We start from the raw sequence: 46,537 nt of genomic DNA, 5'->3' as shown, positions 1-46,537 counted from the left end.
CCGGTGCACCACGCCCCCGGCCGCCATGCACCATTTCCGCGGAATGGGTGCACCATTCCAGCGGTGGCTATGCACCATCATCTGCGGTCAAGTTGCACTTTTTGAGCGGCGTACGCACCAGTGATGAGGGGATTGCGGGTTTGACTACCATCTAAAACAACACGACTCTCAAACCATGGTTTCCCCGCTCGAATTGGTCTAAAAGTTTGACTACCATCTAAAACAACACGACTCTCAAACGCGCCGATGTGCTGAATGAATTTCACGACGGTTTGACTACCATCTAAAACAACACGACTCTCAAACAACGGTCCATGACCGGATCACCACCGCAGCGTTTGACTACCATCTAAAACAACACGACTCTCAAACCCCCAGATAGATATGAACGATGGTAGGAGAGTTTGACTACCATCTAAAACAACACGACTCTCAAACAGTACGCTGCGCATTACGGAGTGAGACCTGGTTTGACTACCATCTAAAACAACACGACTCTCAAACGATGGGCAACCAGCAAAGAGCAGTGCAATAGTTTGACTACCATCTAAAACAACACGACTCTCAAACGAATGAGCTACATCAATAGCAGATGGGTAAGTTTGACTACCATCTAAAACAACACGACTCTCAAACTTTTAAGTAAGGGTTATGCCTCCCGATAACGTTTGACTACCATCTAAAACAACACGACTCTCAAACTAAAACAAATAGCTGTAATCGGAGCGGTTCGTTTGACTACCATCTAAAACAACACGACTCTCAAACTAGATCATGGTGGTGGCCTGGTCACTGTGAGTTTGACTACCATCTAAAACAACACGACTCTCAAACTGCCTCTTTATGCACGGAGGTGAGACATTGGTTTGACTACCATCTAAAACAACACGACTCTCAAACAATGTCAAGAGCTATCAAATACTATCATTCGTTTGACTACCATCTAAAACAACACGACTCTCAAACGGGTGGTGGAGCGCAAGACAGGCAAGCGCAGTTTGACTACCATCTAAAACAACACGACTCTCAAACAACAGTCACCATCCGGGATACGACATGATTGTTTGACTACCATCTAAAACAACACGACTCTCAAACCTCAAATCGAGAAAACGCCACGACACGCGCTGTGTTGTTTTAGATGGTATCGACCTACTGCTCTCAGTTTACCCCTTTTTTCCGCCGGATTCAAGGCGCAATTCGCAAAGATCTCGGTCCAGAAGGCAGATCTCTTCGTTTGGCAGAGGAACCACCGCACAGGGTTCCAGCAGCAGGAGTCTCCACTTCTGATATCCTGCCATGCGGTAAAGTTCCTCCAATTCCTCCCGGGAAAAATAGCAGTGGGCTCCCACCAGAACAAAACACTGATTTTTCAGGAGTCCATGATAAAGAGTCAGGTAATGAAATAGCTGCTCCAGAGGTTCCTCGCCCTCCAGAACAGGCTGGCACTTCAATGCCTTGAGCAGGGGAGAAACATACTCTCCGCCCGAAAAGGATATAGGGTACTCTATTGCGGTGATTACAGTTTGCAGATAGTCAACAATCATTTGCTGCAAATGGTCGGTCTGTTCCTGCAGCTCATCCCGTACCACCGATTGCAACAGGGCCTGGAACCGGTTTTGCAGCTTTCTGTTATCCACGGAAAGCGCTGTATAGTCCCGTATGACCTGGAGATGCTCCCCACAGTCCAGCGGCTCATAGTCAAGGGAAAGGATAAACTCCCCGTCCTCTCCCTCAGCCTGCCGGCCGAGGGAGAGAACGAAGCGGCGAAAAAGAACAGGGTGTTCCGCAACCAGCACGGGGATCACATTTTCCCGGATATGAATGGGGGCGGAAAGCATGGTGTGGGTCAACCTCATAAAATCACCAGCCGTTCTTCATCATCAATGATCTGAGAGTGATGCTCTCCCAGTACAAACTCCATCCGGGAAAACTGCTTTTCGGTGACCACCAGCATTTGAATCAGACCTGCCGCAGGCCGTCTGGCCCGAACAGCGGCCATAATACTGTTGGCCGCTGTGGGATTGAGGGCAAGCTTACAGTAAACGGACTCCTGCATCATCAAAAATCCGTCCTTAACCAGACCCTTGCGAAAGCGAGTATATTCCCGCCGCTCTGCCGCAGTTCCCACCGGCAGGTCAAAAAAGACGATCACACGCATAAATCTACCATTCATAGTCAATCCATTTGATTTCCGACATATCGCCGCTTTGCAGGGCACGAAACAGCCCGCCGCAATAGAGACGCATGGCGTAGAGCAGATATTGCCACTTCCCGTCGTACAGCACTTCCCGGTTGAGCAGATTGACCAGGACCAGCTTTTCCGCTCGCTCCAGTCGTTCCGGATGCAAATCCAACACAGTGCTGTCCACCAATGGCCGCAGTGGCTCCATCAGATCGCAGCCCAGGTTAAAGGGATTATAGGTGTTTTCATGGGCGAGCCCCAGCTGGTTCAGATAACCGGCAGCGGAGATTTCTCGGTTGATCGCCGAGAGGATCAGGCTATAACCGTAGTTCAAAGCTGCATTTATGGGAGTATCCTCCGTCCTTGTAAACTCCATGCCAAAGAGGGCGTTGAAGTAAACCTTGGCTGCATGGCCTTCCCGGTTGGTGGCATCGTTCCATGCAATCTCCTCCAAATAGGCGGTCAGACGATCTGCCTGGGTCAGGCCCCGGTGGCGCAGGTGAGATCGCTGCCGCCGGAGCTTTTCCCGCACAATTTCCGTCCATACCTGCTGCCGCACTCCTTCTGTCCATTTAAGCTGCTGGCGGATCTTGGCGCTGCTGTCATGGCAACCGTGGGTTGGTACCAGTTCCCCGCAGGGATTACGCTCGTGGTCGCAGAAAATTACTTTGACCTTTCGCCGCAGCAGTTCACAGAGCAAGTAGGAGGTAATAGAGATGGCAGTACTCTCTACAATCAGAACCCCGATCTCGCTGAGATGGACCCGTTTCACTTCCTCCAAAGTACGTACCACCAGATAGTCCAGCTTGTAGTCTACTTTAGCGTTGCTGGACACTACTACCACCCGCCAGCTCATGATGGCTCCTCTGTAAGCAGATCGACCTCCCGTTCAAAGAAACCGGTGATGGACTGGTGGATAAGCTTGAAGCTATGTCCGGCATAATTATCAAGATTTTTCGAGGTTAATAGAATACCAATGCCGGCCTTTCCGTTAAGCAGCTTTAAGTCTGCGCTGGCGGCATTGTTGGAAAAGAGATTGAGCAGCTGCAGCAGGATCTTACACTGATCCGGCACGGAAAGCGTTCCAAACCGCTCCGTATTTTCCCTCACAGTCCTGGCTGTCGTCTCCAGTTTGATCCGGTACAGCGGATTTTCCAGCTTTTCCAACAGCATAGCATAGAGCTGCTGGTTTTCTTCTGCGGTCAGCCTGTCAAACACAGTGACCGGCAATTCCTGCCCTGCCTTTTTACATCGTTCCAGATACTTGGAGATGCCTTTGATATACTGCTGCCATTGAGGAGAGATCACAAGCTGGTTGGCATTTTTATAGATAATCTGAGATCCTGTCCGCCCTGAAATATGCATCCGGAAACCGTCGTAGGAGATCAGGGCGTTGATCTTGATTTTGGGTACCAAAATTTTAGGGTCTTTCAGATCCAGTGCCTCCCGGCAGTAGTCCTCCGGGTTCCGCTCGTACCAACTCTTGTGCATGAGAAATACAGTCTCCAGCGACCGTACCCGCTTCTTTTTGCTGGTGTGTTCCACCAGGATAAAGTAGGCACCCGTGAGCTTGTTGTATCCCCCATAGTTCTTAATGCTCAGCCGAGGATCGGAACTCTTACTTTGCGCCTGCCCTTTCCCTTTGGGAACCAGCATCTGATCAAAAAGGCCGCCCTTGACCTCTGCCGACCGACGGGTAAAGAGAATATTGTTTTTCGCCATTGTGCGGCGCACTGTGGAAATGCTGCCCTCTGGGCCTACTGCCCAGGCCTGCTCCGTGCCCCGCTGTACATCAAAGTCAAACATCCGGTTGAGGCTGTACTTTGCATCCTTCTGCCGAAGGAAGTTAGCTGGGCTACGGGTAAATTTGATATGATACACATTTCCCACCACGATGTTGAGATAGGCGTCCTTGGCGTGGTGATAGTCGTTGACCTCACGACATTTGACAAAGAGGGGATCCTGCACCGTGTTCTGGTTTTTACACTGGCCGGCCTGCATCTGCTCGCCGTTGTCGGTAAGCCGCTGGTCCTGCCGGAAGGACGCAACATTGCCTGCCTTGACATAGACTACCTCGGTCTCTTCCCCAAAGCGCCGCTGTAAAAGCTCCGCTACGATCTTGCTGGACTGGCGGGTCTCCACCAGTTGCCGGGCAATAAAGCCCGCCTGCTCTTCTATACTAAATGGAGTGGCCCGTATCAGCCGCTCGTATTTTTCTTTCGATATCAGCCCCTTTTTCTGCAGCATAGTCCAGAAGGGGCGCATCTTTTCCCTGATCTCCAGGGCCAGAGGATAGTTGTTATCTTTTTCTGCGTTTAACTGCCGCTTGACCAGTACGCGGTTGCGGATACTGTCGTCTTTGATCTTGCTCTGGGGATAGATATGGTCAATATCATAGTCACTGTCCAGCCGGTTCAGGTCGATACTCTCACCACCATACATACATTTACCCAATTGAGTATAGTAGAGGTAGAGCTTGTCCCGCCGCAGGTTTCCTTCCGGTACATCTGACAGCTGTGCAAAAAGGGGCGATGACTCCTCGCCGCACTTCTGATACAGCTCCGTCAATTCTGCTTTTCTGGATACCGTTCGCTTTCCCTTTTCCCCGTCTTCCCGGGCCATTTCCAGAAAGATTCGCTTGGGTGGACATTTCATAATTCCTGCGATCTCCCCTACGATCCCCATCACCTGGTAGATAGCCCGTTTGATGGAGGGTGATGCGTAGGACTCATCCAGATAGCTTCGCAAAGTAAGGCTATTGTTTGCTAGCTTCTCCGCACGACGGGCCGCCACCGCCTGAGCAAAAGTATACCGGCCGCTGAGCAGTTCCATCAGATTATCATTGGTGTTCCAGAGCATATCCAAAATGGAGAATGCCTCACCAGTTTCGGGGTCAGTATGGAATACACCAGTGAGGAATTCCCTGGACAGCCTGCCCCAGCCACTGCATTTGAAAGCAAGGGCCTTCTTCTGCTCCTCTGGTGCCAGAAGCTCTCCATAGGTTTTCTTCAACCACCCCTGCAGAAGCTTTCTGTCCTCACCAAAGAGGGTGATATGGCGGATGATCTCTTCTGCCATATCCAGGCCACCAGGGCGATCCAGCAGCCAGACATAGTGCCTCCAGGGTGCCAGTGTTCCTTTCATTTCCTGATCAAAGCCTGAAAGCTCGTCCTCTTTTTCTAGGCCCAGATAGGTGCGCAGCTTGGCCTGAGTAACTTTCTTTCCGGTCAGAAACAAGTCTCGATAAATGCCCTGCTTTGTCTGGACGGAAATACCGGCACCATTGACTTTCAGGTTGTTCAGTTCGTTGAGAACCATAAATTTCGTGTAAAGCAGGGAATCTTTAGGAAGAACGTCCTCTCCGATATAACTGCACTTCGCAGTCATTTTCGTAATGAAGCCCCGGCGAGACTCCTCCAGGTCCACCACCTGGTCAAAATTCCATGGGTAAATTTTCTCATTCTTGCGTACGATCCAGCTATGCTCCGAGCGGCTGTCCAGCGGACCTATGTAGTAAGGGATTCGGAAACAGAACATCCGGTGGATCTGTTCCGCTCTTGTCAGCCCGCTCTCATCCTTCTCCTTCAAAAACGGCAAATATACAGAGGCATTTTCCAGGATCTTGATCAACTCCGCCTCATGCAGTTGGTGCGGGATCACGCCATTGTCCTTGCTGGTCTGCTTAGGCAGAAATGTTCCCTGTTCCAGCTCGTCCAAGATAATCTGAATATCTCTAGATTTCTCTTTTACTCCTTTTAGCTTTGATATCATATACTTACGAAAGGCATCGTAGCTACACCGGTGGTTTTTTGCGCCCTTACCTGAATAGGCTGGATAGTTGTCTAGCTTTTCACCGGCCAGATGGAATATCTCTCGGTAGAGCTGCGGATCTCTCACAGCCTTCACCGCAGCCTTCAGGCACTTTAAATCATCTTCGTGTTTTTGATAGATCTTAACTTTGGCACAGGAAAGGTATTGTTCTCCGCCTCGCATGACCTCCAGCAGCGCCCAGTCATAGATTTCTTTTACAGCCAGAATCAATTCAATGCGATCTCCCAAAACAGAGAGCAGTTTTTCTTCAACTGCCTCAAAATCTTCTTCCAAACTGATTTTGGCAATCTCATCCGTGGCAGTACCCTCGCCGTACAGAGCGTCCAGTGATACCTTTCCTCCTGCAAGCAACTCAGTGACAGCATAACAAGGGCCATCATCTTTAGTAACAGAAAAGAGTTCTGCAAGTCGCTTTTTTCGCCGCGTCTTATTAAGTGTACGAGAGATGAGAACCTCTTTCAATTGCTGGGTATCGCCGGGAGTCAGTGTCCTCTCCATCTCTGTCTCCATTGCTTGCGAAAGGCGTTCCAGTCCGGTTTCCAGGGATATAGTCTCCAACGAAAGCTCACCGTACAAAAAATGGCCGCGATTTTTCATAATATGGTGCAAAGCAAGGTAAACCAGCCGCACATCAAATGGCTCAGGTTGCTCCATTAGTGCCTTTCGTAGGTGATAGATCGTCGGAAACTGCTTGTGGTAATCCCGGTCGCAGTACTCTTTATCTGCAAACAAGGTATATCGTCCCAGCGGCACATCCGCCTGCTTATCCTCCTCCAGAAACTTGCTTTCCCTAAGACGTTGGAAAAAGGCGGGATCCACTTGACCAACGGGCTGAGCAAATACCTCTTGTAACCACTGGAGGCGCTGCCTGCGCCGTTCGATCCGCCTCCTGGCTACACGGTAACCGCGTCGCTCCTGGGCAGTCTGTGCTCCGTCAAAAAGGCGCACACCCCACATAGATTTTCCATTGCGTTTGATCAGCTGGTATTCCGGCGTTGTTACTGCCCATCCGACAGAATCAGTTCCAATATCGAGACCAACAAAGTACCCCTCTTTCTTCATGATCCTTCCCCTCCAAAATAGATTGACATCTGTGTCGATCCCAACTATAATAAAAATGTCTAGACTACCATCTAAGACAACACGACAGGTTCAAATACGGCTTTGCCAAAAACGCCGGTTTTTCCGGCTTCACAGTGTGTGAGTAAAGAAGTCCGCTTTGCGGACTTCTTTACTTTATGTTTAAAAATCGAACAAATTGACTGCTATTTATTGATTATACCCTTTTTAATGTAAAAATTCAATGTTTATACAAATATATTGAAATTATAAAGACCGATAAATGGAACACTCAACTCTGTTGGCTACATAAAAAACCGGAAGCGTAAATACCTTATTGAGGCCAGGAAATAAATGCAATGATAATACAAAAATGTGAAAAGCCCTCTTGTGCAAGACTGTCCTGCAAATCTCTCTGCGGGACTTCTTTGATATTCCGTCCGACCAGGATACAGAGCTGGACCGGCTGCTGCGCCAGATTACCAAACTCACAGAGGAACAAAAACTGGCGCTGATTGGTTTCTTAGAAACAATGGTTAAATAAAATGGGGTTCCCGTCAGTACGGGAACCCCAGATAATCCAGCAGGGCATTTCTGCTGATCCTCCACTCCCGGCCCACCTTGACGGCCGGGAGTTCTCCATTCTGGATCATCCTGCGGATCTGCTGGCGGCTGGTTTTGAGCAATGCTGCCGCCTCCTTTACAGTTAGGATCTCGCTCATGCCCAGGGATCCTGTTGGAAGCTGCTATTGCTTTTAGACTGGTAGCCCCGCTGCTCTTTGTAGATGGCATTATGCAGTTTCCGCACGTCAGCCTTGAGGAATCCCCAGTTGCCGAACGGGTCCTCCACCGGGCCGATGGCATACTTGTCGGCGTATTGTCTCAGCTCCGGCTTGTCCATCTCGAAGAGACGGCACAACTCCGGGATGGTGTAGAACTCCTTCATGTCACGATAGGGAATATACTTCATGTGAGATACCTCCTGTTAAAGTGATTTGAAAACGGCCTAGTCTGTGTCAGGTGTCTGAACGTAAATCACCGTTTCTTATATGAATGTTGGTGATCTCATTATATTTCTACTTATTTTCCACATTCTTCTGCACAAAATTGACTATTCCAACGCTCCTCTATAACAGTACGCAGACAGGAAATCCCCTGCTGTTCTCTGTTGGTCAGCGTCACAGGATTGACCTGGAGCTTATCAAACTGTTTCATCAGAGGATGAAACTTTCGGATATTAACTACATTATAGGTTTCTTTCCACTTCTGAGCTGTGGTGTCCAGTCTGGCGCTGTGGTTTGCTGATAGAATCTTAGATACTGTCAGGACCTTGACACTATTTGGTGGTAAGGCGGCAGGCCGTTACAATTGGCAATCTTTAAATGTCTTGTTATAAATGTGATTCAATAAGACACGAGATCCACTGCTGGCTTTGCAATGGATCTCGTGTCTCATTATCAGGACGAAGGGATTATGTTGTAAACAATACAGAACCTTGATACATGATAAAATAGTCGTTATAATGGATAAAAAATAATCGATACATGGAGAGAATGGTATGATTAACATTCGTAAATTGGAAGCTGAGCTGTGGGAATCCGCCGACTTGCTGCGGGCTGGCTCCAAGTTGACCTCAAACCAATATTGTATGCCTGTCCTCGGCCTGATCTTCCTGCGCTATGCTTACAGCCGCTTCAAACTGGTAGAGGCGGAGATTCTGAAGGATCGTCCCATGCGCGGTGGGCGAGTGTTGCCGGTGGAGGCCAGCGACTTTGCCTCCTGCAGTGCCCTGTTTCTCCCCCGTGAGGCCCAGTATGCTTATCTGGTGGAGCTGCCGGAGAATATCCCCGCCGCCGGGCTGACCAACTGGCGGGGTGAGGTCATGAACAGCCTGGGCGAAGTGGTGAACAACGCTGGTGGAGCAGCAGAGTGAGCAGCTTTCCGGTGTGATGCCCAAGGACTACACCATGTTCTCCGATGAACTGCTGGCCGAGCTGCTGCGGATCTTCAACAACAGCGCATTGGACGAAGTGGGCGGCAACATTGTGGGCCGGATCTACGAGTACTTCCTCAATAAATTTGCCAAGAATATCGCCCAGGATGACGGCGTGTTCTTCACCCCCAAGTCCCTGGTTAAAATGATCGTCAATGTACTGGAACCCACCCAGGGCGTCCTGCTGGACCCGGCCTGCGGCAGCGGTGGTATGTTTGTCCAGACCGGCGACTTTGTGGAGCACGCCGGAATGCAGGCCAACTCTGCCATGACCTTTTACGGTCAGGAAAAGGTGGAGTACAATGCCCAGCTGTGCCTGATGAATCTGGCGGTCCACGGCTTGACCGGCGTGGTGAAGTCGGGCGATGAGGCCAACACCTTCTATCACGATGCCCACAATCTGGCGGGTGAGTACGACTAGCGGAACACAGAGAAGGGATACTGCGGCAGCTCTAAAAGTGCCGCCTTGTCCTCTTCCCAAAGTTCCCGGATGGGAACCTTGTGCTTGTAGTGGAGCCGGTCAGCGTCCTTTTCGCACCACTCCAAGAGCTGTTCATTAAATTCCTCAAACGAGGTAATGACTGGGACCGGGACAAACGCATTGCGGCGGCTGTAACCAACCTTGTTCTCTACATTGCCTTTTTCGTTGCCGGAAGCCGGATTGCAAAAATCAGCCTGGAAACGGTAGTGGAGCATAAAGCGGGTAAAGCCCTCCGTAAGGACACGCTCACCATCTTTTAGTACCTGAGCAACCGCCGTGGTCATGTTGTCAAACCGCAGCCTGGGAGGGACGCCGCCAATGTGCTCAAAAATCCGCTTCATGCCTTCCAGCAGGCACTCTTGGTTTTGAGACGGGAACGCTTGCGTTACTCCGTTGTTAGAGCCGGGGAATGAGATCGTCAGCGCATAGAACGGAAAGCGTTCTCCGGTAGCGGCCCATTCGCCTTCCGCAAGGCCAAAGTCCACCTGTCCCCAGCCTTTGGGGTGCTCCAGAGGGAGATACCCGGCACTCAGAGTTTTCATGACATATTTTTTCTTGCGGACATACTTCTTCACGGTGGAATAGCAGCCAGTAAACCCATGCTCATCACACAGGCGGTGGTAAATCCGCATTACTGTATGGCGCTGTTTCCTGGGGGCCTTTCGGTCCTCCTCCAGCCATTTATCAATGATGGGGATGAAGTCTTGCAGCACCGGATAGCTCTGTGGCTCAATATCCGGCAGATTGTCCTCGCTCCAGTTTTCCTGGTAGGCGTACTTGCGGACAGTCTCAAAGCTGTGGCCGGTTATGCGGCATATTTCCCGCAAACTTGCCTCTTCATTTTCGTAGAGGTCTTTGATATACTTGATTTGAGCCATTCGTAACACCTTTCTGCTACCCCCTTATGGTTATCCCACCTAAAGGGTAGCGTTTATTTCAGGTGCTGACAATGGCTCTTTTTATTTGCCATTGGGGTGCTCACTTTTTGAGTACCATTTGCTACATTTTCATTTTACCGAAAACAAGTGTATGGTGTAGTACACGGAAGTATCAAAAATCGTACAAGACTTTGAGATAGTGAGGTACAGGTATGGAGAAAGTAACGTGCTTACAGAGAACTAATTAGCAATATCAACTGGTGGAATGCAGCCAGCGAGTGGAGGCCCGCATAGAGACTTTTCCGGCTAATTACAAGTAGACAACTACCACAAACTGTCCAGAGCACATTTAGATGGTAAGCAGATGGGCACACGCTAGGCAAAAAGTTAATGAGCCACTGTATACGTTGCCCGAAAAGGAACCATAGGATTTTCTAGCGACAACTGACGAGCGTTATTGCATTAGGTTGTTTTAGATGGAGTAGTCTATCATGGAACTGATGCCAGGAGAACGCTATACCAAGCGACTGGAACTGTAAAGACCGGTTCTGGACGCTTTGTTGGTATGGGCAAATGAGTCCAGCGCCAAAACCGCGCCCAAGTCTGCCCTGGGCAAGGCCCTGCACTATCTGGGGGAGCAGTGGCCCTACCTGGTACGCTATCTGGAGGACGGCAGGCTGGAGCTCTCCAATAACCGTGCCGAGCGCAGCATAAAGCCTTTTGTAATGGGCCGGAAGAACTGGCTCTTTTCCAACACCCCTGCCGGCGCCCAGTCCAGCGCCGTGATCTACAGCCTGATTGAGACCGCAAAGGAGAATAACCTGGATCCCTACCGCTACCTGGTTTGGCTCCTGCACAACGCACCGGGGTTGAGCCAGACCGATGAGGCTTGGGCAGAATCTTTCCTCCCGGCGAACGCACCCCAGGAATGTAAAATTCCAAAACCATAATGAAAATGCCGACCGCCATCTCAATGCCTGCGCACTGAGATGGCGGCCTTTTTATACGCCCGGAGATTTTGTTAGCGCCGGGCGAAAACCGCCATTCCGGGCCGGGTGAAAATCGCCAATTTTGGCCGGACGAAAATCGCCAATCGTTATTTACAATTTGAGCAGTTCCTTTACACTGGGGGTATAGCCAGCCCCCGGTGAAAGGAGACAAGATGAAACAACCTAATTTCGCAGCCATGTCCCCGGCGGTGGCAAAAGCCATTGAGCAGATGATGGCCGAGCAGGGAGACAAGTTCTCGCTGGAGAAGGTCAATCTTGCAGAGCTGAAGCGCCGTACCGGGATTTCCCGCGCCAGACTGCGCCGGATGAAGGAGCACGGCTTTGTGAGGACACTGAGCACGCCGCAAAGGGCCGGAAAGCGAGCACCACGCTCCTGAGCGGCTATACAGGTATCCTGGATGGTCTGCTGAAGAACGGCGTGACAAACTCCGCTGTGTGCCTCAGCAGGCTCCGTGCAAACGGATATACTGGCAGCCAGACCACGATTAAAAACTACATCCTGGCGCACCAGCATCTCATTCCGCCTGCTCGCTATGCGGTTGCTCCGCAGGGAAACCGTGGGCGGCGGTACACCACCGGCCCCGGAGACGCGTTCCAGATGGACTGGGGCTTTACCAAGGTCCAGTCTTTCACCGGAGAAGAATACTCTGTTGCCTGCTTTGCTATGGTCTGCCACCACTGCGGTGAGCGGTATGTGGAGTTCTTCCCCAACGCCAAGCAGGAAAACCTGTTCATTGGTATGCTCCACGGGTTCCGGTAACAATTTGACGGTTACCTAAAAACAGAGTAACAAACCTTATGGTCGTGTCAACCTTATTGTATTGCCCATATAAAACATTCTAATTTATTACATCTGTATGTACGGTGGATTTGCTGATGCCGAACTGCCGGGCGGCGGCCCGCACCGTGGCACGGTTCTCTATGATGTAAAGCGCCAGCCGGCAGGCGCGTTCCTCGATGTTCCCTTTCAAGCAGCAACACTCCTCCATTCATTCACTGGTGGAGTATATGAGGGGGGACCGACAGATATTTCTGCTCCGGCAGCAAAGGGACTTGTAATGTAGAGCGGCTTGGTAGATAATAGAGGAGCCTCAAAGCGAAAAACAGGCCCTCTTATGGAAGAAAAAGGACAAAAACGGGCATGATACAGGAGCGCACAGCTCCAGAGCCCTTCCCTGCTGTTTGCCGCTGCGGGGGCCAGCGATCCTATTACGACAAAGAAAAGAGACACATCATGCAATTTAAGCAACTGACGCTGAATGAGATCCCTCTTGTTCAGCCTTATTTCCGGCAGATGAAATCCAGGACCTGCGACTTTACCGTGGGCGGAATGTTCATGTGGCGGAATTACTATAAAATGGAATATGCCATGGACGGGGAGATCTTTTATTCCCGTCTCCACGACCAGGACGGCCAGGTGTACTACAATCTCCCTCTGGGGGGCGATGTGGCCGGCGGCATCCAGGTGCTGAAGGGGCAGACCGAGGGCGGCCCGCTGCGGTTCTGCACCGTCCCGGAGTGCTATCTGGAGGAATTCCAGGCCATCTGTCCGGGGTGTGCCGTCAGCGAGCAGACCGATTTTGCCGACTATCTGTATCAGGCCTCCGATCTGGCCCAGCTGGGGGGGAAGCGGTACAGCGGCCAGCGCAACCAGATCAGCCAGTTCAAGCGGGGGGTGGAGGGGTGGTCCTTTGAGCCCCTGACCGCTGGAAACGTAGGGGCGGTGGAGGCCTTTTTCACCCAGACCTATCTGTCCGGCGCGGGCGCCGGGGCCACGGAGCGGGAGGAAAACGACCGGGTCCTGGAGGTGCTGCAAAATCTGGACCGGTACGGCATGGTGGGGGGCGTGCTCACCGCCGACGGGTCCATCGTGGGCTTCTCCCTGGGGGAGATTGTCAACGACACCCTGTTTACCCACATCGAAAAGGCCGACCGAAGCTGCAAGGGCGCCTATCAGATGCTGGTCAATCAGTTTGCCGCCGCTTACACGGGGGGAGACGTGACCTATATCAACCGGGAAGAGGATATGGGGGACCCCGGCCTGCGGCGGGCCAAGCAGGCCTACCACCCCATGGAACTGCTGAAAAAATATGTGGTTGAGGTAATGTGACATGACGACCGGGATGCTGCGAGACTGTCATATGGAGCAGGTGATGGAGCTGTTCTGTCAGTGCTTCCAGGACGATCATTTCTACAAGCGCTCCTTCCCCTCGGAAGCCACCCGTATGCAGGATATGAGGAAGGCCTACGGGCCCAGCCTGCTGTACTGCCTCCGGCACGGAGACTGCCGGGGGATCTGGGACGGGGACACCCTGACGGCCTTCCTGCTCTGCTTTGATTACCGTAAGGTGCGGGGGGAGGACTTTGCCTCCTTCCGGATGATCTTCGCCGGGGAGGATGGGGGCCAGGGCCTCCCCTACAGCGCGTCCCTCCACGACGTGGTGGAGGGGCTGCCTGGGAATGTGCTCTACCTGCTGTCGGTGGCGGTGCGCCCCGCCTGCCAGAACCGGGGCCTGGGGGCCTGCCTCATCGACCTGATCCTGAAGGACTATCCCCGGCACTACCTGGTCAGCGACGTGTCCAACCCGGACTCCCTGGGGATCTACCGGAAGCGGAACTTCTCCATCCGGGAGATCGACAAGGACTACAATCTCATCATCCATGCCCCCCAGGACCCCGCCCATACCTGCTCCATCGGCAGCACGGTCAAGCTGCTGCTCCCCTCCCCCGGCCTGCTGGAGCGGTATCAGATCCCCTGCCGTGTGGTGAAGGAACAGACGGCGGTGGCCGGGTACGGCACAGTGGAGGACCACGGCGTGGCCTGCTTTGTGACCCGGCAGGGGGAGCTGGCCATGGGGGCCGTGGTGGAGCTGGACTACGACAGCTATTTGCAGTACCAGCGGCTCATCAACGTGGCCCAGTATGAGGAGCATATGGCGGGGGACCGGGTCTTTTATGTCCGGAAAACCCCCTATCCCGCTCCGCCCCTGATGAACGGCGTGCTGGAGGAGATGCTCCCTTCCCGCCAGGCGGAATGGGCGGTGATCCCCGATGTGTTTGTGTCGGTGCCCGTTCAGTACCGGTCCATGGACCTGCTGGAGGACTGCCCGGCTCAGCCCGACCGCAAAGCCGCCGCTCTGCTGAAGGACATGGACTTCCGCACCCACTATGAGGCGGGGGTCCCCTCCCAGCTGGAGGATGTGGACGATCTGGCCGGCTTCAAGCGCCGCATCAGGCGCTATTATCTGGGCAAGATTCCGGTCCAGATCACCAGAGAGGGAACGGTGGACTGCTACGACGAGGCAGGCGACCCCATCGGCGCTCCCGCCTTCGTGGATCTGTACATCTCCATTGACACCGACAGCAACTGCGGAGTGCTGACCTGGTACTCCCTCTCCTCCCCCTTCCTCATCAGCCACCTGATGGACAACATCATCCGCAACAATCTGATGGTGGTGGGAGCGGACGGCAGCCACACCAATTTCTTTGACTTTGTCAGCCTGAACTATGGGGTGATCAAGCGGGGCACCCCCAAGATCTTTGCGGTTATCCCCAAGGCCAAGAGCTGCCTGAAGTCCAGCCAGATCGCCTCCCTGCTGGCCGCCGAGACCATCTACCCCGACGGGGAGAATTTCGGTGAGATCGTGGACCGGGAGATCGTGGCCGCCATCAGCTCGGAAAAGGGCATGGGGCAGTATGACCGGGCCTTTGTGTGCGCCTACAGCAACGTGGTGCTCCAGTTCACCCCCGACTTTCAGGCCACCCTGCGGGACCGGCTGTGCGAGGAATCCATCACCCTGTTTTACATCGAGCTCATTCTGCTGGAGGAGGCCGCCATCCAGATCGCCGACCGGGAGATCATCCGCCTCATTACCTCAAAGGCGGTGGACGAGCCGGTGGAGTTTCTCAAGCAGGTGGAGAATATCTACGACAACTTCTCCAAAACCATTGATTTCTGGGACATTCAGGTGAACTACCCCACCTCCCAGAAGTCCATCGATATGCTGCGCCAGGCCTTCAAGATCAAGGACCAGCTGGCATTCATGCAGCGCAATCAGGCCCAGATGCAGACGGTGTTTGACACCAAGTGCGACATCATTGACCGCAACGACTCCAAGCGGATGGACACCTCTCTGGCCATCATCTCCATTCTGGCCATCTTTTCCGCCTGGATCGACGGGTATGACTATATCGCCACCTGGAGCGATGTGTTTTCCGGCTCCGTAATCCATCTGCTCCAGCGGATCCTGTTTGTTGGGGTGGCCATCACCGCCGGGTATGCCATCTTCCATCTGTTTGGAAACAAGTTCAGACGTTTCCTCAGCAGGCGGAGGGACCGCAAGCGGAGGCGGGACAAGAAAAGCTGATCTTATGCGGGACGCGCCCTTCAGGGTGCGTCCCGCTTTTGCTGTTTGGGTCAGCAGCATATTTCAAGTGGGGAGGAATGGTGGTACAATGGAGAAAAACTGAGACAAAATTTTCGCGGGAATAAAACCGGCGGAGCCTTTTCCAACACAAACAGACAGAAACGTTCCAAAGGGAGGAAGTCATATGCAGCTTTTGTCCGATTTGTCCAACACCGAGGCGGTAGCCCGGCTTCGGGCGGGGGATGAGGAGGTCTTTACCCGACTGTATCAGGCCTGTTACCGCATGGTCTATCTCCAGGCCATGAAGATCCTGGGGCAGGCCGATCAGGCCGAGCAGGTGGTGCAGGACGTATTCATCGCCGTGTTCCGCTCCATCGACAAGCTGAAGGACCCGGAGTCCCTGCGGTCCTGGATCGGTGGCATTGCGGTCCGGCTGGCCCTCCATCAGCGGAAGATGCAGACCGACTCCCGTGAGTTCGCTCTGGAGGAGGAGGCTATGTTTGACCTTCTGGATTCCGGCCCACCCGTGTCCTCGCCGGAGGATACCCTGTGCGAGCGGGACACGGGCCTGATTTTGGGGGAGCTGGTGGACCAGCTCCCCGACGAGCAGCGCACCGCCGTCATGCTCTACTACTACGACCAGTGCCCCATTAAGCACATTGCGTCCATTCTGGAATGTGCCGAGGGCACCGTCAAAAGCCGCCTGAACTACGCCCGCAAGGCGCTGGAGAAGCTGATCCTCCAGCGGGAGCAGCGGGACGGCGTGCGGCTCCATGCCCTCAACCCGGGACTGCTCTTCCTGGCCATGGTGCTTCAGGAGCAGAATCTGGCGGTGGACCCGCAGACCATGGAGCGGGGACTGCTGGCCGTCAAGGGGGCTCTGGGCCTCACCGCGGCGGCAGCGGCAGGCTCCTCTGCTGCGGCGGCCACCACCGCGGCTTCCACCTCGGCGGCTTCCACCGCAACTGCTGCCGCCTCCGCTTCGGCGGCGGTTGGTGCCGGGGGCGGGGGTCTGACCCTGGGCAGCAAGGTGGCCATTCTGCTGGTGGCGGCGGCTGTGGCTACGGGAGGCGGCGTGTTTCTGGCCACCCGGCCCCCGCAGGAGCCTCAGCCCAGTGTCCCGGTGATGGCTGTGGTTTCCCCCACCCCATCGGCTATGCCCTCGGCCGCGCCCAGTCCTACGCCCTCGGCCACGCCGTCGGTTACTCCCAGTCCCACGGCAACACCCAGACCAACCCCCACGCCTACACCAACCCCGGTGACCCCGGTGGTGGAGAACCGGAGCATGAGCGCTGAGCTGGGGCGCGGCTACAGCTTTGGAGGACAGTGGGGAAACCTGAATCCCTCTGACGCCGGTCTGCCGGCGGGGTTGACCTACAGCTCCTCCAATTCCAGTGTGGCGCCCATTGACAGCTCCGGCTGGTTTACCATCCTGTCCCCCGGCACGGTGGTGCTGACGGCAGTCAGCCCCCAGGAACCCAACGTCCACTATACCATTACCGTGCAGGCCAAGAATGAAGTGCCCTGGGACTACCAGTTGGACGGCATCACCCTCAGTATGGGGCAGAGCCGGTATCACGGATTTTCCTCCTATTCCCTGTATACCAACTTTACCATCGCCTCTACCGTGTGGAGCAGCAGCAATCCATCGGTGGTGACGGTGGGCGACCAGGAACCCACCAGCTGTCAGCTCACTGCCAACGCCCCGGGCACAGCCACCATCAGCGGTGTAGTCACCTTGCGCGTGGATAGTCAGGAGGGTGTGCTGACCTTCACCGACAACGTGTCCTTCCAGGTCACCGTAAACGCATAGCGGCCGGGATGCGGCACTTGAAAAAAAGATAAAAAAGTTTGGCCGGATTTAAAACCAGGCTGCCGGTTCCACACACTAACAGACAAAGCCCCCGCGAAACCCCAAAATCAAGAGAAGGAGAATGCGCAATGAAAAGACGATCTTTCCGCCTGCTTTCCTGTCTGTGTGTTCTGGCCATGGCAATATCCATGCTGCCGGCGGCCTGGGCCGCAGAACCGACGCCCCTGAAATCCACCATTGCCGGCGGCACCTACAACGGCAACTGGGCGGTGCCCATTGACGCCTACCTGTACCAGGACGGCGACAACCTGGTGCGGGTGGAAAATTTCAAGGGTGTCAAAATCGTCGATGCCCAGGGAAATTTTATGAAATGGAGCGCCTATCCCCGGCTGGTGGCCGAGACCTACGACAGCAACTTCCAGCTGATCTCCTCGGTGGATCTGGATATGGAGCTGGACCTGTGGGGCGGCTTCTATGCCGGTGAGGACTACAACTTTGTGATTTTCGGCCAGGAGAACCCCAGTGAGGACGACAACGCCGAGGTCATCCGGGTGGTGAAGTACGACAAGGACTGGAACCGCCTGGGCCAGGCCAGCCTGCGGGGGGCCAACACCACCATCCCCTTTGATGCCGGCAGCCTGCGGTGCGACGAGTACAACGGCTACCTCTATGTGCGTACCAGCCATGAGATGTACCAGTCCGGCGACGGGCTGAACCACCAGGCCAATCTGACCTTCTCGGTGCGTGAGTCCGATATGACCATCACCGACGGCTATCACGACGTGGTGGCCAACAAGGGCTATGTGTCCCACTCCTTTAACCAGTTTATTCTGGTGGACAGCCAGGGACGGCTGGTGGCCCTGGACCACGGCGACGCCTACCCCAGAGGGGCCTGTCTGTCCATTTACGACAACAAGGCGGGGAGCGACACCTTCGCCAACGGCTGCAAAACCTTCAATCTGACTACCTGGTCCGGCAGGGTGGGCGAGAATACCACCGGCGCCAATGTGACCGACCTGGCGGAGACCTCCTCCGGCTACCTGGTCGCCTACAGCAGCACCGGTAAGGGCTCGGCTTCCACCATCGGACAAGACCCCATGAACATCTTTCTGAGCTATACCAGCAAGGATGACGTCTCCTCCAACGGCACCACCGTGCGTCAGCTTACCTCCTGGCCCAGCGACTCCGAGCTGTACGGCTCTCAGCCTGTGCTGGTTCCCACCGGTCCGGACGGCGGCTACATCCTGTGGCAGTTGGCCGAGAAGTGGGATAACGGCTACTATTACAATAAGGAAAGCATCCAGTATGCTACCTATTCCGCCGACGGCACCGTCTCCAACATCAGGACCGCTGACGGCGTGCAGATGTCCCGCTGCCATCCCATCAGCTACAACGGCAAGGTGGTGTGGTACTCCACCCACGATTCTACCCCCGTGTTCTATGTGCTGGACGAATCCGGAGTCCAGTCCTACCCCGTTGGGGAGGGCGGCGGACAGCAGCCTGATCCTGACCCTGACCCTAATCCCTATCCTGATCCCGACCCCACCCCCGATCCCGGCGACGGTGAGAACGGCGACTTCTCCTTCAGCGACGTGCCCGCCAGCCAGTGGTATGCCGACTATGCGGTGAAGGCCGCCCAGGCCGGCCTGATGAAGGGCACCGGCGGCGATAAGTTCAGCCCCAACGGCACCCTCACCGTGGCCGAGGTGGTCACCCTCACCGCCCGGCTGTACGCCGACCGCCAGGGGGAGAGCGTTCCCATCTCCGACGGCGCCTGGTACCTGGGCGCCTACAATTACTGCGTGGATCAGGGCCTGTTTACCACCAGTGAGGTGCCTCTGTCCACCATGCTGAACAAGGCCACCCGCTTCCAGATGGTGGACCTGCTGGACCGGGCGGTGCCCGAGGAGGAGAAGGAGGTCATCAAGGTGGTGTTCAACGGTGAGGTCCCCGACGTACAGGAGACCGATCCCTACGGCCCCGTGGTTTACCTGTGGTACCGGGCCGGCATCGTGGAGGGAGATAACAATGGAAGCTTCCACGGCAATACCAATATCAGCCGGGCGGAGACGGCAGCCATTCTCTGCCGTCTGGCCGGGCTGACCCCCCGGGTGTGACCCGGTATCTGCCGGTATTTGGACAACAATTTCATAGGAATTAACCTGGGATAATGTAGAAACCACGCAAAATATGATAAAATAAAACACTAATATTTTGTGTTGGGAGGGTGAGAGATGGATCTGCCAGAACTTTACCATCACCTGTTCGGACTGTCGGACCAGTCCCTCATCCAGAGGCTCACGGAGTGGGGCGAACTGCGGAACGTAAAAAAGGGCCACCTGCTTTACCGGGAAGGGGAAACGCCGACCAAGCTGACCTTTTTGGTCCAGGGGCTGCTGCGGGGCTATTTTCTGGATGCCGGCGGCCGGGACATCACCGACTGCTTTGCCTTTGAGCCGGGGTCCCCGGCCACGGCCTGTATCGCCCTGGGGGAGCCGGCCACCATCAACATTGAGGCACTTACCGACAGCCTGGTGCTGGAGCTACCCATGAGTCTGGTACTGGAAATGCTGGAGGAATATCCCCAGCTCTATCGCCTGTACAGCTGTTTTCTGCTGGACGCTCTCAAGCGCCACTGGGAGGTGAAGGCCGCCATGTACCAGTATGACGCCATGGACCGGTATCAGTGGTTTTTGCGGGCCTATCCGGACCTGCACCGCCATGTCAGCGGAAAGCACGTTGCCTCCTTCCTGGGTATGACCCAGGTGACCCTCAGCCGCCTGCGCCGTACCCTGCGGGAGGCGGGCCAGCTCCAGGCTGCCGAGGAAGAATAATAGAAAAAGGACGTATCGCCTTGGCGATACGTCCTTTTTTTGTTTAGGTTCAGGCGTGTTTGGCATCCAGTTCCTTCTGGCGGCGGGCCAGAATGCGGGGGAAGCGCCACAGGAACATGGACCCGGTGGTGAGGGCGGCCAGAACGTCGGCCACCGGCTCAGCCAGAAACACCGCCATGACCTGGTGGCCGGTGATGAGCCGGGGCAGGATGAGAATGAGGGGAAGCAGCAGGATGACCTTCCGCAGCAGGGCCAGAAACAGGGAGATCTTGGCTTGGCCCAGGGCCACGAAGGTCTGCTGACAGGAGGTCTGGACCCCCAGCATAAACATTCCGCACACATAGATCCGCAGGGCCCACACCGCCAGATCCACCAGCTCCGGCTTATCGTTGAAGAGCATCACAAAGGCGTGGGGGAAGAGCTCCAGAGCCAGGCAGGCGGTACAGCTGAAAGTAAAGGCGCTGATGAGCAGCAGCTTGAAAGCCTTCTTCACCCGGTCCAGCTTGCCCGCGCCGTAGTTGAAGCCGATGATGGGCTGGGCCCCCTGGGCGATGCCCTGGAGGAGCAGGAAGAAGATCTGCAGCACGCTGGAGCAGATGGTCATGGCCCCCACGGCGGAGGTGCCGCCGTATGCCTTCAGGGAGGCGTTGAAGGCTACGTTGACCAGGCTCTCAGTGGCGTTCATGATGAAGGGGGATACGCCCAGAGCCACTACCGGGGCCAGTACCTTGGGATTGATACGGAAGTACCGACTTTGCAGCCGCAGCCTGGTGCGCTTGCCGGTGAGGAACCGGAGCACCCACACCGCAGAGACGCCCTGGGCGGTGATGGTGGCCAGGGCCGCGCCCTTGACGCCCATGTTGAAGCCGAAGATAAACACCGGGTCCAGCACGATGTTGGTCGCCGCGCCGATGAGCACCGTGGCCATGGAGATGGTGGAAAAGCCCTGGGAGGTGATAAAGAAGTTAAGCCCCAGGGAGATCTCCACAAAAATGGTGCCCCACAGATAGATGGTCAGATAGTCGGTGGCGAAGCCGATGGTCTCCTTCGTGGCGCCGAAGAGGAGGAGCATAGGCTCCTTGATGGCCAGGAAGAGGGCGGTCACCAGCACCGACAGGGCGATGAGCAGGGCGGTGCAGTTACCCAGGATGGCGTTGGCCTGATCCTCCTTGCCCTCGCCCATCCGTACCACAGCCCGGGAGCCGCCGCCCATGCCCACCAGGGCGGAGATGGCGGAGACGAACATCAGCACCGGGAAGCATACGCCAAGACCGGTAAGGGCCAGGTCTCCCACTCCTTCGATGTGGCCGATGTAGATCCGGTCCACAATGTTGTACAGGGCGTTTACCAGTTGGGCGGTGACCGAGGGCAGCGCCAGCCGCAGCAGCAGCTTGCCTACCGGGTCCCGGCCCAGGTCGTTTTCTCGTTTTGCCACAGCCATTACGCCTCGTCTTTCTCCAGAAAATAGGTGGCCTCCATGTCCGCCACGCTGAGGGCGAAGGCCAGAGGATACTGCTGGAAGGCCTGCCCCACCAGCCGCTTGTCCTCGTCGCCGGAGAAGCCCATGTGCCAGCGGATGGCCATGGCCTCCTCCCGGGTGAGGCGCAAAAAGCCGGAGAGAATGTACACGCTCTTCTCCCCGTGACCGTAGGGAAGATTATCCTCATAGAAGAAGGTGGGCACGCTCTGCCACTTGCCGTCGGGGCCCTTTACGTTGCGGGTGCCGCCCCGGTAGCAGCCGATTTTGCATACGTCATGGAGGAGGGAGACCAGGGCAACCGTCTCCGGGGCGTAATCCAGGCCATACAGCTCCCGTACCCGTTCCCGCTCCAGATAGGCCTCCAGGCAGCGGTAGACGTTGACGCTGTGCTCGCACAGGCCGCCGGGGTAGGAACCGTGGAACCGGGCGGAGGCGGGAGAGGTGAAAAAGTCGCTCTTGTGCTCCAGGTAGTCCAGCAGAGCGTCGGAGCCCTCCCGGTGTATGTTGTCCCGGTAAATCTGAAGAAATACTTCCTTGCTGTCCATGACAGACCTCCTTGTCATTGGCTTAAATGCCAGTATAGCACAGCCCCCCACAAAAAACCACCCCATGCACCGCTGATTCGTACCCCGAATAGAATGGGCGGAACAGGAGGTGCTCCATGGAGTGGTTTTCCATGCTGGCGGCGGCGGTCCTGTTTGCCGCCGCCTGTAATTTTGATACGGTGATCCTGGCCATGGGCTGGGCGGTGCGGGGGGTACGTCCCTCCCCTGCCCACACCCTGGTCATCGGGGGGCTGACCACCCTCATCACCTGGCTGTCCCTGGTGCTGGGCGAGGGGGCGGCGGCCACCCTGGGCCGGGGCTTTGCCGGAGCCCTGGGGGGGCTGGTGCTGGCGGGGATCGGGCTGTGGTTCGTGCTGGACTGGCTGCGGGGTCTGGGAGAGACCGGACAGGAGGATACCCCCGCCGCCGGGAAGAGCCTGCTGGGCTGGGTGGCTCTGGCCGCCGCCCTGGCGGTGAACAACGCCGGGGTGGGTGTGGCCGCCGGAGCCTCCGGCGTGGGGCCGGTTCTGGCCTCTCTGGCCAATTTCATACTTACCCTGGCCGCCCTGCCCCTGGGCCGGGTGCTGGCCGACAAGGTGGCCGGGCGGCTGTTGGGCCGGTTCGCCCTCCCCCTGTCCGGCCTGCTCCTCATCGCACTGGGGGTGTGGCAGGTGCTGGGAGGATAAGAAAAAGACCTGCTGCACAGGTGCAGCAGGTCTTTTGTTATGTACGGATAGGAATTACTTCCGGCCGCCGCGGCGGGAGCTGCGGCGCTCAGCCTGGCGCAGCTCGGACAGCTTGCTGTCGGAGGAGGCCATAAACTGCTTCAGCCGATCCTCAAAGGTGGTGGGCTCGGCGGGAGCGGGCTTGCCACGGAAACCGCCGTTGAAGCCGCGGTCGCGTCCGCCGGGACGGCCCTGACCGCCGTGACCGGCGGGACGGGGAGGCGGATCCATAGCCTTTTTAATGGAGAGGTTGATACGGCCGTTCTCGTCGATGCCGATGACCTTGACCTTGACCTCCTGCCCTTCCTTCAGATGATCCTTTACATCGTTTACATAGGAATAGGCGATCTCAGAGATGTGCACCAGCCCCGATTTGCCCTCGGGCAGCGAGACGAAAGCGCCGAACTTCGTGATGCCTGTGACCTTTCCTTCCACAATCGTACCAACACCAAACTCCATTTGCCTGAAAAATCCTCTCTTTCAAAATTCAATCGGTGAACTGGAAGACGTATTCGCCCGGTTCCACCAGGCCCAGTTTCTCACGGGCCAGGTCGGCCTGCCGGTCCGGATCGCCGCTGTTTTCCACGGCGTCGGCCAGGTCGGCGTTGACTTGCTTCTGCTCCTCCACCTGCTGTTGGGCGGTGGCCAGATCGGCCTGAGCGGCCTGGAGCTGACTGCGCATGGTCAGCAGGCCGGTGGCCGTGCCGATGAGCAGCGCCAGGATGACGAGTTTGGTCAGAAGGGATGCTTTCTTGAGTTTCATGGGTGACTCCTTCCCCGTCGGCGGCCCGGTCTGACCGGGGGGTATCTTCCGTTTCATCGGATATTACATTTATTTTATACCACTTCGGCCGATAATGGAAGGCTTTTTTTGCGGATTTTCCGATTTTTTTACACAGCTTGCCCAGCACCACAACCGGTAGTGTCACAATATGCCAGACCGCCCCAACAAAATCTGCCAGCCGGTAGCCCAGCCACAAAAAGCCCCGGCTCAGGGCCCAGAAGTAGACCCCGCCGCCGGCCAGTATCCCGGCCAGCAGATAACCCCGCACCTGTCCCCGGCCTGCCACCGTGGAGTAGACAAAGATGGCCGCCGTCACCACCAGCCAGAACAGCAGGTCCAGCAGTCCCCCGATGAGGGGGAGGGGCAGGCGTACCCGCAGGATGCGCAGCAGGTCGTAGATCAGCCCTGCCGCCGCCCCCAGGCCCACCGCTCCCAGCAGAAAGAGGGCCTGCTCCGATACCCAGATCTCCATCTCAACGGAACAGGCGGCCGAAGAAGCCGCCGGACTTCTCCCCCCGGCCGTCCTCGTAGGTGAGGGAGTCCACGTCCCCCTCCACCTTCAGGTCCCCGCCGTCCAGACTCAGCTTTTCAATGTGCAGATTTTCCCCCCGGATAATCAGGGTGCCCTGGGAGGTGTGCATGACGATGGTGTTTTCGTCAAAGCTCTCCACCTCCTCCACCCCGGACACCGACAGGCGCTCCCGGTCCTCCAGGATCAGATGGTGGGCCACCTCCGGCCGGCCCCGTTCACTTTCATACGGCATGACAATGCCCCTTTCCCACATAGTCTTGTCTCTACTATATGGGACAGGGGCATGGGATATGAGTCACGCCATGGCCTTTGCCATCACAGGGGCCAGCCGGCGGCTGAGGACCAGGGCCAGAGCCAGCTTGAGGGCATCGGGGATGAGGAAGGGGATGACGCAGCTCCACAGAGCGGATACCACCCCAATGGGGCCGCTGGTGGCGGCGTACATCAGCACGAACCAGGCGGTGCCGAAGGCGTAGCACACCGCCAGCCCCACAACGGCGGACAGCACAAAGACCACCGGGCCCTTGCCAAAGAGGGTCTGAGCCCCCCACATCACCAGGGGGATGAGGAGAAAGCCGATGAGATAGCCGCCGGTGACCCCGGCAAACCGGCCGATGCCGCCGGAAAAGCCGGAGAACACCGGCAGGCCCACCGCTCCCAGCAGCAGATAGACCAGCACGGACAGAGAGCCCAGCTTGCCCCCCAGGATGCCTACCGCCAGGAAGATGGCAAAGGTCTGCAAGGTAAAGGGCACCACCGTGGGGATGGTGATCCAGGCGCACAGGGTAATGAGGGCCGCCATTACGGCGACGTGGACCAGAGACTTGACTTTCATGGTGGTACCTCCTGGGTATATTGTAAACTCTAATTAGATTATAGTTTACAATAGAGAGAATGTCAACCATAAAATCAAATTGGTTGACAAAGAGAGCTAAGGCAGGCTACAATATACCATAGAAAAAATGTGGGGGCGACCTTTAGGGTCGCCCGCCGGAAACGGAAAGGACGGATGACCATGCTGCGGGATGAGGTACTGGCCCTGCTGAAGGCCCAGGGGGGTACGCCCCTGTCGGGGGAGGCCATGAGTCAGAAGCTGGTGGTGAGCCGTGCGGCGGTGTGGAAGGCCATGGAGGGCCTGCGGCAGGAGGGCTATGTGATCTCCTCCGCTCCCCGCCGGGGCTATGCCCTGGAGGACTCCCCCGATCTCCTCTCCCCCGGCGAGCTGATGGACCCGGGCCGGAAGATCGGCTCCAACCTGGTGTGCCTGGACACGGTGGACTCCACCAACAACGAGGTGAAGCGCCGGACGGTGGATCAGGTGCCTGAGGGGCTGGTGGTGGTGTCCGCCCAGCAGACCGGCGGCCGGGGCCGCCGGGGCCGCAGCTTTGTGTCCCCGCCGGGGGGGCTCTACCTGTCCGCCCTGTTGCGGCCAAACTGTCCCCTGGAGCAGGTCAGCGCTCTCACCGCCTGGTCGGCGGTGGCGGTGTGCGACGCGGTGGAGCAGGTGTGCGGCATTCGTCCCGGCATCAAGTGGCCAAACGACGTGATTCTGGATGGGCGCAAGCTGTGCGGCATCCTCACCGAGCTGGAGCTGGAGGGAGAGACCGCCGCCCTGCGCTATGTGGTGGCGGGCATCGGGGTGAACCTGACCCAGACAGAAGAAGATTTTGGCCCCGAGGTGGCCCCGGTGGCCATCTCTTTGGCCCAGGCGCTGGGAAAGGCGCCCCGGCGGGCCGAGATGGCCGCCGCCCTGCTGGACGCTTTGGACAAGCTGGACCGGGACTTTCCCGGGCAATGGGACAGCTGGCTGGAGCGGTACCGGGCGGACTGCATCACCGTGGGCCGTCAGATCAAGGTGCTGCGGGGACAGGAGGAGCGCATTGGCACGGCGGTGGGGGTGGACGACACCTTCGCCCTGGTGGTGCGCTGGGCCGACGGCAGCGAGGAGGCTCTCTCCTCCGGCGAGGTCTCCGTCCGGGGCCTGCTGGGCTATGTGTAAACAAAAAGGACCGCACTCGATCGAGTGCGGTCCTTTTTTGCATTTTAATAAATGGAGTCCAGAATCTCCACGATCTGGGCCACACAGCCCTCCTCGCAGGAACACAGGATGCGGGCCCCCCAGTCCCTGACCTCCTGAGCGCAGTTGGAGGGGGCGAAGGGGATGGCCGAGATGGCCAGCATGGGGATGTCGTTCTGGTTGTCCCCCACGCAGTAGATCTTCTTGGGATCGATGCCCAGATAACGGGCCAGATAGGCTACCATGCCCCCCTTGTTGCTCCCCTTCCGGGTGAGCTCCAGCAGCACGGCGTTGGAGAAGATGACCTCGTAGTGCTCCGCCCACCGATCCAGCATATACCGCTGGGTCTCCAGCAGGATCTCGTTGCGTTGCTGCAAAATGACCTTGCTCCAGGGCAAAGGCATCTGGGCAATGGGCACCTCCGACGCGGTGGCTCCCGCCCGGGTCAGATGCCGGTGGGTGACCTCGTTGGGCTGATAGACGTAGATATCGTCGTGGTTGTAGGCCTCAAAGCCGATCTCCGGGATGTCCCGGGCCACCTGCTGCAGGTCCTCCCGCACCCGCTGGGGCAGGAAGGTCTCGTATACCATCCGGTCCTCATGGAAATCGTACAGAGCCGAGCCGTTGGACAGCACCACCGGCGCGTTAATGGGGGCGCAGCGGGCGTGGGGCGCAAAGGTGGGGTGAGCCCGTCCGGTGGCCACCGTAAAGATGCCCCCCTCCCGGGTAAAGTACTCCAGGGCGGTCAGGTTGGCGGGCGCCACCTGCATATTCTCGCCATAGAGGGTATCGTCAAAATCGCTGACCAGCAGAACACCGTCAAACTTTCCGATGGCAGCCGCCTCCCTTCTGAATTAAACTGGTATTATAAAGTTTATACCATAGCGCGCAGTTTTGTCAACACCGCCTCAAACCAGTGGGGCAGCGGGCACTCCAGGGTGACCCGTTCCCCGGTGCGGGGGTGGATGAAGGACAGCCGCCGGGCGTGGAGGCACTGCCCCGCCAGCCCCGGCCAGGGCTTTTTGGACCCGTATACCACGTCCCCCAGCAGGGGGTGGCCGATCCAGGCCATGTGGACCCGGATCTGGTGGGTGCGCCCGGTCTCCAGGCGGCACTGGATGTGGGTATAGCCGTTTAAATGCTCCAGCACCGACCAGTGGGTCACCGCCCGCCGGCCCTGGAGCTTGTTCACCGCCATTTTCTTCCGGTCGGTGGGGTGGCGGAAGATGGGGGCGTCCACGGTGCCCGACTCGTCCTTTAAATTGCCCACGCACACCGCCTCATATTCCCGGTACAGGGAGTGGTCCTGAAGCTGCTCCGCCAGAGACAGGTGGGCAAAATCGTTCTTGGCGGCAATGATGAGCCCCGAGGTGTCCCGGTCGATGCGGTGGACAATGCCGGGGCGCAGCTCTCCGTTGATTCCGGAGAGTGAATTACCGCAGTGATATAACAGTGCGTTGACCAAAGTGCCGTCGGGGTGACCGGCGGCGGGGTGGACCACCAGGCCCACAGGCTTGTTGACGGCGATGACGTCGTCGTCCTCGTAGATCACGTCCAGGGGGATGTTCTGGGGCACCACATCAATGGGGGCGGGGTCGGGCAGGGCCAGCACCAATTCATCCCCCAGGCTGGTCTTGTAGTTTTTCTTTACCGGCAGGCTGTTCAGGGTAACGGCCCCATCCTCCAGCAGCCGCTGGGCTGCCGAGCGGGTCAGCTCGGGCAGCATCCGGGCCAGAAACTGGTCGGCCCGCTCCCCCGCCCGGTCGGCGGTCAGATGCAGGGGGGTCATGCCTTGTCCTCCTCTTTGCAGAACAGCAGGAAGTAGACGCAGAAGGCAATGCCGCCGCACACGATGCAGATATCCGCCACGTTGAAGATGGGGAAGTTCATAAACAGGGTCTGGAACATATCGGTGACATAGCCCAGGAAGAGCCGGTCAATGAGGTTGCCCACCGCCCCGGCCAGCACCAGGGCCAGGGAGACCATGCCGAAGGGGTGGTTGAAGGTCTTTCTGACCATCAGCACGATGATGAGGATGGAGGCAGCCGCCGAGATCAGGGTGAGAATCCAGGTGTGTTCCTCAAAGATAGAAAAGGCCGCGCCGGTGTTCTGGTAGCAAGTCAGCTGGAGGATGTGGGGCAGAAAGGGGACCCCCTCCCCCAGGGGGATGTAGGCCCGGACCAGGAATTTCACCAGCTGGTCCAGCACCACCAGAGCGGCGGCCAAAATGGCGTAGAGCATAGTTTTTAGGCTCCTTTGACAGATCGTTCCTCTCATTGTAACACGGACGGCCCGGAGGGGTCAATCCTCGGCGGGGACGGGGATCGCCCCGTGTTCCTTTTCGTACTGTTCCAGATAGGACTCCACGGCAATGCACAGCTGCATATTGATGGAGCGCCGCTCCTTGGCGGCCAGAACGCGGATCTTCTGCATGACCTCATGCTCCAGCCGCAGAGAATAGGGGGCTTCCTGAACGCCCATACTCATTCCCTCCTCGTTGTATCTATTTGTATCTTTATAATATCAATAAGAGTGATATTTCACAAAGATTTATATAGAGTTGACTAGAGTGATTAAGAATGATATTATGAGCGAAAGGGGGCATTTCTATGGAGGACAAAAAGAAAGCACGCACCATTTCCATCCAGGTCACCCCGGAGACAAAGGAAAAGGCGGCCTGGCTGGCCCGGCAGTCCTGCCGGAGCCTGTCCGCCTATGTCCGCCAGCTCCTTCGGGTGCAGATTCGGGACTATGAGGCGGAAAACGGGCCCATCCATCGGGACGGCGGGCGACCATAAAGGTCGCCCCTACGGGAAACACCGGACCCACCCGGTCTGTTGTAGGGGCGGCCTTTATGGCCGCCCGCAAAAAAGGGCCTGTTGCAAAATGTGCAGCTCGTACAAAGACCCGTCATTCCGAGAAAAACGGCCGCCCACCGGGCGGCCGTTTTTCGTGGGAATCCGTCCCTTTTGCCGGGGAAACGGATTGCCACGCCAGTGTGCGCACTGGCTCGCAATGACAGGTTTGTGCAAAACAGCTATTTTGCAACAGGCCCTTTTTCACAATATGGCTTACTCGCCCACAACAGCGGCGCAGCGGGGGCACAGCTCGGCGTGATGGCCGTTGGTGCCGATGGCGTCGTTGTGGTTCCAGCAGCGGGGGCACTTGGGGGCCTCGGACAGCTTGACGGCGATGGTGCAGGGGATGAGGCACTCCTCGTTCTTCTCCCCCTCCATGCTGTCGGTGGTGACGGTGACCTTGGACACGATGCACAGGGAGGCCAGGTCCACGTCCTTCAGGAAGTCGGCGTCCTCCTCGGACACGGAGACAGTCACCTCGGTGTCCTGGGCCTTCTTGAACACACCGGCGTTGCGGGCGTTCTCCAGAGCCTTGTTGACGGCGTCACGGAGGGCCACCAGCTTGGCCCAGCGGTCCTTGGCGGCCTCGTCCAGGGCGAAGGCGGCGTTGTCGGCGGGCATATCGTTGAGCAGCACGCTCTCGGCGTCCACGCCGGAGGCGTGCTTCATGGCGTGCCAGATCTCGTCGGAGGTGAAGGCCAGGATGGGGGCCACCAGGCGGGTCATGCCGTCAAGAATATAGTAGAGGGCGGTCTGGGCGGAGCGGCGCTCGGCCTCGCTGCCGCAGTACAGCCGGTCCTTGATGATGTCCAGATAGAAGTTGGACATATCCACCACGCAGAAGTTGTAGATGGCACGGTACACGCCGTGGAACTCGTAGCGGTCGTAGGCGGCCCGGACGTTCTTCACCAGCTCGTTGAGGCAGTGGAGGGCGTAGCGGTCCAGATCCATCAGCCCCTCCACCGGCACCAGGTTGGCGTCGGGATCGAAGTCGCACAGGTTGCCCAGCATATAGCGGGCGGTGTTGCGGATCTTCAGGTAGGCCTGGGAGAGCTGCTTCATGATCTCCTTGGAGATACGCATATCCTGGGTGTAGTCGGCGGAGGCCACCCACAGACGGAGCATATCGGCGCCGTACTCCTTGATGACCTCATCGGGGGACACGGCGTTGCCCAGGGACTTGTGCATGGCCTTGCCCTCGCCGTCCACGGTCCAGCCGTGGGTGGCGATCTGGTGGTAGGGGGCCACGCCGTTGACGGCAATGGAGGTGAGCATGGAGGACTGGAACCAGCCGCGGTACTGGTCGCCGCCCTCCAGGTACAGGTCGGCGGGATACTTCAGATAGGGACGCTCGGCTGCCACAGCGGCCCAGGTGGAGCCGGAGTCGAACCACACGTCCATGATGTCGGTCTCCTTGGAGAAGTGGGTCTTGCCGCACTTGGGGCACACGAAGCCCTCGGGCAGCAGGTCGCGGGGCTCACGGTCGAACCACACGTTGGAGCCGTGCTCCCGGAAGAGAGCGGCCACATGGGCGATGGTCTCGGGGGTGACGATGTCAGCGCCGCAGTCGTCGCAGTAGAAAATGGGAATGGGCACGCCCCACACCCGCTGACGGCTGATGCACCAGTCGTTGCGCTCGGAGATCATGGAGATCATGCGCTCCTTGCCCCAGCCGGGGTGCCACTGGATGTCGTCGCAGGCCTTGACGGCGGTGTCCTTGATGGCGTCCACGGAGCAGAACCACTGCTCGGTGGCGCGGTAGATGATGGGGTTCTTGCAGCGCCAGCAGTGGGGGTAGGAGTGGGTGATCTGCTCCTTGGCCACCAGGAAGCCTTCCTTCTCCAGGTCCTCCACCACCAGGTCGTTGCCCTTGGCGTAGAACTGGCCGTTGTAGCGCTCGTCGGTCATGACGCCCTTGGCGTTGACGGGCACGGGCACGCCGATGTGGGTCAGGCCGGCCTTGTCGTACTGCTGGCAGATCTGGAAGTCCTCGGCGCCGAAGCCGGGGGCGGTGTGGACGCAGCCGGAACCGGCGTCCAGGGTGACGTGCTCGCCGTTGAGGATGACGGACTCACGGTCAAACAGGGGGTGAGTGGCGGTCATCAGCTCAAACTCAGAGCCCTTCAGCTCGGCCAGCACCTTGCAGGCCTCATAGTCGATGTGGGCGGCCTTGCACACGCTCTCGGCCAGGTCCTTGGCCAGGATATACACGTCGCCGGAGGGCACCTGGAGCAGCACGTAGTCGAAGTCGGCGTTCAGGCAGATGGCAAAGTTGCCGGGGATGGTCCAGGGGGTGGTGGTCCAGATCACGAAGTAGGTCTTGCTGAGGTCGGCGTACCGGCCAAGCTTGCCCTTGTCGTCCCGGACGGGGAATTTCACGAAGATGGTGGTACAGGGGTCGTCGGCGTACTCGATCTCGGCCTCGGCCAGAGCGGTCTGGTCGGCGGGGCACCAGTACACCGGCTTCATGCCCTTGTAGATGAGGCCCTTCTCGGCCATCTTGCCGAAGACCTCGATCTGCCTGGCCTCAAACTCGGGCAGCAGGGTGATATAGGGGTTGTCCCACTCGCCCAGCACGCCCAGGCGCTTAAACTGCTCGGTCATCTTGGCAATGTAGCTCTCGGCGTACTCCCGGCACTTGGTGCGGAACTGGGCGGTGGTCATCTCGTCCCGCTTGACCTTCTTGTCCTTGAGGACGGCGGACTCGATGGGCAGGCCGTGGGTGTCCCAGCCGGGCACATAGGGGGCGTAATGGCCGGTCATGTTCTTGTGCTTGACGATGATGTCCTTCAGGATCTTATTCAGGGCGGTGCCGATGTGGATGTTGCCGTTGGCGTAGGGCGGGCCGTCGTGGAGGACGAAGCTGGGCTTGCCCTCGTTGCGCTTGACCATCTTGTTATAGAGGTCGTGGTCGTACATCTCCTGGAGCATATCGGGCTCGCGCTTGGGCAGGCCTGCCCGCATGGGGAAGTCGGTCTGGGGCAGGTGGACAGTCTGGTTGTAGTCCATGGGTGTTTCTCCTTTTTATATTGAAAATAAATAAAAAACGGGGTTGGAGGCAAACAAAAAGCGCCTTCGTCTCTCAAGAGACAAAGGCGCACACCTCTGCGGTACCACTCTCGTTGTCCCGGACGGGCCGGGACCGCTCGACAGCCTGTAACGGGGCCAGCCGGGGCCGCTTACTCCGTTCGGCGGCCATGCTCAGAGGTGATTTTCCCGGCCCGTCCTGTCCGCCTTGCACCAAAACGGCGGCTCTCTGCGCAGGGTTGGGGGCGGTACTCGTCCTCGTCACAGCATTTTACAGATGAAAATCACTGGGAGACGCCCTTTTTCGGCGTCTCCCAGTATCTTACCTGTTTGCAAGGCTTCTGTCAAGGGGTTTTACCCCTTTTGCATCAGCTGAACGGTAAGTCCGTCCGGACCGGTGAGGAAACAGAAGCGGACCCCCGGATGGGGCTCACGGATGGGGCTGGGGTTCAGCCCGGCGGCCTCCGCACGGGCCCGCTCCCCGTCCAGGTCGGCCACGGCGAAGCCCAGGGACAGACCGGCATAGCGGACGTCAGAGTGGCCGGCGCCCTGGATCAGCTCCACAGCGGTCTCCCCCTCCCCGCCGGAGAGGAAGGCAAAGTGGGCGTCGCCCATGGAGAACCGGCGGAGGACCTTCAGCCCGGTCCAATTCTCCAGAAAGGAGACGGAAGCCTCCAGATCGGTGACGTAAAGGGTGGTGTGCAGATAGTGCATGGTTATACCTCCAGATAAAAAGGAGGCGCCGCGGAAAACCGCGGCGCCTTCCGTCATGGTTTGTCAGCGGTTCAGCGGATCTCGTAGTCCTTGCCGAACTGCAGGTTGTCAAAGTCGATGCGGCGGGTGGGCTCCTCCACCACGTCGTCCTCGTCCTCCTCCGCAGGGGCGGCGGCGGGAGCCTTCCGGCCGCTGAGCTCCATCAGCTCGTCGTACAGGCTGCTCTCCTTGGCGCCCTCGGGGGCGGACAGGTCGGTGGTGTCCTCCTCCTGCTCCTTCTGGATGATCCGCTCCACGTTCTCCTCAATGTCCCGGGCGGTGTCCCCCACCGGGTCAATGGACACAGGGGCGGCGGCGGTCAGCTTGGACAGGCCGCTGAGGAAATCCATCTCGTGCTGATGGAGCTCCTTCAGCTTGCCCACATAGGCGGCGGTGGACTGCTGGGCGGCGGCCAGACGCATCTGCTCGTCCCGAATGGCCTGCTGCAGCTCGGCCATACGGGCCTTGGCATCGGCCTCGGCGTTCTGCATCAGCTGGTTGCGCTTGCTCTCGGCCTCGGCTACCAGGTCGTCCGCCATCTTCTGAGCGGTCATCAGGGCCTTGCGCATGGCGTCCTCGGTGGAGCGGTACTCCTCCACCTTTTCCACCAGCACCTTCATCTTGGCCTTCAGGGTGGCGTTTTCCTTGTAGAGGGTGGTGTAATCCGCCGTCAGGATATCCAGAAATTCGTCCACCATCGACATATTATATCCGTTAAACGCCTTGGTAAAGGCGTGTTCCGAAACTTCCTGCGGCGTAAGCATAGGTTGATTCCCCCTGATTTTTTGTGTCTTAGCCCCACCCGATGCTGCGCATCGTGCGGGAACCCCGATTTTATATCTGCACGGGCGAACTGAATTCGCCCGGCATCAAGGTTTTGCTGCGCAAAACGCTTGAACGGCGTAACCGCCGCCCCACCTGCGGCGGGGCCCGGCGGCTATGTTAGAAATACAGCCCGTTATTTTCTAACTCATCAATGAGATCACCCAGAATGTCCACGTTGTAGGGCGTGATGATGTAGGTGGAGATGGCCGCCCCACCCGATGCTGCGCATTGTGCGGGAACCCCGATTTTATATCTGCACGGGCGAACTGAATTCGCCCGGCATCAAGGTTTTGCTGCGCAAAACGCTTGAACGGCGTAACCGCCGTCCCGCCTGCGGCGGGGCCCGGCGGCTATGTTAGAAATACAGCCCGTTGTTCTCCAGCTCGTCGATGAGATCACCCAGAATATCCACATTGTAGGGCGTGATGATGTAGGTGGAGATAGCCACCTTCTTGATCTTGCCCTCGTTGGCGTAGGCCACGCCGGACAGGAAGTCCAGCAGGCGGCGGGCGATATCCTTGTTGGTGGACTCCAGGTTGAGGACCACGGTGCGCTTCTCCCGCAGGTGGTCGGCAATCTCGCTGGCGTTCTCAAAGCGCTCGGGCTTTACCAGCACCACCTGCAGCTGGGTGGTGGTGTGGATGTTGACCACCTTGTTGCTGCGGCGCTCGTTATCCAGAGAATAGAGGCTGCCGGTGGACTCCTGAGCGGCCTGGCTCTTGGCGCTCTTGCGCTCCAGCCGGTCGCCGCCGGTGCGGTCCATCCGCTCACTGCGGGAGACAGGCTCGAAGTCGTCCTCGTAGTCGTCCTCGGGCTCGTCCTCGTAGGGGCGGGCCAGCCGCCGCAGTTCATCAAACAATCCCATATTCGGTTACCTCCTGAATCATATCAAGCTTTATGCATGGGAGGGCGGGGGCCGAACAGGGCGGTGCCTACGCGCACCAGGGTGGCGCCCTCGCGGACGGCGTCCTCGTAATCGCCGCTCATTCCCATAGAAAGACAGTCGATTGTGATTCCATTATCCGACATCTTGTCTCTTATGTCAACAAAAAGCTGACGCATTTTCGCAAAAAAGGGCCGGTTTCCGTCGGGTCCCTCGGCCACCGGTGGAATGGCCATCAGTCCCCGCAGATTCACATGGGGACAGGCGGCCGCCTTCTGGGCCAGAGCGGGCAGCTCGTCGGGAGAAATGCCGCTTTTGGACTCCTCCCCGCCGATGTTGATCTCCAGCAGAATGTCCTGGATCAGGTCCAGCTTGGCGGCCTGGGCCTCGATGGCGTCCAGCAGATGCTCCGAGCCTACCGACTCGATGAGATCCACCCGGCCCACCACCTGCTTGACCTTGTTGGTCTGCAGATGGCCGATGAAATGGAGGGCGGCCCCGGCATAGGCGTCGTCGTCCAGGTGGGCGGTCATCTCCTGCACCCGGTTCTCTCCGCAGATGGTGATACCGGCGGCAATGGCCTGCCGGATGGTATCCGAGGTTTGGACCTTGGTGGCGGCCACCAGGGTGATCTCGGACGGGTCACGGCCCACTTCCCGGGCCGCGGCGGCGATGTTGGCCTTGACCTGCGCTACTTTCTCTTCCAGGGACATAATAGGCACCTCCAAAAAATACACACATAAATAAGGCAAAACCGCCTGCGCGTCTGGTGCGCAGAGGGATCGTCCAAACTAATCGATGACCTTGCCGTCATAGAGCTCGCCGGAGGAGATGATGATCTGGTCTCCCGCCCGCAGGGCCTTTTTGGCTGCCGTGGTGGTGGAGGTATCGGCAGCGGTGACCAGGATGTAGTTGTCCTCCTCGGCCAGGATGGATACCGGCTTGAACTCGGCACACTGGCCCACCAGGGCATACACGCCGGTGACCGATACCTGGGACTCCTCGCCGGTCTCGCTGTCGGTGACGGTCTGCTGCTCCACCCGCAGGGCCTCCTTGGGCAGGCGGATGCCGGAGGTGGTCTCAAAGACCAGCTCCACCGTCTGCCGCCGCAGCAGGGTGGTGTCGGACAGGAACTTGTCGGTGGACAGTACCACCACCACCTGCCCGTCCACCGGGCCCCCCAGCCGCTCCACCTTCATGTCCACCTCGCCGGACCAGTCCCGGGAAAAGCGGACGGTGATGCTGCGGCCCTCCACCAGCCGCTCGGCGTCCGCCTCCGGCAGGGTGCAGGCAAAGTACCAGGTGGAATTGGTGATGAGCTTGCCAATGGCGGAGGTATCCTCCGCCGGCTTCTGGTTGGACAGGTCCTTCAGCTGGGCCGGGGTAAGGGTCTCCATCATAGCGGGGGTGATAAGGCTCTCGTATCCGTCCACCAGACCGGAGAAAATGCCCGACTGGGCGGCGGTGACCCGGCTGGTGCTCTGGGAGGCCTGGGCGGTCAAAGACTGGATCTGGGCCTTCACGTCGTCCAACGAGGCCTGGAGAGCGGCGGTGGAGTCCTCCCCCTCCGCATCAAAGGTATAGCTGCGCTTATAAATCAGGCTCTTCAGCTCCATGGTCTGGCTCTCCAGACCGGTGAGGTCGCCGGAGGCGGAAGCCCCCCGGAGATTGGCAATGGCGTCGGCCACCCGGTCGCTGAGCTGGGCGGAGTCGCCGCTGCCGCCGGTCTGGGCCAGGGCATATTCCAGCTGCTCCTGCTCCAGCAGCAGCTGCTGGAGGGTTTCCCGCTGGGTGAGTCCGGCGTCGCTCTGGTAGAGCAGGGCCACGGTCTCACCCCGGCTTACCTTCTCCCCCTCCTCGGGGAGGACCTCCACCGTGCCGCCCTGGCCGGTGAGGACACTCTCCTCCCGGACCAGAAAGCCGGTGGCCTCCACGCTGTCGCTGACGGTGTAGGTATAGGCCAGCACCGTGGGATAGAGCTCCCGCAGGCTGCTGAAGGCGGAGACTCCGATGGAAATGAGTACCCCCGCCAGTACGAGCAGCATCACGATGCGGGAATTCAAAGAACCTTGCTTCATAGGCGCTCCTTTGATCAGTCGCCGCGCTCCTCCCGCTCCAGAGAGATGGCCCGTTCGGGCACGATGGTGGAGATGGCGTGCTTGTAGATCACCTGCTGCTTGTCCCCCGTCATAAGTACCACCACAAAGGCGTCATAGCCCACGATCTGGCCTTTCAGCTGATAGCCGTTCATCAAAAAGGTGGTGACGTTGGCCCGGGTCCGCCGGGCGCGGAGCAGGAACAGGTCTTGCAGGTTGGGTGTCTTTTGCATTTGGATGCACTCCTTTTTCTCTGAGATGCATCCAATATATACCAATTACTGGAAAGGTTTTGTCGAATGCTGGGGAAGGGACCACATTTCCCGGGGAGTTATACCCGTCCGAACCGCTTTTCGATCTGGCTGCGGGTCAGCTCAATGGCCACCGGGCGGCCATGGGGACAATATTTCACTTCCCCCGCCATGACAGCTTTAGCTACCTTGAGCAGCTCGGCCTCCCCGTTTTTCTGGCCCCCCTTGATGGCCGCCTTGCAGGCCATGGTGTGGAGGAGGGCGTCCCGGGCGCTGTCCGGGTCGGCGGTGCCGCAGGTGATGAGCCTGCCCGCCAGCTCCAGCAGCACGTCGGGAATGGCGGCGGCGTCCACATCGTCGGGGGCGGTGCGGACGATGATAGCTCCGCCGCCGAAGTCCTCCGCCTCAAAGCCGAAGCGCTCCAGCAGGGGCAGCTGGGCCAGCAGGGCGGCCCCCTCCTCCGCCGGAGGGGTGAATACCACCGGGGTGAGCAGGGTCTGGACCATGGGGGTGTACCCCGCCGCCTTCAGCCGGTCGAAGTTCATCCGCTCATGGGCGGCGTGCTTGTCGATAAGGAGCACCTTGTCCCCCTGCTCCACGATGATGTAGGTGTTGAGCACCTCCCCGGCCATCCGCCAGGGTGTTTCTTCTGGCTCGGGCTGGATGGGAGTCTGGGGTTCCACAGGGGGGATGGTGGGAACGGGTTCCTTTTCGACCACCGTAGGGGCGACCCTTGCGGTCGCCCGCGGGACTTCGGGGGCCACATCCACAGGCGGGGTGGTTTTGGACGGACCAATGTGGGCATTGGCTCCTACGGATTGAACGGTAGGGGTGGGGACCGGTTTGGACTCAGGCCGTACAGGCTGGATGGTTGGAACAGGCCGTTCCGGAGCCACAGGGGCCACCCCCGCGGCCGCCCGCACAGGTTGAGCGGTTTGGGCAGGCCGGGCGGCAATATCGTGGAGAGGCAGAGACGGGGCGGGTTTGTCCGCCGTCTTGCGGAATTGCTCCGCCGTCATGGTGCGGAAGGTGGTCTGGTGAGGGGTCACCGTGTCCTGAGCTGCCTTGGGAGCCAGCCGGGGGCTGTCCGCCAGGGCGGAGGGCCGGGACCGGTCGGCCTCCAGGGTGGACTTTACGGCGTAATACACCGCGTCAAATACCTTTTTCTCGCTGCCGAACTTGACCTCCTGCTTGGTAGGGTGGACGTTCACGTCCACAGCGTTGAGCCTGGTGGTCAGGTGGAGCACGCAGCCGGGGAACTTGCCCACCATCTTCTGGTTGGCATAGGCCTCCTCCAGGGCGGCCATCATGGTGCGGCTCTTTACATACCGGCCGTTGACGAAGAAGTGCTGATAGCCCCGGGTGCCCCGGCAGCAGGTGGGCAGAGACACAAAGCCGGTGACCGTCATATCCTCCCCGGAGCCCTTCACCGGGGTGAAGCCCAGGGCCAGATCCCGGCCCAGCACGGCGTACAACGCCGATTTCAGCTGGCCGTCGCCGGGGGTGAGCAGGTCCTGCTTGCCGTCCCGGAGGAACTTGATGCTCACCTCCGGGTGGGACAGGGCCAGCCGCTGGATCATGGCGAAGCAGGCGGCGCTCTCGGCGGAGTCCTTCTTCATGAACTTGAGCCGGGCGGGGGTGTTGTAGAACAGATCCTTCACCACCATGGTGGTGCCCTGGGGACAGCCCGCCTCCTCCTGACTTACCACCACCCCCGCCTCCAGAGAGAGGGCGGTGCCCAGGGGGGCGTCGGCGGTGCGGGTGAGCAGTTCCATCCGGGACACGGCGGAGATGGCGGCCAGAGCTTCGCCCCGGAAGCCCAGGGTGCCGATGGCCTCCAGGTCATACTCGGTACGCAGCTTGCTGGTGGCGTGACGCAGGAAGGCGGTGGGGGCCTCATCGGCGGCAATGCCGCAGCCATTGTCGGTGACCCGGATCAGGGTCATGCCCCCGTGCTGGATCTCCACCGTCAGCTTGTCCGCTCCGGCGTCGATGGCGTTTTCCATCAGCTCCTTCACCACGGAGGCGGGCCGCTCCACCACCTCGCCGGCGGCGATCAGGTCGGCTACATGGGAGTCAAGTTGTTGGATATGAGGCATAGAAATACCTGCTTTCTAAACGGAGGAATGGATGAATGCAGGGGCGGCGCACCCGGCACTCCGCGGGATCAGTGCAGCGCCCCCAGCAACGTAAACCCGTTGAGGGTCATATGCAGGGCGACGGCGCTCCAGATGGAGCCGCCCCGGTCATAGCACCAGGCCAGCGCCAGGGCCATGGGGGCATACTGGATCATCAGCAGCAGGTACCGCAGGTCCAGGGTCCCAAAGGCATACACAAACTGGACGGCGCAGTAGAAGGAGTAGAGGATCACCGACAGCACATAGCCCAGGGGCCGGCTGTAATTGCGGACCGAGCCGAAGAGCAGACCACGGAACAGGGGCTCCTCCACCAGGGGCATGAGTACCACCAGGATAAAGACGGTGGCGGTGGGGGCGAAGTAGTATTGCTCGGGGTAGCTCATCAGGTTGGGGTTCTGCACCGGCAGGGGGATGAGGTCCACCAGGAAGGAGAGCACCTCGGCCCCCACCAGGCCGGTGACAAAGGCGAACAGGTTCTCCGGCAGCCAGTCCAGCAGCAGCCGGAAGCCGGTTCTCAGGAAGGACCAGAACACCAGAAAGGTGAGAGAAGCAATGATGAGGTAGTACACCACGTTGGCCTCGGCCACCGGAAACTCCCCCTGATAGGAGCGCTGGACCCAGCCCATGAGCCAGGGGAAGAGAAACACATACAGGGCGAAAAAGACCCAGCCCCGGTAACATTCGGCCCGGGTGATCTGGGGCCGCCAGGGGCGGCGCCGTCCGGTGAGCATGGTGTGTTCCTCCTTTTTTGTGGTTGGTTTTATACCAGCTGCTTCAATTCAAAGAGCAGGTTCATGGCCTCGATGGGGGTGAGGGTGTTGAGATCCACGGCCTGGAGCCGCCGGACCACCTCTCCGCCCCCCATGTCCAGCAGGGACATCTGGCCGGTGGCCGGAGCCGCCGGGGCCTGGGGAGTCTGGACCCCACCTGCCTCCAGCTCCTTCAGGATGTGGCGGGCCCGGGTGATGACCTTGTCGGGCACCCCGGCCAGCTTGGCCACTTCAATGCCGTAGCTCTGGTCGGCCCCGCCGGGGACGATCTTCCGCAGGAAGAGAATGTCGTCCCCCTTCTTCTTGGCGGCGATGTTGTAGTTCTTTACCCCGGGGATGACCCCCTCCAGGGCGGTGATCTCATGGTAGTGGGTGGCAAAGAGGGTCTTGGCCCCCAGCTTTTTCTTGTCGGCGCAGTACTCCAGCACCGCACGGGCGATGGACATACCGTCGTAGGTAGAGGTGCCCCGGCCGATCTCGTCCAGGATGAGCAGGCTTTTGCTGGTGGCGTTTTTTAAGAGTTCCGCCACCTCAGTCATCTCCACCATGAAGGTGGACTGACCGGCGGACAGGTCGTCGCTGGCTCCGATGCGGGTGAACACCCGGTCCACGATGCCGATGCGGGCCGAGTGGGCGGGGACAAAGGAGCCCATCTGAGCCATCAGGACGATGAGGGCCACCTGCCGCATATAGGTGGACTTACCTGCCATGTTGGGGCCGGTGATGATGGCCACCGTGTTGTCTTTTCCGTCCATCCGGGTGTCGTTGGGGACAAAGAGAGCGTTTTTCAGCATTTTTTCCACCACGGGATGGCGGCCCTCGGAGATGTCGATGGTGTCGGACAGGTCCACCTCCGGGCGGCAGTAGCCGTTCTCGGCGGCCACGGCGGCAAAGGAGGCCAGCACGTCCACCTGGGCCACGGCGGCGGCGGAGCGCTGGATGTCCCCCACCCGGGCGGCGGCCTGCTGCCGCAGGTCGCAGAACAGCTGATACTCCAGGGCGGTGACCCGGTCCTGGGCGGACAGGATCTCGTGCTCCAGGTCCTTCAGCTCCTGGGTGATGAACCGCTCGCAGTTGACCAGGGTCTGCTTGCGGATGTAATCCTCGGGCACCTGATCGTAGTAGGACTTGGATACCTCGATGTAGTAACCGAATACCTTGTTGAAGCCCACCTTCAGGCTCTTGATGCCGGTCTTTTCCTTCTCCCGGGCCTCCACGGCGGCCACCAGGTCCTTGCCGTTGGTGAGGATGTCCCGCAGCCGGTCCACCTCGGCGTTATAGCCCGCCCGGATAAAGCCGCCCTCCCGGACGGAGAAGGGGGGCTCGTCCACAATGGCGGAGCAGATCAGCTCCCGCAGGTCAGGCAGGTCGTCCAGGGCGGCGGACAGGGAGGTGAGCAGGGCCCCGGAGTAGGGGGAGAGCAGCTCCCGCAGACGGGGCAGCCTGCCCAGGCCGGCGGCCAGGGCGGCCAGGTCCCGCCCCCCCGCGGTGCCGTACACGATGCGGCCGATGAGCCGCTCCAGATCGGTGACCTCCCGCAGGGTGTTTTTCAGCTCGTCCCGGCCGATGGGGTCGCCCACCAGCTCCTCCACCGCCCCCAGCCGGCGGCTGATGGCGCCGGGAGAGAGCAGGGGCCGCTCCATCCAGGTGCGGATGAGCCGGTGGCCCATGGCGGTGCGGGTCTTGTCCAACACCCACAAGAGGCTGCCCTTCTTCTCCTTGGAGCGGAGAGTCTCGGTGAGCTCCAGATTGCGCCGGGCGGTGAGGTCCAGCTCCATGAACTGACCGGAGGTATACCAGCTCAGGCTGGTGATGTGGGAGAGGTCGGTCTTCTGGGTCTCGTACAGGTAACTCAAAAGGCCCCCCACCGCCTGGAGGGCGTGGCCGTCCCCCTGGGGCAGCTGGTCCAGGCCGCTGGTGAACTGCTCCTCCACCAGAGTACGGGCGGCGTCGGGGCGGAAGCGGGCCTCCCCGCCGTTTTCGCACCGGCAGTCCAGTTTGTTGGTGAGAAAGTCCAGCAGGGCGGCGTCGCTGTAGGCCCCATCGGACAGCATGGCCTCCCGGGGGGCAAAGCGGCCCAGCTCGTTGCACAGGTGCTCAGCGGCGTCGGGGCCGGTGAAGGAGGTAACGGAGATCTCGCCGGTGGAGATGTCGCAGAAGCACAGCCCCGCCCCGGCGGAGTCCTCGTAGATGGCGCAGATGAAGTTGTTGCGGCCCTCCTCCAGCATGGAGGAGGCGATGACGGTGCCGGGGGTGACGATGCGGATGATATCCCGGTCCACCAGCCCGCGGGCTTGGGCGGGGTCCTCCATCTGCTCACAGATGGCCACCTTGTAGCCCTTGGCGATGAGCCGGGCGATGTAGGCGTCGGCACTGTGGTAGGGCACGCCGCACATGGGGGTGCGCTGATCCTCCGGCTTGCCCCGGTCCCGGGTGGTGAGGGTGAGATCCAGCTCCTTGGAGGCAAGCTTGGCGTCCTCCTGGAACATCTCATAGAAGTCGCCCAGCCGGAAGAAGAGGATGCAGTCCGGGTGAAGCTCTTTCATTTTCAGATATTGGCGCATCATGGGGGTCAGCTCGGACGGCATGGCGGGCGCTCCTTTTCTAAATGATAATTGAAATGGAAAGGGACGGATTGCCGCGCCAGTGTGCGCACTGGCTCGCAATGACGGCCCTATAGTGTGGGGTACAGATCAGTCCATCCGGGATTCCGGCGGTTGACCAGGGCGTTTTTTCGTTTCCTGGACCAGGATTTGATCTGCTTTTCTCGGGCAATGGCTGATTGGATGGATGGGGTGGCCTCAAAATAGACCAATTTTGTAATATCATAACGGGCGGTATAGCTGGCGGGATCGGCATGGGCGCGGTGCTGGGCGACCCGGCGGACCAGGTCCCGGGTTACCCCGGTGTAAATGGCTACATTGGTGGCGTTTGCCAGGATATAGACGTAATACATGGCTCCGTTCTCCTGCCTGTCATTGCGAGCCAGTGCGCGCACTGGCGTGGCAATCCGTATTTTACTCCGCCTTCTCCCCCATCAAAGACCACTTATTGGCCCCGGTGATCTTCACGTCCACAAACTGGCCGATGAGGGACTCGTCCCCGGTGAGGCGCACCAGCCGGTTGCCGGGGGTGCGGGCGGTGAGGCCCTTGTCGTCGGTGCCGTCCACCAGGCAGCGCACCGTCTTGCCGATGTAGGCCGCGTGCTTTTCCTCGGAAATCTGGTCCTGCCGCTCCACCAGCCGCTGGAACCAGGCCGCCTTCTCCTCCTTGGAGACGGGGTCCTCCATTTTGGCGGCGGGGGTGCCCACCCGGGGGGAATAAATAAAGGTGAAGAGGGCGTCAAACCGCACCTCGTCCAGCAGGGTCATGGTCTGCTCGAATTCCTCCGCCGTTTCCCCGGGGAAGCCCACGATCACGTCGGAGGTGATGACCACGTCGGGGATGGCCTCTCTCAGCCGGCGCACCTTGTCCAGGTAGCCCGAGCGGTCATACACCCGGTTCATGGCCTTCAGCACCCGGTCGCTGCCCGCCTGGAAGGGCAGGTGGAAGCAGGGGGCGATCTTGGGGGAGGACGCCATGGTGTCAAAGAGCTTCTGGGAGGCGTCCTTGGGGTGGCTGGTCATAAAGCGCAGCAGGAAGTCCCCGGGAATCTCGGAGGCCGCCTTCAAAAGGTCCGCGAAGTCCATGGGGGCGTCCAGATCCTTGCCGTAGGAGTTGACGTTCTGGCCCAGCAGGGTGATGTCCTTGTATCCCTCGGCCACCAGGCCCCGGATCTCCTCCAGAATAATCTCCGGCTGGCGGGAGCGCTCCCGGCCCCGGACGTAGGGCACGATGCAGTAGGTGCAGAAGTTGTTGCAGCCGTACATGATGGACACCCAGGCCTTCACCTTGTCCTGGCGCACCACCGGGATGCCCTCGGCGATGGAGCCGGGCTCGTCGGTGATGTCGAAAATGCGGCCCCGGCGGGTCACCAGCCGGTACAAGAGCTCCGGGAACCGCCACAGAGCGTGGGGCCCGAACACCAGGTCCACCTGCCGGTAGCTCTCCTTGATCTTCTGGGCACGGTGGGGCTCCTGGGCCATGCAGCCGCACACGCAGATAAGCTGGTTGGGCTTGGCCCGCTTGGTGTGGACCAGCGCGCCCACGTTGCCCAGCACCCGCATTTCGGCGTGTTCCCGGATGGCGCAGGTATTGATGAGGATGAGATCGGCCTCGGCCTCGCTGTTTGTAAAGTCGTAGCCCATCTCCTGCAGGTAGCCCCGCAGCCGCTCGGAGTCGGCCTCGTTCTGCTGGCAGCCGTAGGTGTCCACGAAGGCCAGCGGGGCGGTGGGACGGGCGGCGTTGCGCTCATGGAGTTTCTGGCAGAAGTCCCGCTGACGCTCCACGTCGGCGGGGGAAATTTTGGTGGTCTGTCGGTTCAAAACGGTTCCTCCCGAAAAGTCTGTATCAATACTCAATCATAGCACTTTTTGCACTCAAACACAAGGCCTGTCCCCTTTTCATTGACTGGATTCGGCGGGGAGTATATAATGGAAAGGACTATCCACGGAAAGGCGGCGGAGCCATGAAAACCCTGGTCATCGAGCGGGATGCACTGAAGAATAATATCTCCGTGGTCAAGGAGCGGGCGGGGGGCGCCGTGATCTACGGCGTGGTCACCGGAGACGGCCAGGGAGCCGGTCTGGTGGAGCTGGCAAAGGCCATCCGGGCCGAGGGCATCGGCCGCTTCGCCGTGTCCGAGGTGGCGGAGGCCGCCGCCCTGCGGAAGGCGGGCTTTGTGGAGGAGGAGATCCTCATGCTCCGCTGTACCACCGACCGGGAGGAGCTGGAGCAGCTGCTGGATCTCAACGTGATCTGCACCGTGGGCTCCCATGACAGCGGCATGGCCCTCAACGGGGTGGCAGAGGCCCGGTCCACCATTGCCGAGGCCCACATCCAGATTGACACCGGCATGGGCTTCGGGGGCTTTCTTTCCAGCGAGCCGGAGAAGATCCTGTCCACCTTCCGGGACCTGTCCAGCATCGCCGTGTCCGGGGTGTGCACCCAGCTGTACACCAAGAGCCGCAAGGGCAAGGCACTGGCGGCCCAGGTGGAGGAGTTCACCAAAACGGTGGAGGCCATCCACGCCGCCGGATTTGAGACGGGCACCGTCCACGCCGCCGGGTCCTATGTGCTGATGCACCACCCCGCCGCCCGGCTGGGCGGCGTCCGGGCGGGTACCGTCCTTATGGGCCGGTGCCGCCGGGCCAGAGGAGACGGCCTGCGCCGGGTGGGCTACGGCGAGGTCAAGGTGGAGGAGACTCGCTGGGTGCCCAAGGGCCACATCGTGGGAGGCAACACCCCCGCGCCCCTGAAGAAGAACACCCGGGTGGCGGTGCTCCCCGTGGGGTACCAGAACGGCTTCGGCATGGGCCGCCCCTGGGCGGGAGGCCTGCTGGACGCCATCCGCCGCTGGCTCACCCAGCGGCAGATTACCGTCCGGGTCAACGGCCAGAAGGCCAGGGTCATTGGCGGCATCGGCGCCATCGAGACCATTGTGGACGTGACCGACCTGAAATGTACCGCCGGAGACAAGGCGGTGTTCGATATCGACCCCATTTTTGCCAAGGGGTTTGTCCGTGAATACCGGTAAATGAGAAAGGAATTTAAACTATGCGTGCAGTTGTGACCCGCGTAAAGAACGCCTCCGTCACCATCGACGGCAAGGTGAACGGCGAGATCGGCCAGGGCTTCCTGGTGCTGCTGGGGGTGGCCCCCGGCGATACCGAGGCCCAGGCCGTCAAGATGGCCGACAAGGTGTGCGGCCTGCGTATTTTTGAGGACGAGAACGAGAAGATGAACCTGAACCTGGAGGCGGTGGGGGGCTCCCTGCTGGTGGTGAGCCAGTTCACCCTCTACGCCGACACCAAGTCCCGCCGCCCCGGCTTCTCCGGGGCCGCCAAGCCGGACATCGCCATCCCTCTGTACGAGAAGTTCATGGCCGAGTGCGCCGGACGGGGTTTTGAGGTCCAGCACGGCGAATTCGGCGCTGATATGCAGGTTTATTCTCAGAATGACGGTCCTGTGACCATTCTGCTGGACACCGACCAGATGTAACGCCGAATTCGCCCCCGCGCTTTGCGCGTCCGAGCGTTTTGCCACAGGCAAAACCTCGATGCCGGGCGGATTCACTCCGCCCGAGCAGATCAAAAGATGCGGGGGCCCCGCAGGGCCGTGGCCCTGTGGGGGATTTGGCGCTGATATGCAGGTTTATTCTCAGAATGACGGTCCCGTGACCATCCTGCTGGACACTGACCAGATGTAAGGCCGAATTCGCCCCCGCGCTTTGCGCGTCCGAGCGTTTTGCCACAGGCAAAACCTCGATGCCGGGCGGATTCACTCCGCCCGAGCAGATCAAAA

Annotated in this window: 44 protein-coding genes, 2 pseudogenes, 1 CRISPR repeat array and 1 other annotated feature; of the genes and pseudogenes, 15 read left to right on the top strand and 31 right to left on the bottom strand. The window is 59.2% G+C overall.

Translation table 11 applies throughout. The features are described from left to right. Window positions 1–138: 138 nt before the first annotated feature. Window positions 139–1,098: a CRISPR direct-repeat array (repeat unit 36 nt; unit sequence GTTTGACTACCATCTAAAACAACACGACTCTCAAAC). Window positions 1,099–1,166: 68 nt separating this feature from the next. The 6 genes from csn2 to B5G06_RS10070 form a co-directional block, all read right to left on the bottom strand. Then, window positions 1,167–1,859 carry a type II-A CRISPR-associated protein Csn2 gene (gene csn2 / locus B5G06_RS10095; protein WP_087188946.1) on the bottom strand — a complete coding sequence of 231 codons (693 nt, stop codon included), beginning with the start codon at window positions 1,857–1,859 and terminating at the stop codon, window positions 1,167–1,169. Next, a complete protein-coding gene (gene cas2, locus B5G06_RS10090) occupies window positions 1,856–2,176 on the bottom strand; it encodes a CRISPR-associated endonuclease Cas2 (protein ID WP_242955452.1) in 321 nt (106 codons plus the stop codon). The genes csn2 and cas2 overlap by 4 nt, the downstream gene beginning before the upstream one ends. Further along, window positions 2,166–3,041 carry a type II CRISPR-associated endonuclease Cas1 gene (cas1, locus tag B5G06_RS10085; RefSeq protein ID WP_087188944.1) on the bottom strand — a complete coding sequence of 292 codons (876 nt, stop codon included), beginning with the start codon at window positions 3,039–3,041 and terminating at the stop codon, window positions 2,166–2,168. Before cas1 ends, cas2 begins: the two co-directional genes overlap by 11 nt. Continuing rightward, entirely contained in the window at window positions 3,038–7,078 is a 4,041-nt protein-coding gene (gene cas9 / locus B5G06_RS10080; RefSeq protein WP_087188943.1) for a type II CRISPR RNA-guided endonuclease Cas9, read from the bottom strand. Before cas9 ends, cas1 begins: the two co-directional genes overlap by 4 nt. 554 nt (window positions 7,079–7,632) lie before the next feature. Beyond that, window positions 7,633–7,797 carry a helix-turn-helix domain-containing protein gene (locus tag B5G06_RS10075; RefSeq protein ID WP_087188942.1) on the bottom strand — a complete coding sequence of 55 codons (165 nt, stop codon included), beginning with the start codon at window positions 7,795–7,797 and terminating at the stop codon, window positions 7,633–7,635. Further along, entirely contained in the window at window positions 7,794–8,045 is a 252-nt protein-coding gene (locus B5G06_RS10070) for a hypothetical protein (RefSeq protein ID WP_087188941.1), read from the bottom strand. Before B5G06_RS10070 ends, B5G06_RS10075 begins: the two co-directional genes overlap by 4 nt. Window positions 8,046–8,633: 588 nt before the next feature. Between B5G06_RS10070 and B5G06_RS14410 the strand changes: the two genes are divergently transcribed. Beyond that, on the top strand, window positions 8,634–9,008 hold the full coding sequence (locus B5G06_RS14410; protein WP_242955451.1) for a type I restriction-modification system subunit M N-terminal domain-containing protein: 375 nt from the start codon (window positions 8,634–8,636) through the stop codon (window positions 9,006–9,008). Continuing rightward, the gene (locus B5G06_RS14405; RefSeq protein ID WP_242955450.1) at window positions 8,992–9,489 is read left to right on the top strand and encodes an HsdM family class I SAM-dependent methyltransferase; all 498 of its coding nucleotides are present in this window, start codon (window positions 8,992–8,994) and stop codon (window positions 9,487–9,489) included. Before B5G06_RS14410 ends, B5G06_RS14405 begins: the two co-directional genes overlap by 17 nt. On the opposite strand, the gene istA is transcribed toward B5G06_RS14405, so the two are convergent. Continuing rightward, entirely contained in the window at window positions 9,486–10,427 is a 942-nt protein-coding gene (gene istA / locus B5G06_RS10060; protein WP_087188940.1) for an IS21 family transposase, read from the bottom strand. The genes B5G06_RS14405 and istA overlap by 4 nt on opposite strands. 548 nt (window positions 10,428–10,975) lie before the next feature. Between istA and B5G06_RS10055 the strand changes: the two genes are divergently transcribed. From B5G06_RS10055 to B5G06_RS14105, 3 genes are all read left to right on the top strand, one after another. Next, window positions 10,976–11,377, top strand: coding sequence for an IS66 family transposase (locus tag B5G06_RS10055; protein ID WP_255396451.1), 402 nt, complete (start codon window positions 10,976–10,978; stop codon window positions 11,375–11,377). Between the two features lie 212 nt (window positions 11,378–11,589). After that, window positions 11,590–11,814: a hypothetical protein gene (locus B5G06_RS10050; RefSeq protein ID WP_204220802.1), complete on the top strand. Its 225-nt coding sequence runs from the start codon at window positions 11,590–11,592 to the stop codon at window positions 11,812–11,814. A 221-nt stretch (window positions 11,815–12,035) separates the two neighbouring features. Continuing rightward, window positions 12,036–12,197 (top strand): hypothetical protein, encoded by a 162-nt coding sequence (locus B5G06_RS14105; RefSeq protein ID WP_162607727.1) that lies wholly within the window; start codon window positions 12,036–12,038, stop codon window positions 12,195–12,197. Window positions 12,198–12,285: 88 nt separating this feature from the next. Here the strand turns inward: B5G06_RS14105 and B5G06_RS10045 are convergent. Then, window positions 12,286–12,408: pseudogene (locus B5G06_RS10045) on the bottom strand (sporulation transcriptional regulator SpoIIID); the annotation flags it as partial. 263 nt (window positions 12,409–12,671) lie between these two features. On the opposite strand from B5G06_RS10045, the gene B5G06_RS10040 reads away from it, so the two are divergent. From B5G06_RS10040 to B5G06_RS10020, 5 genes are all read left to right on the top strand, one after another. Next, entirely contained in the window at window positions 12,672–13,547 is an 876-nt protein-coding gene (locus B5G06_RS10040; protein ID WP_158094692.1) for a DUF2156 domain-containing protein, read from the top strand. Between the two features lies 1 nt (window position 13,548). Further along, window positions 13,549–15,804, top strand: a complete 2,256-nt coding sequence (locus B5G06_RS10035) for a GNAT family N-acetyltransferase (RefSeq protein WP_087188937.1) — start codon at window positions 13,549–13,551, stop codon at window positions 15,802–15,804. 184 nt (window positions 15,805–15,988) lie between these two features. After that, a complete protein-coding gene (locus tag B5G06_RS10030) occupies window positions 15,989–17,617 on the top strand; it encodes a sigma-70 family RNA polymerase sigma factor (RefSeq protein ID WP_087188936.1) in 1,629 nt (542 codons plus the stop codon). Between the two features lie 128 nt (window positions 17,618–17,745). Further along, on the top strand, window positions 17,746–19,734 hold the full coding sequence (locus B5G06_RS10025) for an S-layer homology domain-containing protein (RefSeq protein WP_087188935.1): 1,989 nt from the start codon (window positions 17,746–17,748) through the stop codon (window positions 19,732–19,734). A 117-nt stretch (window positions 19,735–19,851) separates the two neighbouring features. Continuing rightward, the gene (locus B5G06_RS10020) at window positions 19,852–20,451 is read left to right on the top strand and encodes a Crp/Fnr family transcriptional regulator (RefSeq protein ID WP_087188934.1); all 600 of its coding nucleotides are present in this window, start codon (window positions 19,852–19,854) and stop codon (window positions 20,449–20,451) included. A 49-nt stretch (window positions 20,452–20,500) separates the two neighbouring features. On the opposite strand, the gene B5G06_RS10015 is transcribed toward B5G06_RS10020, so the two are convergent. Beyond that, window positions 20,501–21,892 (bottom strand): MATE family efflux transporter, encoded by a 1,392-nt coding sequence (locus tag B5G06_RS10015; RefSeq protein ID WP_087188933.1) that lies wholly within the window; start codon window positions 21,890–21,892, stop codon window positions 20,501–20,503. After that, window positions 21,892–22,476 (bottom strand): hydrolase, encoded by a 585-nt coding sequence (locus tag B5G06_RS10010; RefSeq protein WP_087188932.1) that lies wholly within the window; start codon window positions 22,474–22,476, stop codon window positions 21,892–21,894. Before B5G06_RS10010 ends, B5G06_RS10015 begins: the two co-directional genes overlap by 1 nt. Window positions 22,477–22,592: 116 nt before the next feature. Here B5G06_RS10010 and B5G06_RS10005 point away from each other — a divergent pair, with 116 nt between their 5' ends. Next, window positions 22,593–23,162: a sporulation protein gene (locus B5G06_RS10005; protein WP_087188931.1), complete on the top strand. Its 570-nt coding sequence runs from the start codon at window positions 22,593–22,595 to the stop codon at window positions 23,160–23,162. 54 nt (window positions 23,163–23,216) lie between these two features. Here the strand turns inward: B5G06_RS10005 and B5G06_RS10000 are convergent, their stop codons facing one another. From B5G06_RS10000 to B5G06_RS09980, 4 genes are all read right to left on the bottom strand, one after another. Further along, a complete protein-coding gene (locus tag B5G06_RS10000; protein ID WP_087188930.1) occupies window positions 23,217–23,660 on the bottom strand; it encodes a S1 RNA-binding domain-containing protein in 444 nt (147 codons plus the stop codon). A gap of 28 nt (window positions 23,661–23,688) precedes the next feature. Further along, window positions 23,689–23,964, bottom strand: a complete 276-nt coding sequence (locus B5G06_RS14045) for a septum formation initiator family protein (RefSeq protein WP_087188929.1) — start codon at window positions 23,962–23,964, stop codon at window positions 23,689–23,691. A gap of 494 nt (window positions 23,965–24,458) precedes the next feature. Beyond that, window positions 24,459–24,749, bottom strand: a complete 291-nt coding sequence (gene yabP / locus B5G06_RS09985) for a sporulation protein YabP (RefSeq protein ID WP_087188948.1) — start codon at window positions 24,747–24,749, stop codon at window positions 24,459–24,461. Window positions 24,750–24,812: 63 nt separating this feature from the next. Continuing rightward, entirely contained in the window at window positions 24,813–25,352 is a 540-nt protein-coding gene (locus tag B5G06_RS09980; RefSeq protein ID WP_087188928.1) for a biotin transporter BioY, read from the bottom strand. Window positions 25,353–25,532: 180 nt separating this feature from the next. Between B5G06_RS09980 and B5G06_RS09975 the strand changes: the two genes are divergently transcribed. Continuing rightward, a complete protein-coding gene (locus B5G06_RS09975) occupies window positions 25,533–26,516 on the top strand; it encodes a biotin--[acetyl-CoA-carboxylase] ligase (RefSeq protein WP_087188947.1) in 984 nt (327 codons plus the stop codon). A 44-nt stretch (window positions 26,517–26,560) separates the two neighbouring features. Here the strand turns inward: B5G06_RS09975 and B5G06_RS09970 are convergent, their stop codons facing one another. The 4 genes from B5G06_RS09970 to B5G06_RS09955 form a co-directional block, all read right to left on the bottom strand. Then, the gene (locus B5G06_RS09970; RefSeq protein ID WP_255396450.1) at window positions 26,561–27,343 is read right to left on the bottom strand and encodes an HAD-IIB family hydrolase; all 783 of its coding nucleotides are present in this window, start codon (window positions 27,341–27,343) and stop codon (window positions 26,561–26,563) included. A 65-nt stretch (window positions 27,344–27,408) separates the two neighbouring features. Beyond that, the gene (locus B5G06_RS09965; RefSeq protein WP_087188926.1) at window positions 27,409–28,323 is read right to left on the bottom strand and encodes an RluA family pseudouridine synthase; all 915 of its coding nucleotides are present in this window, start codon (window positions 28,321–28,323) and stop codon (window positions 27,409–27,411) included. After that, window positions 28,320–28,775 carry a signal peptidase II gene (gene lspA / locus B5G06_RS09960; RefSeq protein ID WP_087188925.1) on the bottom strand — a complete coding sequence of 152 codons (456 nt, stop codon included), beginning with the start codon at window positions 28,773–28,775 and terminating at the stop codon, window positions 28,320–28,322. Before lspA ends, B5G06_RS09965 begins: the two co-directional genes overlap by 4 nt. A gap of 60 nt (window positions 28,776–28,835) precedes the next feature. Continuing rightward, window positions 28,836–29,015: a hypothetical protein gene (locus B5G06_RS09955; protein WP_087188924.1), complete on the bottom strand. Its 180-nt coding sequence runs from the start codon at window positions 29,013–29,015 to the stop codon at window positions 28,836–28,838. Window positions 29,016–29,143: 128 nt separating this feature from the next. On the opposite strand from B5G06_RS09955, the gene B5G06_RS09950 reads away from it, so the two are divergent. Further along, window positions 29,144–29,332, top strand: a complete 189-nt coding sequence (locus tag B5G06_RS09950; protein ID WP_087188923.1) for a hypothetical protein — start codon at window positions 29,144–29,146, stop codon at window positions 29,330–29,332. Between the two features lie 273 nt (window positions 29,333–29,605). Here B5G06_RS09950 and ileS read toward each other — a convergent pair whose 3' ends face one another. The 13 genes and pseudogenes from ileS to miaB form a co-directional block, all read right to left on the bottom strand. Continuing rightward, window positions 29,606–32,401: an isoleucine--tRNA ligase gene (gene ileS, locus B5G06_RS09945; protein WP_087188922.1), complete on the bottom strand. Its 2,796-nt coding sequence runs from the start codon at window positions 32,399–32,401 to the stop codon at window positions 29,606–29,608. A gap of 73 nt (window positions 32,402–32,474) precedes the next feature. Continuing rightward, window positions 32,475–32,693 (bottom strand) — a binding site (T-box leader). 80 nt (window positions 32,694–32,773) lie between these two features. Continuing rightward, window positions 32,774–33,133 carry a VOC family protein gene (locus B5G06_RS09940; RefSeq protein ID WP_158094691.1) on the bottom strand — a complete coding sequence of 120 codons (360 nt, stop codon included), beginning with the start codon at window positions 33,131–33,133 and terminating at the stop codon, window positions 32,774–32,776. A 71-nt stretch (window positions 33,134–33,204) separates the two neighbouring features. Further along, on the bottom strand, window positions 33,205–33,936 hold the full coding sequence (locus B5G06_RS09935) for a DivIVA domain-containing protein (protein ID WP_087188920.1): 732 nt from the start codon (window positions 33,934–33,936) through the stop codon (window positions 33,205–33,207). Window positions 33,937–34,114: 178 nt separating this feature from the next. Next, window positions 34,115–34,204 (bottom strand): annotated as a pseudogene (locus B5G06_RS14400) (cell division protein SepF); the annotation flags it as partial. A gap of 148 nt (window positions 34,205–34,352) precedes the next feature. Continuing rightward, window positions 34,353–34,862 (bottom strand): cell division protein SepF, encoded by a 510-nt coding sequence (locus B5G06_RS09925; protein WP_087188919.1) that lies wholly within the window; start codon window positions 34,860–34,862, stop codon window positions 34,353–34,355. A 23-nt stretch (window positions 34,863–34,885) separates the two neighbouring features. Beyond that, on the bottom strand, window positions 34,886–35,593 hold the full coding sequence (locus B5G06_RS09920; RefSeq protein WP_087188918.1) for a YggS family pyridoxal phosphate-dependent enzyme: 708 nt from the start codon (window positions 35,591–35,593) through the stop codon (window positions 34,886–34,888). Window positions 35,594–35,671: 78 nt separating this feature from the next. Further along, a complete protein-coding gene (locus tag B5G06_RS09915) occupies window positions 35,672–36,958 on the bottom strand; it encodes an HlyD family efflux transporter periplasmic adaptor subunit (RefSeq protein WP_087188917.1) in 1,287 nt (428 codons plus the stop codon). A gap of 14 nt (window positions 36,959–36,972) precedes the next feature. Next, window positions 36,973–37,209: an RNA chaperone Hfq gene (gene hfq, locus B5G06_RS09910; RefSeq protein ID WP_087188916.1), complete on the bottom strand. Its 237-nt coding sequence runs from the start codon at window positions 37,207–37,209 to the stop codon at window positions 36,973–36,975. 98 nt (window positions 37,210–37,307) lie between these two features. After that, window positions 37,308–39,326 (bottom strand): DNA mismatch repair endonuclease MutL, encoded by a 2,019-nt coding sequence (gene mutL, locus B5G06_RS09905; RefSeq protein WP_087188915.1) that lies wholly within the window; start codon window positions 39,324–39,326, stop codon window positions 37,308–37,310. Window positions 39,327–39,394: 68 nt separating this feature from the next. Beyond that, entirely contained in the window at window positions 39,395–40,096 is a 702-nt protein-coding gene (locus tag B5G06_RS09900; RefSeq protein ID WP_087188914.1) for a CPBP family intramembrane glutamic endopeptidase, read from the bottom strand. Between the two features lie 29 nt (window positions 40,097–40,125). Next, window positions 40,126–42,723, bottom strand: a complete 2,598-nt coding sequence (mutS, locus tag B5G06_RS09895) for a DNA mismatch repair protein MutS (RefSeq protein ID WP_087188913.1) — start codon at window positions 42,721–42,723, stop codon at window positions 40,126–40,128. A gap of 86 nt (window positions 42,724–42,809) precedes the next feature. Beyond that, entirely contained in the window at window positions 42,810–43,091 is a 282-nt protein-coding gene (locus tag B5G06_RS09890; protein ID WP_087188912.1) for a GIY-YIG nuclease family protein, read from the bottom strand. Window positions 43,092–43,152: 61 nt separating this feature from the next. After that, window positions 43,153–44,559 carry a tRNA (N6-isopentenyl adenosine(37)-C2)-methylthiotransferase MiaB gene (gene miaB / locus B5G06_RS09885; protein WP_087188911.1) on the bottom strand — a complete coding sequence of 469 codons (1,407 nt, stop codon included), beginning with the start codon at window positions 44,557–44,559 and terminating at the stop codon, window positions 43,153–43,155. 143 nt (window positions 44,560–44,702) lie between these two features. On the opposite strand from miaB, the gene B5G06_RS09880 reads away from it, so the two are divergent. Beyond that, window positions 44,703–45,770 carry an alanine racemase gene (locus B5G06_RS09880; RefSeq protein ID WP_087188910.1) on the top strand — a complete coding sequence of 356 codons (1,068 nt, stop codon included), beginning with the start codon at window positions 44,703–44,705 and terminating at the stop codon, window positions 45,768–45,770. 20 nt (window positions 45,771–45,790) lie between these two features. Then, window positions 45,791–46,234: a D-aminoacyl-tRNA deacylase gene (dtd, locus tag B5G06_RS09875; protein ID WP_087188909.1), complete on the top strand. Its 444-nt coding sequence runs from the start codon at window positions 45,791–45,793 to the stop codon at window positions 46,232–46,234. Window positions 46,235–46,537 lie beyond the last annotated feature (303 nt).

Origin of the sequence: Flavonifractor sp. An52, from assembly GCF_002159385.1 — a bacterium.
In the GTDB taxonomy this organism is placed as follows: Bacteria; Bacillota; Clostridia; order Oscillospirales; family Oscillospiraceae; genus Flavonifractor; species Flavonifractor avicola.
This window is presented reverse-complemented; position numbering and strand designations above follow the sequence as displayed.

Excerpts from the sequence above, each read along its gene's own strand:
- csn2 (WP_087188946.1), bottom strand. The coding sequence starts at position 1,859 with ATGAGGTTGACCCACACCATGCTTTCCGCCCCCATTCATATCCGGGAA.
- cas2 (WP_242955452.1), bottom strand. The coding sequence starts at position 2,176 with ATGAATGGTAGATTTATGCGTGTGATCGTCTTTTTTGACCTGCCGGTG.
- cas1 (WP_087188944.1), bottom strand. The coding sequence starts at position 3,041 with ATGAGCTGGCGGGTGGTAGTAGTGTCCAGCAACGCTAAAGTAGACTAC.
- cas9 (WP_087188943.1), bottom strand. The coding sequence starts at position 7,078 with ATGAAGAAAGAGGGGTACTTTGTTGGTCTCGATATTGGAACTGATTCT.
- B5G06_RS10075 (WP_087188942.1), bottom strand. The coding sequence starts at position 7,797 with ATGAGCGAGATCCTAACTGTAAAGGAGGCGGCAGCATTGCTCAAAACC.
- B5G06_RS10070 (WP_087188941.1), bottom strand. The coding sequence starts at position 8,045 with ATGAAGTATATTCCCTATCGTGACATGAAGGAGTTCTACACCATCCCG.
- B5G06_RS14410 (WP_242955451.1), top strand. The coding sequence starts at position 8,634 with ATGATTAACATTCGTAAATTGGAAGCTGAGCTGTGGGAATCCGCCGAC.
- istA (WP_087188940.1), bottom strand. The coding sequence starts at position 10,427 with ATGGCTCAAATCAAGTATATCAAAGACCTCTACGAAAATGAAGAGGCA.
- B5G06_RS10050 (WP_204220802.1), top strand. The coding sequence starts at position 11,590 with ATGAAACAACCTAATTTCGCAGCCATGTCCCCGGCGGTGGCAAAAGCC.
- B5G06_RS14105 (WP_162607727.1), top strand. The coding sequence starts at position 12,036 with ATGGACTGGGGCTTTACCAAGGTCCAGTCTTTCACCGGAGAAGAATAC.
- B5G06_RS10040 (WP_158094692.1), top strand. The coding sequence starts at position 12,672 with ATGCAATTTAAGCAACTGACGCTGAATGAGATCCCTCTTGTTCAGCCT.
- B5G06_RS10035 (WP_087188937.1), top strand. The coding sequence starts at position 13,549 with ATGACGACCGGGATGCTGCGAGACTGTCATATGGAGCAGGTGATGGAG.
- B5G06_RS10030 (WP_087188936.1), top strand. The coding sequence starts at position 15,989 with ATGCAGCTTTTGTCCGATTTGTCCAACACCGAGGCGGTAGCCCGGCTT.
- B5G06_RS10025 (WP_087188935.1), top strand. The coding sequence starts at position 17,746 with ATGAAAAGACGATCTTTCCGCCTGCTTTCCTGTCTGTGTGTTCTGGCC.
- B5G06_RS10020 (WP_087188934.1), top strand. The coding sequence starts at position 19,852 with ATGGATCTGCCAGAACTTTACCATCACCTGTTCGGACTGTCGGACCAG.
- B5G06_RS10015 (WP_087188933.1), bottom strand. The coding sequence starts at position 21,892 with ATGGCTGTGGCAAAACGAGAAAACGACCTGGGCCGGGACCCGGTAGGC.
- B5G06_RS10010 (WP_087188932.1), bottom strand. The coding sequence starts at position 22,476 with ATGGACAGCAAGGAAGTATTTCTTCAGATTTACCGGGACAACATACAC.
- B5G06_RS10005 (WP_087188931.1), top strand. The coding sequence starts at position 22,593 with ATGGAGTGGTTTTCCATGCTGGCGGCGGCGGTCCTGTTTGCCGCCGCC.
- B5G06_RS10000 (WP_087188930.1), bottom strand. The coding sequence starts at position 23,660 with ATGGAGTTTGGTGTTGGTACGATTGTGGAAGGAAAGGTCACAGGCATC.
- B5G06_RS14045 (WP_087188929.1), bottom strand. The coding sequence starts at position 23,964 with ATGAAACTCAAGAAAGCATCCCTTCTGACCAAACTCGTCATCCTGGCG.
- yabP (WP_087188948.1), bottom strand. The coding sequence starts at position 24,749 with ATGCCGTATGAAAGTGAACGGGGCCGGCCGGAGGTGGCCCACCATCTG.
- B5G06_RS09980 (WP_087188928.1), bottom strand. The coding sequence starts at position 25,352 with ATGAAAGTCAAGTCTCTGGTCCACGTCGCCGTAATGGCGGCCCTCATT.
- B5G06_RS09975 (WP_087188947.1), top strand. The coding sequence starts at position 25,533 with ATGCTGCGGGATGAGGTACTGGCCCTGCTGAAGGCCCAGGGGGGTACG.
- B5G06_RS09965 (WP_087188926.1), bottom strand. The coding sequence starts at position 28,323 with ATGACCCCCCTGCATCTGACCGCCGACCGGGCGGGGGAGCGGGCCGAC.
- lspA (WP_087188925.1), bottom strand. The coding sequence starts at position 28,775 with ATGCTCTACGCCATTTTGGCCGCCGCTCTGGTGGTGCTGGACCAGCTG.
- B5G06_RS09955 (WP_087188924.1), bottom strand. The coding sequence starts at position 29,015 with ATGGGCGTTCAGGAAGCCCCCTATTCTCTGCGGCTGGAGCATGAGGTC.
- B5G06_RS09950 (WP_087188923.1), top strand. The coding sequence starts at position 29,144 with ATGGAGGACAAAAAGAAAGCACGCACCATTTCCATCCAGGTCACCCCG.
- ileS (WP_087188922.1), bottom strand. The coding sequence starts at position 32,401 with ATGGACTACAACCAGACTGTCCACCTGCCCCAGACCGACTTCCCCATG.
- B5G06_RS09940 (WP_158094691.1), bottom strand. The coding sequence starts at position 33,133 with ATGCACTATCTGCACACCACCCTTTACGTCACCGATCTGGAGGCTTCC.
- B5G06_RS09935 (WP_087188920.1), bottom strand. The coding sequence starts at position 33,936 with ATGCTTACGCCGCAGGAAGTTTCGGAACACGCCTTTACCAAGGCGTTT.
- B5G06_RS09925 (WP_087188919.1), bottom strand. The coding sequence starts at position 34,862 with ATGGGATTGTTTGATGAACTGCGGCGGCTGGCCCGCCCCTACGAGGAC.
- B5G06_RS09920 (WP_087188918.1), bottom strand. The coding sequence starts at position 35,593 with ATGTCCCTGGAAGAGAAAGTAGCGCAGGTCAAGGCCAACATCGCCGCC.
- B5G06_RS09915 (WP_087188917.1), bottom strand. The coding sequence starts at position 36,958 with ATGAAGCAAGGTTCTTTGAATTCCCGCATCGTGATGCTGCTCGTACTG.
- hfq (WP_087188916.1), bottom strand. The coding sequence starts at position 37,209 with ATGCAAAAGACACCCAACCTGCAAGACCTGTTCCTGCTCCGCGCCCGG.
- mutL (WP_087188915.1), bottom strand. The coding sequence starts at position 39,326 with ATGCCTCATATCCAACAACTTGACTCCCATGTAGCCGACCTGATCGCC.
- B5G06_RS09900 (WP_087188914.1), bottom strand. The coding sequence starts at position 40,096 with ATGCTCACCGGACGGCGCCGCCCCTGGCGGCCCCAGATCACCCGGGCC.
- mutS (WP_087188913.1), bottom strand. The coding sequence starts at position 42,723 with ATGCCGTCCGAGCTGACCCCCATGATGCGCCAATATCTGAAAATGAAA.
- B5G06_RS09890 (WP_087188912.1), bottom strand. The coding sequence starts at position 43,091 with ATGTATTACGTCTATATCCTGGCAAACGCCACCAATGTAGCCATTTAC.
- B5G06_RS09880 (WP_087188910.1), top strand. The coding sequence starts at position 44,703 with ATGAAAACCCTGGTCATCGAGCGGGATGCACTGAAGAATAATATCTCC.
- dtd (WP_087188909.1), top strand. The coding sequence starts at position 45,791 with ATGCGTGCAGTTGTGACCCGCGTAAAGAACGCCTCCGTCACCATCGAC.